Source organism: Acidihalobacter prosperus (assembly GCF_000754095.2).
Lineage (GTDB): Bacteria > Pseudomonadota > Gammaproteobacteria > DSM-5130 > Acidihalobacteraceae > Acidihalobacter > Acidihalobacter prosperus.
This window is the reverse complement of record NZ_JQSG02000006.1, coordinates 498319-551244: the sequence shown is the minus strand read 5'-3', so window position 1 is coordinate 551244 and position 52926 is coordinate 498319. Positions and strand designations below refer to the sequence as shown.

At 66.3% G+C, this 52926-nt stretch carries 62 protein-coding genes (1 of these 62 only partly in view); 33 read left to right on the top strand and 29 right to left on the bottom strand.

Annotated features, from left to right (window positions below; translation table 11 throughout):
- Positions 1 to 96 precede the first annotated feature (96 nt).
- Together THPRO_RS13375 and THPRO_RS13370 are read left to right on the top strand one after the other, a co-directional pair.
- Complete coding sequence (locus THPRO_RS13375; RefSeq protein ID WP_038093959.1) at positions 97 to 1080, top strand: aldo/keto reductase; 984 nt, start codon at positions 97 to 99, stop codon at positions 1078 to 1080.
- Positions 1081 to 1146: 66 nt separating this feature from the next.
- A complete protein-coding gene (locus tag THPRO_RS13370; RefSeq protein WP_038093970.1) occupies positions 1147 to 1413 on the top strand; it encodes a DksA/TraR family C4-type zinc finger protein in 267 nt (88 codons plus the stop codon).
- A gap of 59 nt (positions 1414 to 1472) precedes the next feature.
- Here THPRO_RS13370 and THPRO_RS13365 read toward each other — a convergent pair whose 3' ends face one another.
- The gene (locus THPRO_RS13365; RefSeq protein ID WP_065089740.1) at positions 1473 to 2075 is read right to left on the bottom strand and encodes an FMN-dependent NADH-azoreductase; all 603 of its coding nucleotides are present in this window, start codon (positions 2073 to 2075) and stop codon (positions 1473 to 1475) included.
- Positions 2076 to 2176: 101 nt separating this feature from the next.
- Here THPRO_RS13365 and THPRO_RS13360 point away from each other — a divergent pair, with 101 nt between their 5' ends.
- Positions 2177 to 3073 (top strand): LysR family transcriptional regulator, encoded by an 897-nt coding sequence (locus tag THPRO_RS13360; protein WP_038093956.1) that lies wholly within the window; start codon positions 2177 to 2179, stop codon positions 3071 to 3073.
- Between the two features lie 194 nt (positions 3074 to 3267).
- Here the strand turns inward: THPRO_RS13360 and THPRO_RS13355 are convergent, their stop codons facing one another.
- Positions 3268 to 3957 carry a dienelactone hydrolase family protein gene (locus THPRO_RS13355; protein WP_038093952.1) on the bottom strand — a complete coding sequence of 230 codons (690 nt, stop codon included), beginning with the start codon at positions 3955 to 3957 and terminating at the stop codon, positions 3268 to 3270.
- Positions 3958 to 4198: 241 nt separating this feature from the next.
- Between THPRO_RS13355 and THPRO_RS13350 the strand changes: the two genes are divergently transcribed.
- The 3 genes from THPRO_RS13350 to THPRO_RS13340 all read left to right on the top strand — a co-directional run bounded on the left by THPRO_RS13350 (position 4199) and on the right by THPRO_RS13340 (position 7127).
- The gene (locus tag THPRO_RS13350) at positions 4199 to 4993 is read left to right on the top strand and encodes a transglutaminase-like domain-containing protein (RefSeq protein ID WP_038093950.1); all 795 of its coding nucleotides are present in this window, start codon (positions 4199 to 4201) and stop codon (positions 4991 to 4993) included.
- A 551-nt stretch (positions 4994 to 5544) separates the two neighbouring features.
- Positions 5545 to 6933 carry an NRAMP family divalent metal transporter gene (locus tag THPRO_RS13345; protein ID WP_038093967.1) on the top strand — a complete coding sequence of 463 codons (1389 nt, stop codon included), beginning with the start codon at positions 5545 to 5547 and terminating at the stop codon, positions 6931 to 6933.
- Positions 6930 to 7127, top strand: coding sequence for a hypothetical protein (locus THPRO_RS13340; protein WP_038093947.1), 198 nt, complete (start codon positions 6930 to 6932; stop codon positions 7125 to 7127). Before THPRO_RS13345 ends, THPRO_RS13340 begins: the two co-directional genes overlap by 4 nt.
- 22 nt (positions 7128 to 7149) lie before the next feature.
- Here the strand turns inward: THPRO_RS13340 and THPRO_RS13335 are convergent, their stop codons facing one another.
- The 7 genes from THPRO_RS13335 to THPRO_RS13305 form a co-directional block, all read right to left on the bottom strand.
- Positions 7150 to 9093 (bottom strand): M48 family metallopeptidase, encoded by a 1944-nt coding sequence (locus tag THPRO_RS13335; protein ID WP_038093943.1) that lies wholly within the window; start codon positions 9091 to 9093, stop codon positions 7150 to 7152.
- A gap of 18 nt (positions 9094 to 9111) precedes the next feature.
- Positions 9112 to 9708 (bottom strand): LemA family protein, encoded by a 597-nt coding sequence (locus tag THPRO_RS13330; protein WP_038093941.1) that lies wholly within the window; start codon positions 9706 to 9708, stop codon positions 9112 to 9114.
- A gap of 55 nt (positions 9709 to 9763) precedes the next feature.
- On the bottom strand, positions 9764 to 10063 hold the full coding sequence (locus tag THPRO_RS13325) for a hypothetical protein (protein WP_038093938.1): 300 nt from the start codon (positions 10061 to 10063) through the stop codon (positions 9764 to 9766).
- A 164-nt stretch (positions 10064 to 10227) separates the two neighbouring features.
- Positions 10228 to 11571 (bottom strand): transporter family protein, encoded by a 1344-nt coding sequence (locus THPRO_RS13320; protein ID WP_145930866.1) that lies wholly within the window; start codon positions 11569 to 11571, stop codon positions 10228 to 10230.
- A 74-nt stretch (positions 11572 to 11645) separates the two neighbouring features.
- A complete protein-coding gene (locus THPRO_RS13315; RefSeq protein ID WP_145930865.1) occupies positions 11646 to 12521 on the bottom strand; it encodes a hypothetical protein in 876 nt (291 codons plus the stop codon).
- Between the two features lie 43 nt (positions 12522 to 12564).
- Entirely contained in the window at positions 12565 to 12870 is a 306-nt protein-coding gene (locus tag THPRO_RS13310; protein ID WP_065089739.1) for a cysteine peptidase family C39 domain-containing protein, read from the bottom strand.
- Positions 12871 to 12979: 109 nt separating this feature from the next.
- A complete protein-coding gene (locus tag THPRO_RS13305; RefSeq protein ID WP_038094256.1) occupies positions 12980 to 14062 on the bottom strand; it encodes an IS5 family transposase in 1083 nt (360 codons plus the stop codon).
- Positions 14063 to 14133: 71 nt separating this feature from the next.
- On the opposite strand from THPRO_RS13305, the gene THPRO_RS16845 reads away from it, so the two are divergent.
- Both THPRO_RS16845 and THPRO_RS16840 read left to right on the top strand, forming a co-directional pair.
- Entirely contained in the window at positions 14134 to 14910 is a 777-nt protein-coding gene (locus THPRO_RS16845) for a hypothetical protein (RefSeq protein ID WP_065089738.1), read from the top strand.
- A gap of 71 nt (positions 14911 to 14981) precedes the next feature.
- Positions 14982 to 15272 carry a hypothetical protein gene (locus THPRO_RS16840; RefSeq protein WP_145930864.1) on the top strand — a complete coding sequence of 97 codons (291 nt, stop codon included), beginning with the start codon at positions 14982 to 14984 and terminating at the stop codon, positions 15270 to 15272.
- Between the two features lie 132 nt (positions 15273 to 15404).
- On the opposite strand, the gene THPRO_RS17565 is transcribed toward THPRO_RS16840, so the two are convergent.
- The gene (locus THPRO_RS17565) at positions 15405 to 15767 is read right to left on the bottom strand and encodes a hypothetical protein (RefSeq protein WP_456236355.1); all 363 of its coding nucleotides are present in this window, start codon (positions 15765 to 15767) and stop codon (positions 15405 to 15407) included.
- Positions 15768 to 15840: 73 nt separating this feature from the next.
- Here THPRO_RS17565 and THPRO_RS13290 point away from each other — a divergent pair, with 73 nt between their 5' ends.
- On the top strand, positions 15841 to 16692 hold the full coding sequence (locus THPRO_RS13290; protein ID WP_038092582.1) for an REP-associated tyrosine transposase: 852 nt from the start codon (positions 15841 to 15843) through the stop codon (positions 16690 to 16692).
- A gap of 61 nt (positions 16693 to 16753) precedes the next feature.
- On the opposite strand, the gene THPRO_RS13285 is transcribed toward THPRO_RS13290, so the two are convergent.
- Entirely contained in the window at positions 16754 to 18355 is a 1602-nt protein-coding gene (locus THPRO_RS13285; protein ID WP_065089737.1) for a glucan biosynthesis protein, read from the bottom strand.
- Positions 18356 to 18564: 209 nt separating this feature from the next.
- Here THPRO_RS13285 and THPRO_RS17180 point away from each other — a divergent pair, with 209 nt between their 5' ends.
- Both THPRO_RS17180 and THPRO_RS13275 read left to right on the top strand, forming a co-directional pair.
- Positions 18565 to 18819 (top strand): hypothetical protein, encoded by a 255-nt coding sequence (locus tag THPRO_RS17180; protein WP_038092585.1) that lies wholly within the window; start codon positions 18565 to 18567, stop codon positions 18817 to 18819.
- A 49-nt stretch (positions 18820 to 18868) separates the two neighbouring features.
- A complete protein-coding gene (locus THPRO_RS13275; protein WP_145930863.1) occupies positions 18869 to 19615 on the top strand; it encodes a DUF6969 family protein in 747 nt (248 codons plus the stop codon).
- Here THPRO_RS13275 and THPRO_RS13270 read toward each other — a convergent pair.
- The 3 genes from THPRO_RS13270 to THPRO_RS13260 form a co-directional block, all read right to left on the bottom strand.
- On the bottom strand, positions 19605 to 19805 hold the full coding sequence (locus THPRO_RS13270) for a DUF2905 domain-containing protein (protein ID WP_038092588.1): 201 nt from the start codon (positions 19803 to 19805) through the stop codon (positions 19605 to 19607). The two genes, THPRO_RS13275 and THPRO_RS13270, sit on opposite strands and share 11 nt — an antisense overlap.
- Positions 19790 to 20125 carry a hypothetical protein gene (locus tag THPRO_RS13265; protein ID WP_407922453.1) on the bottom strand — a complete coding sequence of 112 codons (336 nt, stop codon included), beginning with the start codon at positions 20123 to 20125 and terminating at the stop codon, positions 19790 to 19792. Before THPRO_RS13265 ends, THPRO_RS13270 begins: the two co-directional genes overlap by 16 nt.
- Before the next feature lie 96 nt (positions 20126 to 20221).
- Positions 20222 to 20875, bottom strand: a complete 654-nt coding sequence (locus tag THPRO_RS13260; protein ID WP_038092594.1) for an alpha/beta hydrolase — start codon at positions 20873 to 20875, stop codon at positions 20222 to 20224.
- Between THPRO_RS13260 and lptM the strand changes: the two genes are divergently transcribed.
- From lptM to THPRO_RS13250, 3 genes are read left to right on the top strand one after another with little or no spacing between them, the layout of a single operon-like run.
- Positions 20874 to 21125: an LPS translocon maturation chaperone LptM gene (gene lptM / locus THPRO_RS17525; protein WP_407922452.1), complete on the top strand. Its 252-nt coding sequence runs from the start codon at positions 20874 to 20876 to the stop codon at positions 21123 to 21125. The genes THPRO_RS13260 and lptM overlap by 2 nt on opposite strands.
- A gap of 1 nt (position 21126) precedes the next feature.
- Positions 21127 to 22383: a diaminopimelate decarboxylase gene (gene lysA, locus THPRO_RS13255; protein WP_038092597.1), complete on the top strand. Its 1257-nt coding sequence runs from the start codon at positions 21127 to 21129 to the stop codon at positions 22381 to 22383.
- Between the two features lie 4 nt (positions 22384 to 22387).
- Positions 22388 to 23053, top strand: a complete 666-nt coding sequence (locus THPRO_RS13250) for a class I SAM-dependent methyltransferase (RefSeq protein WP_038092600.1) — start codon at positions 22388 to 22390, stop codon at positions 23051 to 23053.
- A gap of 68 nt (positions 23054 to 23121) precedes the next feature.
- Here the strand turns inward: THPRO_RS13250 and THPRO_RS13245 are convergent, their stop codons facing one another.
- Positions 23122 to 23352 carry a sulfurtransferase TusA family protein gene (locus tag THPRO_RS13245; RefSeq protein ID WP_038092603.1) on the bottom strand — a complete coding sequence of 77 codons (231 nt, stop codon included), beginning with the start codon at positions 23350 to 23352 and terminating at the stop codon, positions 23122 to 23124.
- 252 nt (positions 23353 to 23604) lie between these two features.
- Between THPRO_RS13245 and dapF the strand changes: the two genes are divergently transcribed.
- From dapF to ubiB, 9 genes are all read left to right on the top strand, one after another.
- The gene (dapF, locus tag THPRO_RS13240; protein WP_038092606.1) at positions 23605 to 24441 is read left to right on the top strand and encodes a diaminopimelate epimerase; all 837 of its coding nucleotides are present in this window, start codon (positions 23605 to 23607) and stop codon (positions 24439 to 24441) included.
- Positions 24441 to 25139: a DUF484 family protein gene (locus tag THPRO_RS13235; RefSeq protein ID WP_038092609.1), complete on the top strand. Its 699-nt coding sequence runs from the start codon at positions 24441 to 24443 to the stop codon at positions 25137 to 25139. The genes dapF and THPRO_RS13235 overlap by 1 nt, the downstream gene beginning before the upstream one ends.
- Entirely contained in the window at positions 25136 to 26035 is a 900-nt protein-coding gene (xerC, locus tag THPRO_RS13230) for a tyrosine recombinase XerC (protein WP_065089736.1), read from the top strand. Before THPRO_RS13235 ends, xerC begins: the two co-directional genes overlap by 4 nt.
- 73 nt (positions 26036 to 26108) lie before the next feature.
- Positions 26109 to 26648 (top strand): ATP-dependent protease subunit HslV, encoded by a 540-nt coding sequence (gene hslV, locus THPRO_RS13225; RefSeq protein WP_038092612.1) that lies wholly within the window; start codon positions 26109 to 26111, stop codon positions 26646 to 26648.
- A gap of 32 nt (positions 26649 to 26680) precedes the next feature.
- Positions 26681 to 28018: an ATP-dependent protease ATPase subunit HslU gene (gene hslU, locus THPRO_RS13220; protein WP_038092739.1), complete on the top strand. Its 1338-nt coding sequence runs from the start codon at positions 26681 to 26683 to the stop codon at positions 28016 to 28018.
- 41 nt (positions 28019 to 28059) lie between these two features.
- Positions 28060 to 28431 carry a gamma-butyrobetaine hydroxylase-like domain-containing protein gene (locus THPRO_RS13215; RefSeq protein WP_038092615.1) on the top strand — a complete coding sequence of 124 codons (372 nt, stop codon included), beginning with the start codon at positions 28060 to 28062 and terminating at the stop codon, positions 28429 to 28431.
- Positions 28432 to 28434: 3 nt separating this feature from the next.
- Positions 28435 to 29193, top strand: a complete 759-nt coding sequence (ubiE, locus tag THPRO_RS13210; protein ID WP_038092618.1) for a bifunctional demethylmenaquinone methyltransferase/2-methoxy-6-polyprenyl-1,4-benzoquinol methylase UbiE — start codon at positions 28435 to 28437, stop codon at positions 29191 to 29193.
- 61 nt (positions 29194 to 29254) lie between these two features.
- On the top strand, positions 29255 to 29878 hold the full coding sequence (locus THPRO_RS13205) for a ubiquinone biosynthesis accessory factor UbiJ (protein WP_082954651.1): 624 nt from the start codon (positions 29255 to 29257) through the stop codon (positions 29876 to 29878).
- Positions 29875 to 31569 carry a ubiquinone biosynthesis regulatory protein kinase UbiB gene (gene ubiB / locus THPRO_RS13200; RefSeq protein ID WP_082954650.1) on the top strand — a complete coding sequence of 565 codons (1695 nt, stop codon included), beginning with the start codon at positions 29875 to 29877 and terminating at the stop codon, positions 31567 to 31569. Before THPRO_RS13205 ends, ubiB begins: the two co-directional genes overlap by 4 nt.
- Before the next feature lie 9 nt (positions 31570 to 31578).
- On the opposite strand, the gene lpdA is transcribed toward ubiB, so the two are convergent.
- From lpdA to THPRO_RS13185, 3 genes are read right to left on the bottom strand one after another with little or no spacing between them, the layout of a single operon-like run.
- Entirely contained in the window at positions 31579 to 33018 is a 1440-nt protein-coding gene (lpdA, locus tag THPRO_RS13195) for a dihydrolipoyl dehydrogenase (protein ID WP_038092621.1), read from the bottom strand.
- A 13-nt stretch (positions 33019 to 33031) separates the two neighbouring features.
- Positions 33032 to 34273, bottom strand: coding sequence for a 2-oxoglutarate dehydrogenase complex dihydrolipoyllysine-residue succinyltransferase (gene odhB / locus THPRO_RS13190; RefSeq protein ID WP_038092624.1), 1242 nt, complete (start codon positions 34271 to 34273; stop codon positions 33032 to 33034).
- Between the two features lie 37 nt (positions 34274 to 34310).
- Positions 34311 to 37151: a 2-oxoglutarate dehydrogenase E1 component gene (locus THPRO_RS13185; protein ID WP_052064604.1), complete on the bottom strand. Its 2841-nt coding sequence runs from the start codon at positions 37149 to 37151 to the stop codon at positions 34311 to 34313.
- Positions 37152 to 37329: 178 nt separating this feature from the next.
- Between THPRO_RS13185 and THPRO_RS13180 the strand changes: the two genes are divergently transcribed.
- Together THPRO_RS13180 and THPRO_RS13175 are read left to right on the top strand one after the other, a co-directional pair.
- Positions 37330 to 37557 carry a sulfurtransferase TusA family protein gene (locus tag THPRO_RS13180; RefSeq protein WP_038092630.1) on the top strand — a complete coding sequence of 76 codons (228 nt, stop codon included), beginning with the start codon at positions 37330 to 37332 and terminating at the stop codon, positions 37555 to 37557.
- A gap of 71 nt (positions 37558 to 37628) precedes the next feature.
- On the top strand, positions 37629 to 38237 hold the full coding sequence (locus tag THPRO_RS13175; RefSeq protein ID WP_236717319.1) for a TetR/AcrR family transcriptional regulator: 609 nt from the start codon (positions 37629 to 37631) through the stop codon (positions 38235 to 38237).
- Here the strand turns inward: THPRO_RS13175 and THPRO_RS13170 are convergent.
- The 4 genes from THPRO_RS13170 to rpmE all read right to left on the bottom strand — a co-directional run bounded on the left by THPRO_RS13170 (position 38234) and on the right by rpmE (position 41624).
- A complete protein-coding gene (locus THPRO_RS13170) occupies positions 38234 to 39169 on the bottom strand; it encodes a 5'-3' exonuclease (RefSeq protein ID WP_052064606.1) in 936 nt (311 codons plus the stop codon). The two genes, THPRO_RS13175 and THPRO_RS13170, sit on opposite strands and share 4 nt — an antisense overlap.
- 49 nt (positions 39170 to 39218) lie before the next feature.
- Entirely contained in the window at positions 39219 to 40457 is a 1239-nt protein-coding gene (locus THPRO_RS13165; RefSeq protein ID WP_065089878.1) for a malic enzyme-like NAD(P)-binding protein, read from the bottom strand.
- A gap of 141 nt (positions 40458 to 40598) precedes the next feature.
- Positions 40599 to 41315, bottom strand: coding sequence for a thermonuclease family protein (locus THPRO_RS13160; protein WP_065089735.1), 717 nt, complete (start codon positions 41313 to 41315; stop codon positions 40599 to 40601).
- Between the two features lie 105 nt (positions 41316 to 41420).
- Entirely contained in the window at positions 41421 to 41624 is a 204-nt protein-coding gene (gene rpmE, locus THPRO_RS13155) for a 50S ribosomal protein L31 (RefSeq protein WP_038092751.1), read from the bottom strand.
- Between the two features lie 413 nt (positions 41625 to 42037).
- On the opposite strand from rpmE, the gene rimO reads away from it, so the two are divergent.
- Both rimO and THPRO_RS13145 read left to right on the top strand, forming a co-directional pair.
- Positions 42038 to 43363 carry a 30S ribosomal protein S12 methylthiotransferase RimO gene (gene rimO / locus THPRO_RS13150; RefSeq protein WP_038092633.1) on the top strand — a complete coding sequence of 442 codons (1326 nt, stop codon included), beginning with the start codon at positions 42038 to 42040 and terminating at the stop codon, positions 43361 to 43363.
- 25 nt (positions 43364 to 43388) lie between these two features.
- Positions 43389 to 43679 carry a hypothetical protein gene (locus tag THPRO_RS13145; RefSeq protein ID WP_038092637.1) on the top strand — a complete coding sequence of 97 codons (291 nt, stop codon included), beginning with the start codon at positions 43389 to 43391 and terminating at the stop codon, positions 43677 to 43679.
- On the opposite strand, the gene THPRO_RS13140 is transcribed toward THPRO_RS13145, so the two are convergent.
- Complete coding sequence (locus tag THPRO_RS13140) at positions 43676 to 44065, bottom strand: RidA family protein (protein WP_038092754.1); 390 nt, start codon at positions 44063 to 44065, stop codon at positions 43676 to 43678. The two genes, THPRO_RS13145 and THPRO_RS13140, sit on opposite strands and share 4 nt — an antisense overlap.
- A gap of 97 nt (positions 44066 to 44162) precedes the next feature.
- On the opposite strand from THPRO_RS13140, the gene THPRO_RS13135 reads away from it, so the two are divergent.
- Positions 44163 to 44969 (top strand): TrmB family transcriptional regulator, encoded by an 807-nt coding sequence (locus THPRO_RS13135; protein WP_038092640.1) that lies wholly within the window; start codon positions 44163 to 44165, stop codon positions 44967 to 44969.
- A gap of 39 nt (positions 44970 to 45008) precedes the next feature.
- Here the strand turns inward: THPRO_RS13135 and THPRO_RS13130 are convergent, their stop codons facing one another.
- The 5 genes from THPRO_RS13130 to rph all read right to left on the bottom strand — a co-directional run bounded on the left by THPRO_RS13130 (position 45009) and on the right by rph (position 48391).
- Complete coding sequence (locus THPRO_RS13130) at positions 45009 to 45536, bottom strand: DsrE family protein (RefSeq protein ID WP_065089877.1); 528 nt, start codon at positions 45534 to 45536, stop codon at positions 45009 to 45011.
- A 76-nt stretch (positions 45537 to 45612) separates the two neighbouring features.
- Positions 45613 to 45852 carry a WYL domain-containing protein gene (locus tag THPRO_RS13125; protein ID WP_038092643.1) on the bottom strand — a complete coding sequence of 80 codons (240 nt, stop codon included), beginning with the start codon at positions 45850 to 45852 and terminating at the stop codon, positions 45613 to 45615.
- A gap of 40 nt (positions 45853 to 45892) precedes the next feature.
- Complete coding sequence (hemW, locus tag THPRO_RS13120) at positions 45893 to 47050, bottom strand: radical SAM family heme chaperone HemW (RefSeq protein ID WP_065089734.1); 1158 nt, start codon at positions 47048 to 47050, stop codon at positions 45893 to 45895.
- Positions 47051 to 47055: 5 nt separating this feature from the next.
- Positions 47056 to 47673, bottom strand: a complete 618-nt coding sequence (rdgB, locus tag THPRO_RS13115; RefSeq protein ID WP_038092646.1) for an RdgB/HAM1 family non-canonical purine NTP pyrophosphatase — start codon at positions 47671 to 47673, stop codon at positions 47056 to 47058.
- Between the two features lies 1 nt (position 47674).
- Positions 47675 to 48391 carry a ribonuclease PH gene (rph, locus tag THPRO_RS13110; protein ID WP_038092648.1) on the bottom strand — a complete coding sequence of 239 codons (717 nt, stop codon included), beginning with the start codon at positions 48389 to 48391 and terminating at the stop codon, positions 47675 to 47677.
- Between the two features lie 104 nt (positions 48392 to 48495).
- On the opposite strand from rph, the gene THPRO_RS13105 reads away from it, so the two are divergent.
- The 5 genes from THPRO_RS13105 to THPRO_RS13085 all read left to right on the top strand — a co-directional run bounded on the left by THPRO_RS13105 (position 48496) and on the right by THPRO_RS13085 (position 52693).
- Positions 48496 to 49362 carry a YicC/YloC family endoribonuclease gene (locus THPRO_RS13105; protein ID WP_201786994.1) on the top strand — a complete coding sequence of 289 codons (867 nt, stop codon included), beginning with the start codon at positions 48496 to 48498 and terminating at the stop codon, positions 49360 to 49362.
- Between the two features lie 23 nt (positions 49363 to 49385).
- Positions 49386 to 49715, top strand: a complete 330-nt coding sequence (locus THPRO_RS13100) for a putative signal transducing protein (RefSeq protein ID WP_038092654.1) — start codon at positions 49386 to 49388, stop codon at positions 49713 to 49715.
- An 83-nt stretch (positions 49716 to 49798) separates the two neighbouring features.
- Entirely contained in the window at positions 49799 to 50239 is a 441-nt protein-coding gene (locus THPRO_RS13095; protein ID WP_038092759.1) for an Hsp20/alpha crystallin family protein, read from the top strand.
- A gap of 77 nt (positions 50240 to 50316) precedes the next feature.
- Positions 50317 to 51234, top strand: coding sequence for a DnaJ C-terminal domain-containing protein (locus tag THPRO_RS13090; RefSeq protein ID WP_038092657.1), 918 nt, complete (start codon positions 50317 to 50319; stop codon positions 51232 to 51234).
- Between the two features lie 82 nt (positions 51235 to 51316).
- On the top strand, positions 51317 to 52693 hold the full coding sequence (locus tag THPRO_RS13085) for a DegQ family serine endoprotease (protein ID WP_065089876.1): 1377 nt from the start codon (positions 51317 to 51319) through the stop codon (positions 52691 to 52693).
- 30 nt (positions 52694 to 52723) lie between these two features.
- Here THPRO_RS13085 and THPRO_RS13080 read toward each other — a convergent pair whose 3' ends face one another.
- Positions 52724 to 52926, bottom strand: the final stretch of a protein-coding gene (locus tag THPRO_RS13080; protein ID WP_065089733.1) for a molybdenum cofactor biosynthesis protein MoaE. Its footprint extends 241 nt past the window's final position; 203 of the gene's 444 nt are visible here — the last part of the coding sequence; its start codon lies off the right edge, out of view; the stop codon is at positions 52724 to 52726.

Here is a 52926-nt window from a genome sequence, read left to right as displayed (position 1 = left end):
CCCGCATCTTACAATTCTAACGCCCCTGCCATGTGACGCAGGATCGCGCGCCTTCCCCTGTTCGACAGCACCCAACGCCGGAGGCACCGCACTCGCATGAATACACGCAAACTAGGCACAAAGGGTTTGGAGGTCTCCATGATCGGGCTCGGCTGCATGGGCATGAGCCAGTCCTACGGCCCCGCCGACGAGGCCGAGTCCGTCGCCACCCTGCATCGCGCCATCGACCTCGGCTGCACCTTCCTCGACACCGCCGAGGTCTACGGTCCCTTCGCCAACGAGGAACTGCTCGGCCGTGCGCTGGCCGGGCGGCGCGACAAGGTCGTGATCGCCACCAAGTTCGGCTTCCGCATCGAGCAAGGAAAAATGACCGGCACCGACAGCCGGCCCGAGCATATCCGCGAGGCGGTGGAAGGCTCGCTGCGACGCCTGCGCACCGATCACATCGACCTGCTCTACCAGCACCGCGTCGACCGCAACGTGCCGATGGAGGACGTGGCCGGCACCGTCGGCGAGCTGGTGCGCGAGGGCAAGGTGCGCTTCTTCGGCCTGTCCGAGGCCGGTGCCGCGAACATCCGCCGCGCCCATGCCGTCCACCCGGTCAGCGCGCTGCAGAGCGAATACTCGCTGTGGGAACGCAATCTGGAGACCGAGATCGTCCCGTTGCTGCGCGAGCTCGGCATCGGCCTCGTGCCCTTCGCCCCGCTGGGCCGCGGTTTTCTCACCGGCGCGGTCAAGCGTGCCGAGGAATACCCGGAGACCGACTTTCGCCACAACGACCCGCGCTACCAGGGCGAGCACTACGACGCCAACCTGCGCGCGGCCGCGACGGTGCGCGAGATCGCCGAGACTCTTGGCGCCACGCCGGCGCAGGTGGCGCTCGCCTGGCTGCTGCGCCAGGGCGACGACATCGTGCCCATCCCGGGCACCAAACGCCGCAGCTATCTGGAGGAAAACCTCGCCGCCGCCGACCTCGCACTCGATGCGGCGCAGCTGCAGACGCTCGACGAGGCGCTCGCCCCCGGCCGTATCGCCGGCGAACGCTACAACGAACGCCTGATGGCCACGGTCGACCGATAACGCCCTTGTCGCGACTGCGGCGCGTCCCTATCTTGAGCGGAAGGGAAACCGGACGAGGGCGGCATGATGGCAAGCGGATGGGCGAAGGACGGCGCGGTACAGGACCAGATCGACGCCACGGTGCAGGATGCGCTGCGGCAGGCGCGTAGCCGGATGCCGCAGGGCGAGGGTCTGAGCCACTGCGCCGAATGCGGCGAGCCCATTCCGCCCGCCCGGCGCCGGGCGATTCCCGGCGTCCGCCTGTGCGTCGCCTGCCAGGAGACGCACGACAGCGAGTCCGGCGTGTTCAGCGGCTACAACCGCCGCGGCAGCAAGGACAGCCAGCTGCGCTGAAGGCGGGCCCGGGCGGCCGCCCCCCGCACGGGAGACGGCATCGGCAACCGCCCTGGCGCTCAGGCAACCAGCGCATCGAAGCGCTCGCGCGCCGCGTTGAGTCCGGCTTCGCGGCTGTCGTCATCGATGTTCAGCCCCTCGGCATACACGAACTCGACATCCTTCATGCCCAGGAAGCCGAAGAAATCGCGCACGTACCCCGTCTGGCTGTCCAGCGGCGTGCCGACATAAAACCCGCCGCGCGCGGCCAGCACGTAAACCTGCTTGTCCCGCAACAGACCTTCCGGCCCCTGCTCGGTGTAACGGAAGGTTACGCCGGCACGGGCGACGTGGTCGAAATACGCCTTCAGCGTCGAGGGCACGCCGAAGTTGTACATCGGCAGTCCCAGGACCACCACATCGGCCTCCTGCAGTTCGCGAATCAGTTCATCGGCATGCTCGGCCAACGCCGCCTGCTGCGGCGTACGCTCGGCCGGCGCCGTGATGAAGGCCTTGAAACGCTCGGCATCCAGGTGCGGCACCGGCTCGCGGGCGAGATCGCGCACGGCCAGCGTCGTATCGGGGTGACGCGCGCGCCAGGTGGCCACAAAGGTATCGGCAAGACGACTGGACTGCCCGTCGCTGGAAAACAGGCTGGTATTGATCTGCAGAAGCTTTTTCATGGCGATGGCGCCTCCGGTGAAATTGTCAGAGGCCTATTGAATGATCTATACAGACAATATGAAAATACAAAATTCTGCTAAAAAAGATCCAATAAATTGATATGACAATCACGACGCCGCACATCTCCCTGGAACACTGGCGCACCCTGCTCGCCGTGGTCGACGCCGGCGGCTACGCGCAGGCCGCGGCCGCCCTGCACAAGAGCCAGTCCGCGGTCACCTATGCAGTGCAGAAGATCGAGACCCAGCTCGGGGTCAAGGCGTTCGAGATACAGGGGCGCAAGGCCGTGCTGACCGATACCGGGCAGATGCTCTATCGCCGCGCCACCGCCCTGGTCGGCGAGGCCGGCGAACTGGAGCGTGCGGCACGCTCGCTGTCGGCCGGCTGGGAAGCCGAAATCCGCCTGGCCACCGAGATCGTCTATCCGCCTCGCCGCCTGTTGACCTGCCTGGCAAGGTTCCGCAGCGAGAGCCCGCGCACCCGCATCGAGGTCATCGAATCCGTGCTCGACGGCACCGCGCAGGCCTTGCAGAAACGCCAGGCCGATCTGGCCATCGCGCCGCGCGTGCCGCCCGGCTTCCACGGCGACCCGCTGCTGCGCATGCGCACGCTGGCCGTCGCCCATCCGGATCACCCCCTGCATCGCCTTGGTCGCGCGCTGACGCCGCGCGACCTGCGCGCGCACCTGCATCTGGTCGTGCGCGATTCCGGCGGCAACCGAGGACTGCGCGACTACCTGACGGTGGAGGTCGAACAACGCTGGACGGTCGGCCACCTGTCCACCTCCATCGAGGCGGTACGCCAGGGCCATGGCTTTGCCTGGCTGCCCGTCGAGCACATTCGCGACGAACTCGCCCGCGGCACGCTCAAAGCGCTGCCGTTACGCGAGGGCGCGGAAGGCACGGCGGCGCTCTATCTGGTACTGGCCGAACCGGACCTGGCCGGCCCCGGCGTCCGCCGCCTCGCGCAGATCCTGCGCGAGGACGCTTCATCTTAGCTGCCGGTATTTTCGCGGTAGGTCCGAGACGGTCTATCGTCCGCCTGGTAGCGGCCGGATTCGGTAGCTTCGCCGCGAGCATTCAGGCACTACAGCACTGGCATGGGAGCCGTCGCAGCAGCGGATGGACATGGGCACCCGTAAGATGAGAGGACCGCGGCCGCGCTACCGCCGCAGTCCTCAACTGAGCCCCCTCAGAGATGCTTGCCGAAGAAGGCTAGCGTGCGGGTCCAGGCAAGCTCGGCCGCTTCGGGGTTGTAGCCGAGTGGCGGCAGATTCTTGGAATCGGCCTCCTCGTTGGCGAAAGCGTGCTTGGCGTCGTAGCGATGGAATTCGTAGCCGACGCCGGCCTCCTTGAGCTTGGCCTCCAACGCGTCGACGCCGTCGATGGCGAAGAACTGGTCCTGCGTCGCCCAGTGGCCGAGCAGCGGCGCCTTGATCTTGCCGGCATCGACGAAGTCGAGCGGGGGGTAGCCATACCAAGTGGCATTGGCGTCGCTCTCCGGCACGAATACCGACGCGAGCACGGTCAGCGCACCGCCCATGCAGTAACCCGTGACGCCGGCCTTGACGCTGCCCGTGGCCTTGAGATGCTGCACCGCGCCGCGGATGTCCTGGCTCGCGGCGTCGGCGAAATCCAGGCCGTTCATCAGATGCTCGGCCTCGTTCGCCTCCAGCGCCACTTCTCCGCGATAGAGATCGGGCACCAGAGCGCGATAACCGGCTGCCGCGAGCTTCTCCGCCACACCCTTGATCTGGTCGTTGAGGCCCCACCATTCCTGGATGACGACGATCCCCGGGGCACGGCTGCCCTGCGCCGGCTCGACGAGATAGGCCTTCGAGTCCCCGCCGTCGGGCCGTTTGTAGCTGATCATTTCACCCATGATTAACTCCCTGTTTCCATGTGAATTGTCGGGCTTCCGCCACGTGTCCGGGCGGCCCCGCACGCGTGGGGTCCGCATTGTACGCCGAACATGGCGGTGGTCCGTCACTGTCTGATTGCGGAAAGCGGCATCGGTTCCCGTGCAAGATCCGCTGGCCGCCGGGCACAGACGGGCGCCTATCCATTGCATGGTGCCGGCCCGGGTGTTTCACTGACGCCCCCTACGCCGCCGGAACGTCGCCATGTGGCTCAACACAAGCTTTGACCTGGCGTTCGACATCAACCTGCCGACGCCCTTCGTCCTGATGCTGCGGCCGCGCAGCGGCGCGCAGCAGTGGATCGCGCGCGAGGAATACCGGCTCACGCCGCATACGCCCGTGTTCGAATTCACGGACGGCTACGGCAACCTGTGCCAGCGCCTGGTCGCCCCGCCAGGAGACTTCTCGATCCATACCGCCGCCGAGGTCAAAACCGCCGATCGGCTGGATCGCGCACCCGCTGCGCCCTTCGTTGAAATCCAGCACCTGCCGGACGACGCGCTCGTCTATCTGCTGCCCAGCCGGTACTGCGAATCGGATCGCTTCGGCCTCATGGCCGCCGAACTGACCGCCGGGCATCTCCCCGGCTACGATCAAGCGGCGGCGATCGAGGGCTGGCTACGCGCGTCGATCCGCTACCTACCGGGCAGCAGCGAACAGCCGCTGTCGGCGGTCGAGGTGAACACGCGGCAATACGGCGTATGCCGTGATCTGGCGCACCTCGGTATCGCGCTGTGCCGCAGCATCAGCATTCCCGCCCGCATGGTCGTCGGCTACCTGCATGGGCTGGAGCCGATGGATCTGCACGCCTGGTTCGAAGCCTATGTCGGCGGGCGCTGGTATGCCTTCGACCCGACCCAACCGACACTGCGCGGCGGTTACGTCGCCATCGGATACGGACGCGACGCGGCCGATGTCGCGGTCTACACGCAGTTCGGCCCGGCTGTCTATCCGACCCGGCAAACCGTGGACGTGAAATCCGCCTTCCGGACAGGCTGAGCTTTCATCCGTCGGATGACCCAGCTCTGAATTTCGCGTCGGATCGCACCGCCACAATCGGCAGCCACGGCAACGCCGGTACGGCCGCCTCCCAGGCCGCGCCAGGGTGATGGTCGATCTGGCTGTTTTACCCGAGATTGCGCTTGACGTACCCCGAGGTCAGGCGTAAAAAACCTTCGCCCGGCGCCTCCGCGCGCTGATCGCGCGGAGGTATGCCCCCCTCGATGGACAGTAGCTGTAGCCACATACGTTACGCCTGAGGGCCGGCGCCCGCTCATCTCCCCATCCGAGCCTGCCGCCCCCCGGGCAGGCGGCGGCACTTGGCCCTTTCGGCCATCCGCCAATACCGACACCGATACACGCCGACAGTGGGTCCCTACCAGAGCGGGTCCCACTGTCGGGCGTAGCGCTGTCGCCCTGCGCAACCCGATGGAGAGCCCGATGCCCGCTTACCACCTCGATGGGGCGGCGATGCCGCCAGGCGGCCGCTTGTTCCGCCCCGCCTGCCGCATGGTTGCATGTATCCACACACACTCGAGGGAGTGCTGACCATGAGCGTGGAAACCCGCACCATGCTGCGCGACCTCTGCCCCAAGTGCCCCGACATCCCCGAAGGCATGGAAGAGCGCGTGCGCGACCGACTCAATCTGCAGGCACTGCGACGCGGTCCGCGCACGTTGCGCAAACGGCTTGCGCTTGCGCTTGCGCTGGTCGGCCCCGGCGTGCTCGTCATGCTCGGGGACAACGACGCCGGCGGCGTGATCACCTACGCGCAGACCGGCGCCGCCTACGGCCTCGGCATCTTTCTGCCGCTGACGCTGCTGCTGGGCCTGATCGCCTATGTGGTACAGGAAATGACCGTACGCCTCGGCGCGGTCACCCGCCGCGGGCACGCCGAACTGATCTGGAAGCGCTACGGCCCCTTCTGGGGCATCTTCTCCCTGGTCGATCTGATTATCGCCAACGTGCTCACCCTGATGACCGAGTTCATCGGCATCCGCGTCGGCGGCCAGGTCTTCGGGCTATCCGCCTGGATCACGGTGCCCGCCGCGTTGGCCTTCGTCAGCTTCGTGCTGGTGTTTCTGCGCTACTGGACCTGGGAGCGGATCGCGCTGTTCATCGCCGCCTTCAACCTGGTATTCATCCCGCTCGCCATCGCCGCCCATCCCGACTGGGGCGCCGTGGCGCGCAGCTTCGTGGGCGCCGGCTGGGCAGTTCCGGGCGGCCTGCTGTCGGCGACCTTCCTCGTGCTGCTGTCGGCGAACATCGGCACCACCATCGCCCCGTGGCAGCTGTTTTTCCAGCAGTCCTGCGTGGTCGACAAAGGTTTGCTGACCCAGGACATTGGTGCAGGCAGGCGCGATCTTGCCCTCGGCATCGTCGGCATGGCGCTGGTCGCCCTGGCGGTGATGATCCTGGCAGCCAAGGATCTGCATGGCATGCCAAATGCGCAGAACCTGGACATGCCGGCGGTCCTGACCGGCATCGAGGGCAAACTCGGGGACTGGGCGATGAAGCTCTTCGCGCTCGGCCTGATCGAGGCTGGATTGATCGCCACCATCGTCATCACCGCCAGCACCGCCTGGGCCACCGGCGAGGCACTGGGCCTGCCGCGCTCGCTCAATGCGCCGCCCCGGCAGGCCTGGGCGTTTTACGCACCCGCTGTGCTCGGCACGGCGCTGGCCGCTGGCGTGGTGCTGTTTCCCCACCTGCCGCTCGGCTTTCTCAACCTGAGCGTACAGGTCATCGCCACCGTATTCATGCCCGCCGCGATGCTGTTCCTGCTGATGCTGCTCAATGACCGCGAACTGATGGGCGCGCACGTCAACTCGCCGGCACGCAACGCCCTGGCCATCGGCATCATGCTGATGCTGATCGGCTGCAACGTGCTCTATGCGGTCGCCACCGTGTTTCCCCATGCCTTCGGAGCCCCGCCATGAAACACCTGCGCGATTTCGATCCCGAGGAACTCCACCATCTGCTCAGCGAGGAAAACTGGCTCGCACCGCTGCCGGAGGTCCGCCCGATCAAGCTGAAACCCTGGCAGGAGACTGTGTTCTGGGGGCTGCGCCTGTATGTGCTCGTGATGTTGCTGGTGGTGCTCTGGGCCTTCGTGCACGGCGCGCACGGCTGAGCCGGAGGGCGCAAAGTCGACTCTAGACGAGCGGCAGCGGCGGCGGCATGGGGCAGTCCAGCGCCACGGCCACGGTGCGCAGCAGCTCGGCGCCGCCCACGGTGACGTCGCCGTCCATGGCGATGCAGGCCGCGCAGGCATCGAGAAAACGGCGCTTGAGCGGCGGCTTGAGCTTTTCGAGCTCGTCCATCGCCCCGTCGAGTCGATTCAGGTCCAGCTCGTCGCGCGGCACGAAACGCAGCGCCCCTGCGCCGACGGCGTGCCGCCCCGCCGCGAAGGCCCGCTGCGCCTCGGACGGGTCGGCGTGCTCGGCCAGCGCGATCAACGAAAGCACGGTCTCGCAGGCGGCCTTGGCCGAACCGAGCACGTAATAGGTCTGCCGCGCCGGCTTGCGCAGGGCGAAGTGCAGGTCCAGCCCGCGCAGCACCAGATGGCGCACGACCCATTCCCACAGGCTGATGCGCCCGTCCGCCGCCATGAGTTCGTTCAGCACGCCGCGGAAGCGTGCGTACTGTTGCGGCGACAGGCCGCGCAGCGATGGCAGACTCAGCTCGACCAGCGGCAATCGCTGCGCCCGTTCGAGGCCTGCCGCCGCGGGCAGGTATCGGCGCGTCAGATCGGCCACGCTGTCGTCCGCCTTGCCGTCGAGCGTCTGCCACTGCCTGGCCAGCACGTCGGCGTCGCCGTCCAGCAGCAGGGCGTAGACCACGGCGCGCGCCGTCTGCGGATTGCCGCTCGCCTCGCGCAACTGCGGCGGCAGGCCGGCGATGAGATCGTGCGCATAGGCCTGTTGCGCGGCGTCCGGCTGACCGGTCTGCGCCACCAGATCGCCCAGCGTGCCCGCCAGCACCCCGGTCAGCACCGCGCGGCGGCGACCGCGCTCCCGTGCCTGTTTCCCTGCGGCGCTTTCCGACTCCTCGGGCACGGGCGGCGGGGGCGGCGGCGCGATGAAGCGGCCGTCCCAACGCGGCAGGATGCGCCGGATGCGGTCCTCCAGCGGCGGATGGCTGGCGAACAGCGACTGCAGCCCGCCGGACACCCCGCGCGCGAAATAGGCATGGCTGAACTGCGGCGCCATGGGACTCGACAGCAGCGAGCCGGCCATCGAACCGCCGATCTTCTTCAGCGCCCCGGAGATGCCGGCGCGGTTGCGCGTGAACTGCACTGCCGAGGCGTCCGCCAGGAATTCGCGCTGGCGGCTGACCAGCGCCTTGATCCAGGTGCCGAAGAAGGTGCCGGCGTAGCCGATCACCCACAGCCCCAGGCCGAGCACGAACAGCGCGGGGATCGCGGCGCCCTTTCTGCGTCCGCCCGCAAGTGGTGCGCGCCGCAGGGTGCGCAGGATGAACTGGCCGATTTCGCCGATCAGCAGGATGCCGGCGAGCACCCCGACCAGACGGATGTTGAGGCGCATGTCGCCGTTGAGGATATGGCTGAACTCGTGCGCCACGACGCCCTGCAGCTCGTCGCGGTCGAGCTGGCGGATCGCGCCGCGCGTGATGCCGATCACCGCGTCGCTCGGCGTCCAGCCGGCGGCGAAGGCGTTGATAGCGCCGTCGTCCAGCAGGTAGACGGTCGGCACCGGCATGCCCGAGGCGATGGCCATTTCCTCCACCACGTTGAGCACCTTGCGCTCGTCGAGGCCCTCGCTGTCGCCCGGCAGCACCCGCCCGCCCAGCGACTCGGCCACCACGGCGCCGCCGGCGGCGAGCTGGACCATGCGAAACAGGCTGCCGAGCCCGACCAGCCCCGCCACGCCCAGCCCCACCAGCACCGAGGCGCCCGAGCCGTAATGGCGCAGCACGTCCTTGAGGTTGAGCAGCCCCACGTCGCCGTGGGCATAGAGCACGAAGGCGAGCACGAAGAGGTTGGTGAGCAGGATCAGCCCCAGCACCGCCAGCGCGAACAGCAGCACCAGCCAGAGCGTGCTGCGCCGGGCGTCGTCCTGAGCCTGGAAGAAATCCATCCCGCGACGGGCCTGCGATCAGAAGCTGACCTTCGGCGCCTGCTGGATCTGTTCGCTGTCGTCGAATTCGAGCAAGGCCGCATCGCGGGGGTGGCCGAAGGTCGTCGCCAGCATGTTCTGCGGGAAGGACTGGCGGTAGGTGTTGTAGGCCATCACCTGATCGTTAAACGCCTGCCGCGCGAAGGCGACCTTGTTCTCGGTGCTGGTCAGCTCCTCGGTGAGCTGCATCATGTTCTGACTGGCCTTGAGGTCCGGGTAGGCCTCCATCACCACGTTGAGCCGGCCGAGCGCGCTGCCGAGCACCCCCTCGGCGTTACCGAGCTGGCTCATCGCCGCCGCGTCGCCGGGCGCCGCGTGCGCCGCCGCGAGGCCCGCAGCCGCCGCGTTGCGCGCCGCGATGACCGCCTCCAGCGTCTCGCGCTCATGCTTGAGATAGGCCTTGGCGGTCTCCACCAGATTGGGGATCAGATCGTAACGGCGCTTGAGCTGCACCTCGATCTGCGCGAAGGCGTTTATATAGCGGTTCTTCAGCGCGACCAGCTGATTGAAGATGGCGATGACGTAGAACACGCCCGCCCCGATCAGCACCAGCACCACGATCGTCGAAATGGCCATCGGTTTCCCCCTGTTTTCCCGCACCGGCATGCCCTGCCGGTGCGCATCGGCCTGCTCAGCAGCTATAGCGGCAGACGTTCATGCTGAGATAGAGAGTATAAGCCTCGCCACCGCGTAGCCAGCGCCGAACCCGTACTTCCAGCGCCTCGCCCGTCAATGGCTCCTCCAGCTCGCAATAGGCGCCGTAACGATGCCGTGGGCTACCCTGGGGCTCCGCCACGACATGCTCGCCGTCCACGAACAAGGTGAAATCGGGCAGGGCGCCGGCGCATGCGGCAAAGGCGCCTGCCCCATGCGCCGAAAACAGCACCTCGACCTGGCGATCGAATGCATCCTGGGAGAGCGGCTGGGTCATGAGTGGCTGCGTGAAGTATTGCGATAATCCGGCGTCCGCTTGGCAGGGTCCCCCTGCGCGATGCATGGACCATAAAGGTACGGATGGACGCACGCAAGCCTGCCGAGGCGCGTGCGCGGCGGTTCAAGCGGCGCAGGCGCTTCGACAGGCTGGGAAAAGCAGCTTCAGAACTGATAAGGCAATTTCGCGCTGACCTGAATATCGGGCGCATCGTTGGTCAGGCCGATACCCAGGCCGAACACCAGGGAGGCCCGGTTGCTGATGGCGTGCGTTGCGCCGATATTCAGGATGGCCGCATTGCCTTCACTGCCGCTCACATCCTGCCAGCTTTGCCCATCGATTTTCGTGCGGCTCAGGAAAGTGACCCGCTGGGTATAGCCGAAGCTCATGCTGGTGGTATCGTTGAGCGCGAAGGCCATCCCCAGACCATACTGGAGCGAGTCGCCCAGCTTGACGCTACCGGGCACCACCTGCCCGGGATTGCTGCTGATGTCGTTGAAGTGCTGCGGCTGGTTGTAAAAATAACCGAGATTGGCGAACAGTATCGCCGGGTCCGTGGTCTTGACGAGCGACAGCCCGGTCGAATACGCCCAGGTACCGGTGCCGCTGGGCAGGGTCTCGGGATAGTTGAGGCTCGAATTGGTCGACTGCGGCCTGATGGTCTTGATGCCATAAGGCGAGGAGCCGGTAGGCGCCTTGACACGGAAATTCCACACGATATCCGGGCGTGATTCGGTCTCGGTCAGCAAGCGGTAATACACACCCGCGTTTACATCCCCGATGCGGAAGCGCGGGTTGAGATACGAGCTGCCGCTGCTGTACTGCGTCCCGACGCTGCCCTGCCCCGCCGATTCGTAAACCGTATATCGATAGAGATATGGGATATTGAAATCCATCTGGATATTCGGAGTCAGACCATAACGGCCGGTCAGGTCGAGCGTCAGGTTATGCGATTTGACCTTGTCGACACTGACCGAACCCAGAAAAATGGCGTCGAGCGCCAGAAAACCGTTGAGGCTGATCTGATTGCGGTCCGAATAGGCGTAACTCAGGCCCGGTTCGAAGGTGAATTTGCGCTCGAAAAGCGCATGTTGTTCCTGATAAACGGCCTGGGCACTTTTGCTGGCGTCCGGGCGCTTCTTGATGTCGTCGCCAGCCGTATCCGCAGGTGCCTCCGGTTGTGCCGTGGTGGCTGCGGCTGGCACGGCCTTGTCGGGGGCAGGCCCCTTGCCGCGCAAGTGCCCAAGCTCGCGATCCGTAGGCGCGGGCAAACCCGGAGTGGCGGCCCGGAATTTGCGATAGGCTGCCTCGAGGTGCTGGAGCCGCTGTTTAAGTACATTGATTTCCAGCTCCAGATCATCGTCAACCGCCGGCGCAGCGATTCCTTCCGCCGGCAAAAGCACGGCGAGGCAGGCTAGGCCGAGCAGGCGCCCAGCGGTCCTGCGTACGGCCGATGGGCGAATCCCGGGCATGGTCCGAAAAGATACGGGAGTGCGGTAGTCCGACATGATGTCCCCTCTTACGAGTCGATTATTGGATTTATTGTGTGTTGAAATAAACCACTTGGTGCGATGTCGGCTTTTCAGTAAACCGACAGACCGTGCATGGCGTTCAGCGCCTCATTCATGTTCAGGCCTTTCTGACTTGACACCTGCTCGTTGAATTTGGCGATCAGCGTGGTGTGATTGATGACTTGGTTGAGGCTGCCGACCAGTTGCACCTGCTGCTGCACGCCCTTGAGGCTGGAAATTTCCTGCCGGGCGATACCCTGGCCGGGAATGGCAATGCTGACACTGGCCTTGCCACCGCCCACTTGGGTGCCCAGGCTCGGCTTCTGATTGCCATCCGATGTCGCCACCGTACCGCTACTCCAGCCTTCGCCGCTGGGTGCGCCGATCTTGATCTCGCCGCTGCCGATGTTCATCGTGATCTGATTGCGGGCGCCATTGGCGTCTCCCGTTACCTGCACGGACTGCCCCACGCCCTGCACATTCTCGATACCGCCGGCACTGATACTGCCGTTGGAGGCCACCGGCCCCACTTGCGACCCGCCTGCCTGCCCCGGCGAACGCTGCTCACGGCTCAGAATGGTCACATTGGGCTTGAAGCCGTTACCGCTACGGTCTACGCCGATGTATAGCCCGGCGTTGTATGCCGCGCCGTCGGCGGTCTGCCAGCGCGTGAGCATTTCGACGCCGAAGTACACCACCTGGGCAGGCGTCACATAGCGTCCACGCATACCGGCAAGCACATCGTCACCCACCTCCACGGCGCTCAGGGGTATGGCGCCGCCGCGCGGCAAGGCAACGCCGGAATTCGGCACGGCCAGCGAGGCGGCGATGCAGCCCCCCAGTACGGTAATGGTCCATTTCTGGATACGCTTTTTTCTGCGCAATTGATCCAGCGAAACGATTTCCTGTGAAATCCTCTGCTGGATGTTCCGTTGAACGGTATTCATGATTGTCTCCATTTCAATTCATCGAGTTCGCGAGGATTGATTCTCAGAACAAATCCTTTTGAGAAAATCCATATTCGTACAGCTCTGCATCGCTCAATGGTGCGGAAATCGAGAATCTCTTGACGGTAGGCGGAGCGACTGGATTCCTCAGCGAGGTATTGCGATCGAAGCCCTTGCCTATCACCGCAAAAATGATCCCATTCCACGATTTTTCGAATTGATCCTTTTTCATAATCCGATTCCCGAGCGCCGGATCCGCCACATAATATTTGTCGTCAAGCACCCGCCTGAGCACCACGAAATGCTTGTAGCAGGCTGTTGAAAATTCCCCCGATTTAGCGGTTATCATGTTGATCAGGGTCCATTGGCGACGTGCCCCTTCGGATCTGGGGCCTGATTTTTCCCGAAAACAGCCCAAATCCCGATCTCTGGGCGCACCGATCCCTTGATGTGTGCCTTCAACATGCTGCCAGTCCCAGATTGCGCATCCGCACCAGGTTGTAGGCCGCCGCGCTGAGCACAAACTGGAAATCCAGTTTCTCGCGTCCGACAAACCGACTTTTGCGCAGACCCGCAATGGTCTTGAGCCAACCGAAGCATTCTTCGATCCGCTTGCGGATCGTCAGGCTGGTTCGGTAACCGGGATGGCCGATGGTGCGCCCGTCGATGGCCGAGCGGCGCCCGGCCGTGTTCTGAGCCACATGCGGCGTGACGTTTCGTCCACGCATCGCCGCCACAAAGCCTTGCGTGTCATAGTTCTTGTCCGCGCCCAGCGTGATCCGGTGGCTCCCGCCGAGCGCGTCGACAAGCTCGACACCGGCCTCGCGCTCGGCCGTGCCGGTGGCCTGGCTCGTCTGCGACTCGACGATCAGGCCGTGGCGGTTTTCCATCAGCAGGTGTCCGAGGTAGCTGAGCTTGGCGGTCGTGCCTTCGCTCTTGCGATACAGCAAGGCATCCGGGTCGGTCCTGGAGACGTGCGTTTCCCGACACCGCTTCTGCCCGCGAAAGTCCACCGTGGGATTGCGCCCGCCACCGCTCGGCGGCGCGTCCTCGTCCCGGGGCCGGTAGCTCTTGTGCGAGGCCAGCGCTTCGATCAACGTGCCATCGACGCTGAAGTGTTCGCTAGACAGCAGATCGGCCGCACGGGCCTGATCCAGCACCCGGGCGAAGAAGGTGCGGGCCACATCGCCTGCAAGCAGGCGGTCACGGTTCTTGGTAAACGTGGAGTGGTGCCAGACCGGATCGTCCATGGAAAAGCCCACAAACCAGCGAAACAGCAGGTTGTAGTCGATCTGTTCGACCAACAGGCGTTCGCTGCGGATGGTGTAGAACGCCATCAACAGTTGCGCGCGCAGCAGCTTCTCCGGCGGGATCGAGTCACGGCCCATATGGGCATACAGCGCATCGAAGTCAGCGTCGAGTTCTTTGAGCGCTTGATCGACCATCCGCCGGATCGGGCGCAGAGGATGGTCCTTCGGCACCCGTTGCTCCGGGCTGACCGTGCTGAACAGCCCATCCTGATGTATGTCGGCACCGCGCATCGGCCACAACCCTCACTCAACAATACAAAACCAATCTTCCGGGTTTACAGGACTTTTTCAACAGCCTGCTAATGCGTATCCCGCCAGATAACCAACTGCTGTACAAGGTCATGACGGTCGAGAATCTATTGCGATCGGTCGCCAACAACTATCTCTATTTCAATCGCGTCGACAGCTATTCAGACTTTCCGAACGCCGACGAAAATGACGGGAGGCAGTTGCCGAAGGATCAACCTCTCAATGCTGCCGCGACGTTCGAGAAGGCTCCCGACTTCTCAGCGGCCGACTACTATGACCAATGCAGAAGCAGAACCTACGCATGCTGCTTTTCGGTCGAGAATTCCCGCTACATTTGGGAGAACTACGCGAACGGAAGCGAGAAGGGAAAAGCCTGCGTAGTGTTCGAGTTCGGGAAGCTGAGGGCTATGCTCAACTCGGCACTAAACCCCGAGGGCACCGTCCTTCTCTATGAAGAAAATCCGTGTCGTCAAATATTCTCGGTGAACTACGGGTTGGTTAACTATGTTCCCAGGGGTACTCATCGAACCAACGAGGAGTACCTGTCCAATCCGATTCTTTACACGTACCTCAAGGACAGCGACCGCTTCCGAGAAGAACATGAATTGCGCATTTCTCTGTCTGCCATAGGCATCGGGCATTTCGCCCTAAAGGACGGCTCGCTGATTGAATTTCCGCCTTCTCTGCAACTTGGGTTCGACTTTCGGAACGCAATTGCAACTGCTGTGATTCGGGAAATCCTGCTTGCTCCTGAAGCCGATTCGAGCTTCCTTAGAGACGAATTGAGCAAGTTCCGTATTGAGCCCGCACCACCGCTGGAGAAAAAATGACGCCGAACCCTACAGTCGAGCGGACCTGCGCGAAAAGCCGCGCAGGCCGCTCACTTCCACGTTAGCCCCTTATGGCCTTTGCAGACATCTCGCCCGCCGTATCGTTGATTGCCCTTGCAGCCTCTCTGTTTACGTTGTGGTTCACCATTCTTCGGCGCGGCACTGTGTGCAGCACCTATCCATCGTTCATCGCCTTTCGCTATGACTTCGTTGGAAAGAATGTGCCGCAGGCAAAACTATTTTTTCGTTCGCTGCTCTTCAGTACTGGCACGCGTGGTCATGTTATTGAAAGTCTCTTCCTCCGCGTTCGTGAAGGTTCACGCCAAGCAGCGCAAAAACAGGGGTCAGGTCTCGTATTGTAGCATCCGTCATCATCCGCTATGGTGCCTTCCAGGGCGCATTCTCTACGTATGGAGTTTCCCGGAGCGCTCTACCACGTCACCTCGCGGGGCGATCGGCGTGAGCCGGTTGTCGAAGACGCCGAAGTGTACCAGTCAGCCGTGGGCACAAATAGAGTGTGCTGCCCGTGATGGAAATTTGCCGCAGATACGGACAACAAGGAGCTTGACATGAGGGATATTTTCTTTTTCGACAAAATGCTGATACCAAGAATTATTACGGGAATTTACTGGATAACGCTCTTGGCTGTTTTGATAGGTGGGCTGGCCTCGATGTTTGACGGGTACGGCGGCTTTACCGCTGGAAAATTCTTCGAAGGGGTTTTTTACATGGTTGCTGGAGCGATCGCGGCCAGAATTTGGTGTGAATTGCTGATCGTTCTGTTCAAGATAAACGAGGCGCTTCAGGAAATCCGGCACAAATAACGGGCCAAAATTTTTTTGAAAGGAGGCTGCCATTGCAACCTCCTGGAAAACAATGGGGTCTGGCCTCGTAATGCAACATCCCTCCTCATCGGCTATGGCGCCCTCTATGGCACGTCCTCTACGCATTGAGTTTCCCGGAGCGCTCTACCACGTCACCTCGCGGGGTGATCGGCGTGAGCCGATTGTCGAAGACGACGAAGACCGATTGACGTTTTTGAGGGTGCTGGCCGAGGTTGTGGGTCAATTCAATTGGATTTGCCACGCCTATTGCTTGATGACCAACCATTATCACTTGGTCATCGAGACGCCGGATGGGAAGCTTTCCAAAGGCATGCGGCAGCTCAACGGCGTATACACGCAGGCGACGAACCGTCGTCACCATAAATGCGGGCATTTGTTCCAGGGCCGCTTTAAGGGCATTCTGGTCGACAAGGATCACTACCTGCTGGAACTTGCCCGTTATGTCGTGCTCAATCCGGTTCGTGCGGGGATGATCAAGCATCCGATCGATTACCCCTGGAGTAGCTATCCGGCAATGATGGGCGAAGCAACGCCTCCGGATTGGCTGGCCACGCAGGGGTTGTTGGCGCTGTTTGCCAGCCGCCGCTCAGTCGCCCGACGTCGCTACGCGCAGTTTGTGGCCGAAGGCATCGGGCAGCAAAGTGTGTGGACAGCGCTGCGCCAGCAAATCTATCTGGGCGACGAGGCGTTCGTGCGGTGGGCGCAGAAGAAGGCCGCAAAACCTAACGATCGATTCGCTATCCCGCGCGTGCAACGTAGAGCGCCGCCGAAATCGCTGGCGGCCATCGAAACCCGGCATGCGGAGCGTAACGATGCCATTGTCGAGGCCTATGCTACGGGTGCCTACAGTTACCGGGAGATTGCGGAACATTTCGGGCTGCATCTGGCCACGGTAGGGCGCATTGTCAGGTCGGCGATGCTACAAGGCGTGACCTGAGCACGCCTGTGGCGTGTGATGCGTCGCCCGCATGATATGCGCGGGCCATTTTCACTGTGCATCATCTCGTGAAGCCGTTATTCCCCGGCCAATACTGGTACAGCCAGGTTTCGCTCAGTGTGCTGTCTCCCAACCGAAGGTAACAGCGCAGGTCGATCGGCTCGGCACCTTCGGTATGCAGGTCGAATTGCGCGCGCCAGAGGTCGGTGCCGAGGATTTTGAGCACGAAGGCGTTGCTCACGCTGCCGCGCGAGGCGGTGACCACGGGCTTGATGTCGAACCGCTGCGGCATGTCGGCCAGCGGCCCGCCCGTGAATTCGATCACGAACTTGCGGCCGTGCGGGTCGCGCGGGGTGTGCTGGCCCGGTATGCCGGGCTGGCCGAGACGAGTGCCGACGACGTGCGCGACGGCGGGCGGGAAGGGTTCGTGGGCGGCCCAATGGAGCCGATAGGTCAGCGGCCAGGTGTCGCCCGCGCGCGCGCCGCGCGCGGGTTGCCAGAAGGCGACGATGTTGTCGCTGGTTTCGTCGGTGGTGGGGATTTCCACCAGCACCACGGCGCCCTTGCCCCACGCACCTTGCGGTTCGACCCACACGCTGGGGCGCCGATCGTAGTAGGTGCTGTCGTCGAGGTAGTGGCGAAAGTCGCGGTCGCGCTGCAGCAGACCGAAACCCTTGGGGTCGAGGTCCTGGTAGCTGTTGGTCTGCACGCGCGGCGGGTTGTTCAGCGGCACCCAGATGCGTTCGCCCTGCCCGGTCCACAGCGCCAGGCCGTCGCTGTCGTGGATTTCGGGATGCCAATCGGGGGCGGTGCGTTGATTGGTTTCGCTGTACCAGTACATGCTGGTCAACGGCGCAACGCCGAGCTGTGCGATATCGCGGCGCTGGAACAGTTCCGCCGAGATGTCCGTGGTGACGGCCTCGCGCTCTTTGCGCCAGCGCATGCGGTAGGCGCCGGTCAGGCTCGGGCCATCGAGCAGGGCGTAGACCACGATCTCGTCGGCGCCGGGAGGTTCCTCCAGCCAGAAGGTGGTGAAATCCGGGAACTCCTCGCGCGTACCGGGCGCTGTGGTGTCGACCGCGACGCCGCGCGCCGAGAGGCCGTACTGGTTCTGCGTGCCGGCGCTGCGGAAGTAGCTGGCCCCCATGTAGGCGAGCCAGTCGCCGGGACGATGGTCGTCGTGCATGACGCGGAAGCCGGCAAAGCCGAGATCGGCGGGAGCCTGGGCACGCAGGCCGCTGCGGCCATAGTCGAAAAGGTCCGGGCTGTAGCGGACCTGGCGTGCCATCCGGTCCGCGAGCGCGTAAATCTCCACGGGTCGGCGCGCATAACGGCCGAGATGGAAGAATTCCACGGGGTACGGTCGGCGGCTATCGCGCCAGAGCGCATCGGCGCTGCGATAGCGAATCTGCTGGTAGCGGTCGTAGTCGATGCGATCCAGCAGGTGGGGATGGCGTATCGGCAGCGGACGGTAGTCCCGCGCGGCCAGCGCGCGCGCGCGCTGGCGCAGGCGTTCGAAATCGAAGGGCTGGGCCGGGCCGAGCCGCAGGGTGTCGGAATCGGCGGCATGCGCGATATCCCCAGCAACCGCTCGTCCGGCGGTCAGCAGGGCCAGCCATGGCGCGGCCCGTAGCAGCAGGCGGCGCGTCGGATCGAAGGCCATTCGGTGACTCCCGGGCGCGGGCATCGCAGGATGCGATGGGGTTGTGCGCCCCATGAATCCGCGACACTAGCACGCCGCTCCGATGCCGGGCAGCCGTCGCGATGCGGCGACATCGGACGGACGGGCGAACTCGCCGCGCGCCGTGGCGGTCGAAATGATTCAGGGCATGCCCTGGACCCGAACATGAGGATAGCCAAGGGAGACTAACGATGCAGAGAAACCCGAAAGCGAAGAAGGCGGCGATTGCCCTGGCGGGCAGCACCTTGATCGGTCTTGCGGCCGGCGCCGCGGTGCCCGCGTATGCGGCCACGCCGTGCAAGCCCTGCGCCCCCAAGATGGCGAGTCCCTGCGCCTCGAAGAATCCCTGCGCGGCCAAGAAGACGATGGACAAGAAAGGTTGCGCCGACAAAAATCCCTGCGCAGCCAAGGGTGCGGGGATGCAGAAATCCTCTTCGAGCATGTAGACGCTCCGGGCGTGGCGGAGCCTGGTTGGGCGCATGATCCGTGGATGACATGACGCCGCCGCTCCCGCCGCTGGCCGCTCCGGTCGCCACGGCCCTGGGGGCCGGGGTGCGCGCGGCGCTGCTCGCCGCCGGCGACGAAATCCGCGAATGCTACCGCGCGCTCGAACGCGGCGGACTCAACGTGGTCGGCGAAATCCTGCGCGGTCAGGGTGAGTTCGTCGAGTACGAGCATTACCCGCGCGAGGAGGTCGGAGACGCCGACAGTCGCGCGCAGTACTACTACCACGCGCACCGTGACGACACGACGGAGCACGGGCACTTTCACGCCTTCATCCGCACCGGTCTGCTCGACGCGCCGCCTGCGCCCTATGCGGCGATGCACGTCGACGAGGCCTGGCCGGAAGGCAAGGAGGCGATCGCACACCTGGTGGCGATCGCCATGGACGACTGGGGCTATCCGGTCGGCCTGTTCACCACCAATCGCTGGGTGACCGGCGAGACCTGGTATCCGGCGTCCACGGTCAAGGCGCTGGTGCCACGCTTTGCTATCGACCACGCGAATCCTTCGTGGCCGGTCAATCGCTGGATCACGGCCATGCTGCGCCTGTTCCGACCGCATATCGATGGCCTGCTGGCGCACCGCGATGCCGCGATCGAGGTCTGGCAACAGGCTTTTCCCGGGCGGGATGCGTTCGCGGACCGGCGACTCGAGGTCATCGGCTACCTGCCGATCGACGTGGAGGCCTGGCTGGCCGAGCTGCGGGCGGCGTCGGAGCTCCGGGCCTCTATTTCCTGAACAGCCAGATCAGCAGCGAGATCACCAGACTGACCACGATCGAGGTGGTCAGCGGAAAATAGAAGACGAAACCCTCGCGGCGGAACACGAAATCGCCGGGCAGACGGCCCAGGCCCAGCCGGGCGAGCCAGGGCCAGGCGAGCCCCGCGACGATCAGGACGGCGCCAAGCGCGATCAGCGCCTTCGCCATGTTCTTTGCGGTCGTGGCTGGCCGATCAACACGGCTTCGGGGACGCAGAGTTTCACCGCCGCGGGCAGTTCCAGGCAGATCCCGGGGACCGGCCGCACGCTGACCCAGAGGGTGTTGATCTTGAGGTTGAGATCGGCGAACAGCACCACGCTGCGGTAGCGCGCGAGCACGCCGTCGATCTCGCGCAGAGTGCGCTGGAGGATGTGCGGCGGCTGCTGGCGCAGGCGCGGGATGAGCATCATGAAATCGCTGACGGGACGGCCGTCGGGCATGCGCGTGGGAACACGCTGCCACAGCGGCTCGGCGGGTTCGAGCGCCACACCGGATGCGAGTGGGCCCGATGAAGGGGGATCCCGGTCCATGAGGTGAGCATAGTCCCATGGCGTGTCCGTGCCAATGCCGGCGCAAGCGGGGCGTCAGTCTTTCAGTCGCGCCCCGAGCCAGCCCGCGAGGTCGCCGATCTCCGGCTGACAGATCGCATGCGCCATGGCGTATTCGCGCCAGTCCACGGCGACGCCCTGGGAAGCCAGCCGCTGCGCCGAGGCTCGGCCGATTGCGATCGGTATGACCGAGTCGGCGTCGCCATGGGCCATGAAGACCGGCGGCGAAGGCTGCGCCGGCATGCTTGCCGACCACTGATAGGTCGACAGGGCGGCCACGCCATCCACCGGCACGTTGCCCGCCAGGCCGGCGGCCAGCGCGATGAGGCCGCCCTGGGAGAAGCCGCCGACGACCAGACGGCCGCTCGCGGGCAGGGCGTTGCGCTCGCGAATCAGCAGGGTTTCGACGAGCGCGGTCGCGCTGCGGATGTCGCCGGCATGCTCGCCGCGACCGAAATCCAGGCTGGCGAAACGATACCAGGCGCGCAGCGGGACATCGCCCCAGAGCGCGATGTGACGCAGCGGCGCGTGCGGGAAGACCTGCCGTATCGTATGTCGCGCCGGCAGATTCAGCGCATCGGCAAAGGGCTTCAGGTCGTTGCCGTCGGCGCCCAGCCCATGCAGCCAGACGCAGGTGTGGCGGTGTCCCTGCGTGGGACCGGATTCGACGTAATCAAGGCTGGGGGGCATGCGGGCTCCATGCGCAGTGGGCGGCGGGCGGTTGCGCGAACCGATCCGTGTCCGGGGTGCGTGCTGTTATACTCGTGCGCGTTTCGGCGCCACCTCAAGGTCTTTTCCGATGATGCCATTCTGCCTGCGGCGGCTGTTGCCGTTCGCCTGTGCGATCCTGCTGTGCGCGGCGCTGTCCGGCTGTGGCCACAAGGGACCGCTTTACCTGCCCTCGAACCAGGGCGCCACGCAGCCAGCCGCCGGGAGCTAGTATGGATCATTTCGTCTATCGGGAGGGCGTACTGAGCGCCGAGTCCGTGTTCCTGGAGGAAATAGCCGCCCGTTTCGGCACGCCCTGCTACGTCTATTCCAGGGCCACGCTGGAACGTCACTGGCGGGCCTTCGACGAAGCGCTCGGCGAGCACCCGCATCTGATCTGCTACGCGGTCAAGGCCAACGGCAACCTGGCCGTGCTCAATCTGCTGGCGCGTCTGGGTTCGGGTTTCGACATCGTGTCCGTGGGTGAACTGGAGCGGGTGCTGAGAGCCGGCGGCGACCCGGCGCGGGTCGTGTTTTCTGGCATCGGCAAGCAGGCGCACGAAATGCGCCGCGCGCTGGAAGTTGGCATCCGCTGCTTCAACGTCGAATCGGCGCCCGAGCTGGAAAGACTCAACGACGTGGCCGGCGCGCTCGGTCTGCGGGCGCCGGTATCGTTGCGCGTGAATCCCGACGTGGACGCCGGCACGCACCCGTACATCGCCACGGGGCTCAAGGAGAACAAGTTCGGCATCGATATCGAATCCGCGCCGGCCGTTTACCGTCGCGCAGCCGCCCTGCCGCATCTCGACGTGGTCGGCGTGGACTGTCATATCGGTTCCCAGCTGACCCGGCTGGCGCCGTTCCAGGACGCGCTCGACCGCGTGCTGGCGCTGGTCGAGGCGCTGCAGGCCGAGGGCATGGTCATTCGCCACCTCGATCTCGGCGGCGGGCTGGGTATCCGCTACCGCGAGGAGACGCCGCCGTCGCCGGCGGAATACGCCGCCGCGCTCAAGGCGCGCATCGGTGACCGGCCGCTGGAAATCCTGCTGGAGCCTGGGCGCGCCATCGTCGGCAATGCCGGCGTGTTGCTGACGCGGGTGGAGTACCTCAAGACGACGGCGCACAAGCGATTCGCCATCGTCGACGCGGCGATGAACGACCTGCTGCGGCCGTCGTTGTATCAGGGCTGGCACGAAATCGTGCCGGTGCGGCCGCGCACGGGCGAGACGTCGCTCTACGATGTGGTCGGCCCGGTGTGCGAAACCGGCGACTTCCTCGGCAAGGAGCGCGCGCTGGATCTCGCCGAGGGCGATATCCTGGCCGTGCGCAGCGCCGGCGCCTACGGATTCTCGATGAGCTCGAACTACAATGCGCGTCCGCGGCCGCCGGAGGTGATGGTCGACGGACCACAGGCCTATCAGGTCCGCGCCCGCGAATCCCTCGACCAGCTGATGGCGGGCGAGACCTGCCTGCCTGACGACGGAGCCTGAGCGCATGCAGCGCATCCCCGAGCCGGAGCTGATGCTGGACGAAGCCCAGGCGAAGGCTTACGCCGAAGCCGATTTCGAGGCGCCGCACACGCGCGTGATCGAGCTGTTCCGCGAATCATTCCCCGATTGGTCCGGCAGCGGCGACGTGCTCGACCTCGGTTGCGGGCCAGGAGATATCAGCTTGCGCTTCGCGGCCGCCTATCCGCGCTGCCGGGTGGACGGCATCGACGGTTCGGAGGCGATGATGGCGGCGGGGCGCGCGCGCATCGAGCACGCCGGACTGGCAGACCGCGTGCATCTGCACAAGGCGCTGCTGCCGGCGGACAGGGCGCCGATGCCGCGTTACGACGCGGTCATCTCCAACAGCCTGTTGCACCACCTGCACGACCCGCAGGTATTGTGGACTGCCGTGAAGCGCTATGCGGCGCCGGGCGCGCCGGTGTTCGTCGTGGATCTGCTGCGTCCGCGAAGTCGCGAGCAGGCGCTGGCGATGCGCGACCGGTATGCGGCGGGCGAGCCTGCGGTGTTGCAGGAGGATTTCTACAACTCTCTATGCGCGGCGTTCACGCTCGACGAAATCGGCGAACAGCTGCGTGAGGCGGGGCTGGAGGGATTCGCGGTGCGCGCGGTCAGCGACCGGCATTGCGTGATCCACGGCCGGGGCCGTTAAGCTGCTGGAGGAAACGCCGGGGCGGCGAATGTGCCGCGCGCCCCGGTTTTCCGCGCATCAGTCCCGGATCAGGACTTGCGCAGCAGGAAGGTGAACTCGCCGCCGGCCTCGCTGTGCTCGACCAGCTCGTTGCCGGTCTGCTTGCAGAAGGCCTCGAAATCCTTGACCGCGCCCGGATCGGTGGCGATCACTTTCAGGGTTTCGCCGGAACTCAGCTCGTTGATGGCCTTCTTGGTGCGCAGAATCGGCAGCGGGCAGTTCAGGCCGCGGGCATCCAGTTCCTTGTTAGCAGTCGTCATCTAAATCACTCCTTACTTCGAGGTTGTGGCGGTCGGGCGCCCTGCGCGCCCAACTCGGCCGAACTCAGCATGCCGTCACGACGGCGAGCGGGACGGGTGATACTATGGACCCTTGCAAGGGCTGCCGACCCGATCCCATACCCGTGCGGGCTGGTGCTCCGAGCGCGCGAAGTGGCCGCAGGGGAACCGCGGCAGTATGGCTGACCTTTATTAGCGTTTCAAGAAGTAGGTCGGCGGACCAGGAGGGGCGGCATGGAACACAAGGGCCTGAGATTCACCAAGATGCATGGCCTCGGCAACGACTTCGTCGTCATCGACGCCATCAACCAGCATTTCGATCCGACGCCGGAAAACGTGCGCAGGCTGGCCGACCGTCATCGCGGCATCGGCTGCGACCAGCTGCTGCTGGTGGAACCGGCGGAGGGCGGCGAGGCCGACTTTCGCTACCGTATCTTCAATGCCGACGGCGGCGAGGTGGGCCAGTGCGGCAATGGCGCGCGCTGTTTCGCCCGTTTCGTCGTCGATCACGGGTTGGCGAGCGGCCCGGAGATCCGGGTCGAGACGATCAGCGGCCCGATGCGGCTACGGCTGGAGCCGGACGGCCCGGTGTGCGTGGACATGGGCGTGCCCCGGTTCGAGCCCGCCGAGATACCCTTCGACGCGCCGGCGCGCACGAAAAGCTATGCCCTGGAGGTCGGCGGCGAACAGTACGAGATCGGTGCGGTCTCCATGGGCAACCCGCATGCGGTACTGCGCGTGGACGATGTCGACGAGGCGCCGGTGGCACGGCTCGGGCCGCTGATCGAGGCGCACCCACGCTTCCCGCAACGCGTCAACGTGGGCTTCATGCAAATCGTGTCGCCGCGGCATGTCCGGCTGCGCGTATTCGAGCGTGGCGCGGGCGAAACGCAGGCCTGCGGCAGCGGTGCCTGCGCGGCGGTGGCGATCGGCCGCGATCGCGGCTGGCTGGAGGAGGCCGTGGCGGTTGACCTGACCGGCGGTGGGCTTATGATTAGATGGGAGGGCGAGGGCAAATCTCTCAGAATGACCGGCCCCGCCACCACCGTTTACGAAGGGCGTGTGGCCTGATGACCCGACAAACGACCAGCGAACCCTGCCAGGATCCCCTGAGCGAGACCGAGGTGGCGGATTACCTGCGCGCGCATCCGGATTTCTTTGCGCGCCATCTGTCCCTGCTCGAGGTGCTGCGCCTGCCCCACCCCACGCATGGCGCGGTGTCGCTGGTCGAGCGGCAGACGGCGGTACTGCGCGAACGCAACCGCCAGACCGAACGCAAGCTCAAGGAGCTGATCCAGCTCGCGCGCGAGAACGAGCAGCTCAGCGCCAATCTGCATCGGCTGGGGCTGGGCCTGCTGCAGGCGGACAGTCTCGACAGCGTGCTGGCGACCACGCGCGAACAGCTTTGCGACGAATTCAAGGCCGACGAGGTGGTGGTCCGTCTGATCGGCACCGAGGCGGCCGGCGCGCCTTACGCCAGCCCGGCGGACGATCCCGGTCTGGCGCATTTCTCCGGCCTGTTCGAACATCGCCGCCCGATTTGCGGGCGCGCCGAGCGCGCGCAGCTCGACTGGCTGTTCGGGGGTGAAGTGGCCGACAGTCTGGGATCGGCCGTGCTGATTCCGCTGGTCGATACCCAGCCGCTGGGGGTGCTCGCGCTCGGCAGCCGCGACACGGCGCGCTTTCATCCGAGCATGGGCACCTTGTTCCTCGGCTATCTGGGCGAGCTCGTGGGCGCCGCGGTGAGCAATCGGCTCGGGCGCACGTGAGCGAATCCGCGGTCGAGGCCTATCTCGACGCGTTGTCGGGTCAGCGCCAGTATTCGCCGCACAGCGTCGCCGCCTACCGCCGCGATCTCCTGCTCTACCAGGCTTTTCTGGATGCGCGCGGGCGTACGGCGGCCGTGGCCACGGCCCAGGATGTGCGCGAATTCATTGCCGGCGAGCATCGCAAGGGGCGTAGCGCCACCACATTGCAACGGCGGCTTTCGGCGATTCGGGGGTTCCACCATTTTTTGCTGGCCGAAGGCCTGGCGACCCAGCATCCTGCGTTGGACCTGCGCGCGCCCAAGAGCCAGAGGCGCCTGCCCGAGGTGCTCGCGCCGGAGCAGCTCGGGCAATTGCTGGCGAAGCGCAAAGACGATCCGCTCGCCGTGCGCGACCGGGCGATGTTCGAATTGATGTATTCCTCCGGACTGCGCCTGGCCGAAAGCGTGACCCTCGATCTGATCGATCTCGATCTGGGCGGCGGCATGGTCCGGGTCATCGGCAAGGGCCGCAAGACGCGTGACGTGCCGGTCGGGCGTCAGGCGCGCGCGGCGCTCGTTGACTGGCTGCGCGCACGCGCCGAACTGGCCGCGCCAGGCGAGCGGGCGGTGTTCGTCGGCCGCGGCGGCAAGCGATTGGGCGAACGCGCTGTACAGCAGCGATTGACCCGCCTGGCGCGTGAAAGCGGCCTCGACGTGCCGCTGCACCCGCATCTGCTGCGCCATGCCTTCGCCAGCCACATGCTCGAATCCTCCGGGGATCTGCGTGCGGTACAGGAGCTGTTGGGCCACGCCAATATCTCCACCACGCAGGTCTATACCCACCTCGATTTTCAGCACCTGTCTTCGGTCTACGACCAGGCGCATCCGCGTGCGCGTCGACGCAAGACGCCGGAGTAGGCCGAACCGGCGTCCCGCGTGGGTTTGGGTAACGGTGTTAGAATGCCCGGCCAGTGCAGGTGGAGGTCGGCGAATGGAGCAATACCGCGGTACGACAATTCTCTCGGTGCGACGCGAGGGGCAGGTCACCATGGGCGGCGACGGCCAGGTGACGCTGGGCAACACCATCATGAAGGGCAACGCGCGCAAGGTCCGGCGGCTCTATCACGACCGCATCCTGGCCGGTTTCGCCGGCGGTACGGCCGACGCTTTCACCTTGTTCGAACGTTTCGAGGGCCAGCTCGAACGGCATGGCGGCAACATGACCCGCGCGGCCGTCGAACTGGCCAAGGACTGGCGCAGCGACCGCGCGCTGCGGCGTCTGGAGGCGCTGCTCGCGGTGGCCGACCGCGAAGTGTCGCTGATCATTTCCGGCAATGGCGACGTGATCGAACCCGAGGGCGGCCTGATCGCCATCGGCTCGGGCGGCGCCTTCGCACAGGCCGCAGCCCGCGCGCTGCTCGAAGGCAGCGCGCACGATGCGCGCGAAGTGACCGAGCGCGCCTTGAATATCGCCGCCGACATCTGCATTTATACGAATCGCAATCTGACCATCGAAACGCTGGACGAGTGAACAACCGCCCGGCGTCCGCCCAGGACGCACGCATGATTCCCATGACCCCGCGCGAAATCGTCGAGGAACTCGACAAATACATCGTTGGCCAGGCCCAGGCGAAGCGCGCCGTCGCGATCGCACTGCGCAACCGCTGGCGCCGCCAGCAGCTGCCCGAGGGCCTGCGTCAGGAAGTCACGCCCAAGAATATTCTGATGATCGGCCCGACCGGCGTGGGCAAGACCGAGATCGCACGCCGGCTGGCGAAGCTGGCGAATGCGCCCTTCATCAAGATCGAGGCGACCAAATTTACCGAAGTGGGCTATGTCGGCCGCGATGTGGAGTCGATCGTGCGCGATCTGGTTGATGCCGCGATCAAGCTGGCCCGCGAGACGGAAAAGACCAAGGTGCGTCATCGTGCCGAGGAAGCGGCCGAGGAACGCATCCTCGATGCGCTGCTGCCGCGCGCGCGCAGCGACTTCCTGTCGGAGCCGGATGTGTCCTCGCCCGGCGAGGGCGCGACCCGGCAGAAATTCCGTCAGCGGCTGCGCGACGGCGAGCTGGACGAGCGCGAAATCGAGATCGAGCTGTCCGCCATGGGGGCCGGCGTTGAAATCATGACACCGCCCGGCATGGAGGAGATGGCCAGCCAGCTGCAGGGACTGTTCCAGAATCTCTCCGGCGGCCGCAGCCAGCGGCGCAAGCTGCGTATCCGCGAGGCCCGCAGTCTGTTGATCGAGGAAGAGGCGCAGCGGCTGATCAACGACGAGGAACTCAAGCTGCAGGCGGTGCGCGAGGTCGAGCAGAACGGCATCGTGTTCCTGGACGAACTGGACAAGGTGGCGCGGCGGGGCGAGCACGGCGGCACCGACGTGTCGCGCGAGGGCGTGCAGCGCGATCTGTTGCCGCTGGTCGAGGGCAGTACGGTCAGCACCAAGTACGGCAGCGTGCGTACCGACCACATCCTGTTTATCGCCTCCGGCGCGTTCCATCTGTCCAAGCCTTCGGATCTGATCCCGGAGCTGCAGGGACGTCTGCCGATTCGCGTCGAGCTGGACGCGCTGACCGCCGACGACTTCGTGCGTATCCTCACCGAGCCGGATGCCTCATTGGTGGAACAGTACACGGCACTGCTGGCGACCGAGGGGCTGACGGTCGAATTCACGCCGGAGGCGGTGCGCCGCATCGGCGCGATCGCCTTCGAGGTCAACGAGCGGACCGAGAACATCGGCGCCCGCCGCCTGCACACCGTGATGGAGCGTCTGCTGGAGGACCTCTCGTACGATGCGCCGGATCGCCATGGCGAGCATCTGGTGATCGATGCCAAGGACGTTGACGAGGCACTCGGCGAACTGGCTGTCGACGAGGATCTGAGCCGCTACATTCTCTAGCGGCATATGCATTTACCGAACATTGAGGCCCGATGAGACCGATGAGCAGCGAGCGACCCACCGAAATCCGTCTGCATCAGCAATCGCGCGTGCTGGAACTGGCCTATGAAAATGGCGAGCGGTTCCGCCTGCCCTGCGAATATCTGCGCGTGTTCTCGCCATCGGCGGAGGTGCGTGGCCACGGCCCCGGCCAGGAGGTGCTGCAGACCGGCAAGGAAGACGTCAACATCGTCGGCATCGAGCCGGTGGGCAACTACGCCGTGAAGCTGGTGTTCTCCGACGGTCACGATACCGGCATCTATGACTGGCGCTATCTTCACCGACTGGGCGAGAATCAGGCATCCAACTGGCAGGATTACCTGGACCGGCTTGCGGCGGCCGGCCACCGGCGCCGCGCGGGCGCGGAGGAGTAGCGCATGGATCAGGGCGACAGCAAGGACACCACGCACTTCGGCTACCAGCAGGTGCCGGTGGGCGAGAAGGCGCGGCGGGTGGCGGAGGTGTTTCATTCCGTGGCCGACCGTTACGACGTGATGAACGACCTGATGTCGTTCGGCGTGCATCGCCTGTGGAAGCGCTATACGGTCAACCTGGCGGCGGTTCGGCGCGGTGAGCGCGTGCTCGATCTGGCCGGCGGCACGGGCGATCTGGCCGAGCGCTTCTCGCATCTCGTCGGACCCGACGGCGAGGTGGTGCTGGCCGACATCAACGCTTCGATGCTGCGCCAGGGCCGGGCGCGCCTGGTCGACGCGGGCGTCGCGGGCAACCTGCGTTTCGCGCAGGTCAACGCCGAGGCGCTGCCGTTCCCGGACAACCATTTCAACCTCGTCACCATCGCCTTCGGTCTTCGCAACGTCACCGACAAGGCCGCCGCGCTTCGCTCGATGTACCGCGTACTCAAACCGGGTGGACGGCTGTTGGTGCTGGAGTTCTCCAAGCCGGTGTTGCCGGGGCTGGGCAAGATTTACGACGCCTACTCCTTCACGGCCCTGCCGCTGATGGGACGTATGGTGACCGGCGACGCCGGCAGTTATCGATACCTCGCCGAGTCGATCCGCATGCACCCGGATCAGCAACACCTGCGCGAGATGATGGTCGAGGCCGGCTTCGAGCGCAGCGATTATTACAATCTCACCGGCGGCATCGTCGCCGTGCACAGAGGCTACAAGTTTTGACGGCGCTGACGGCTGATACGGCATATTCGTACGAGTCCCTGGCGATCGACGGGTATTTCTGATGGCGATGCTGGTCACCAGCCTGGCGGCGGGTCTGGAAAATGCCTTGAACCTCTATTTGCAGGCCGACCCGGAGATGGCCGCCGGTCTCGACCGGATCGCCGGCAGCCGGGTCGCGCTCGAACTGGACGGTACCGGTTTGAATCTGATGCTGGTACCCGAGACCGGCGGACGGATCGCGGTGCACACGACGCTGGGGGATCCCCCCGACGCAACCATCCGCGCCACGCCGCTGGCCCTGCTGCGCACGGCGCTGTCCGATCAGGCTGCCGCCGCCGGCAGCGAGCTGGCGATCGAGGGCGACGCGGAAATCGCGCACCGGCTCTGGTCGGTATTGCGCGGCATCGAGCTGGATTGGGAGGAATGGCTGAGCGGTCCGATGGGCGATGCGCTCGCACACGCGGTGGCCGAACGCCTGCGCGGACTGGGCGCGTGGGGACGACGCACCCGCGATCACCTTGCCGGCGATCTGGGAGAGTACGTCACCGAAGAAGCCGGGATGTCACCCGCGCGTGCGGAACTGGACGACTTCATGGATGCCGTCGACCAGCTCCGCGAAGGGCTGGACCGGCTCGAGGCCCGCCTTGCCCGACTGGAGTCACGCGCGGCCGACGGGCGCGCATGAGCCGGCGTCCCAACGCCGGCGTGCTGGCCTTGCCGCGACAGATGTTGCGGCTGATTCACATCAATTTCGTGTTGGTGCGCCACGGGCTCGAAGAGGTGGTGTTCGCCATCCATCTGTTCCGGCCACTGCGTTTCATTCTGTATCTCATGCCCTGGCACTGGCTGCGCCAGCGCGATCTCAACCGCGGCGTGCGCATCCGCCGGGCGCTGGAGGATCTGGGGCCGATTTTCATCAAGTTCGGGCAGATGCTGTCGACGCGACGCGATCTGCTGCCCGACGACATCGCCCTGGAACTGGCACGGCTGCAGGATCACGTGCCGCCCTTCCCCGGTGCGCAGGCCAGACAGCTGATCGAACAGGCCTATGGGCGCCCGATCGCGGAAATCTTTCGTACCTTCGAGGACGAGCCGATGGCCTCGGCCTCGATCGCGCAGGTGCATGGCGCGGTGCTGCATGACGGGCGCGAGGTGGTGGTCAAGGTGGTCCGGCCCGAAATCGACCGCGTCATCCGGCGCGATCTCGCGCTGCTTCACGCCATCGCCGATCTCGCCCATCGCTACTGGCCGGAGGCCCGACGCCTGCGTCCGCGCGAGGTGGTGGACGAGTACGAAAAAACCGTTCTCGACGAACTGGATCTGTTCCGCGAGGCGGCCAACGGCAGCCAGCTGCGGCGCAACTTCGAGCGCTCGGATCAGCTCTACATCCCCGAGATCTACTGGGATTACGTGCGCCGCCGCGTGATCGTGATGGAGCGCATCCGCGGCATACCCATCGCCGACGTCGAGCGACTGCGCACGGCCGGGGTCGATTTCAAGGTGCTGGCCGAACGCGGCGTGGAAATCTTCTTCACGCAGGTCTTCCGTCATAATTTTTTCCATGCCGACATGCATCCCGGCAATATCTTCGTGAATGCGGACGACCCACGCTCGGCGCAGTATCTCGCGGTCGATTTCGGCATCGTCGGCAGCCTTGACACCGAAGACCAGCGTTATCTGGCGGAAAATTTTTACGCCTTTTTCAACCGCGACTACCGTCGGGTGGCAGAGCTGCACGTGGAATCGGGCTGGGTGCCCGCGACGACCCGGATCAGCGAATTCGAAGCTTCCATCCGCACCGTCTGCGAGCCGATCTTCGAACGTCCGCTCAAGGAGATCTCGTTCGGCCATGTCTTGCTGCGGCTGTTCCAGACGGCTCGCCGCTATGACATGCAGGTGCAGCCGCAGCTGGTGCTGTTGCAGAAGACCCTGCTCAACATCGAGGGCCTGGGCCGCCAGCTGTATCCCGACCTCGACCTGTGGAAGACGGCCAAGCCCTTCATCGAACGCTGGATGAGCGAACAGATCGGCGTGCGCGCCTTCGTCAAGGAGGCGCGCATTCGCATGCCGCGCGTGCTAGAGCAGTTGCCCGAGCTGCCGCAGCTGCTGCACCAGTTCCTGGAGCGCGGGGCCACGGGGCGTCTGCAGATGCAGGCGCAGGTCGAGGAACTGACGGCCTTGCGCGAGTCGCTGCGCGACGGCCGTCGCCAGGGCGTCTTGAGAACCGGTGGCGGCGCGCTGCTGATTTCCGCCGCATTGATCTACGCGCTGGAGCCGGCCGGCCTGGAGCGCTGGCTGGGTGTCCCCGCCGCGAGCTGGTTGCTGGCCGCGGGTGGGCTGGGCGCGCTGCTTGCGGCCTGGGTGCGCTGCCGCTGAATGGCGGCGTCAGCGCCGCTTCTTGGCAAGATGCAGGGCCTGCCCCGCGACGTCCAGCGCCGCTTCGTGAACCGCTTCCGATAGCGACGGATGGGCGAACAGCGTGCGTGCGAGATCCTCGGCCGTGGCTTCCATCGACAGCGCGAGCATCGCCTGGGCGATCAGTTCGGAGGCGTCGGGCGCGAACAGGTGGGCAGCGAGCAGGCGGTCGGTTTCCGCGTGTGCGAGCAGTTTGATCTCGCCGACCGCGTCGCCCTGCGCCAGCGCACGGCCATTGGCGGCCATTGGAAAGCGGCCGCAGCGGTAGGCAATGCCGGCCTGCTTGAGCTGCTCCTCGCTGGGGCCGACCCAGGCGAACTCCGGATGTGTGTAGATCACGGATGGAATGTGGTCGTAGACGATGGCGGTCGCCTCGCCGGCGATGCGCTCGACCACCATGATGCCCTCCTCCGAACCCTTGTGGGCCAGCATTGGCCCGCGTACGGCGTCGCCGATCGCCCAGACGCCGGGCAGATTGGTGCGGCAGTGGCCGTCGACGCCGATGAAGCGGCGTTCGTCGAGCTGCAGCCCGCTGTCGTCGCTGTAAAGGTCGCCGGTATTGGGGCGCCGGCCGACGGCCACGATCACGCGATCGAAGCGCTCCTGCTGTTCGCCGTCGGCGTCGAGGTAATGGACCTTGACGCTGCGCCCGCTGACGCGGGCCTCCTTGACGCGTGCGCCGAGGCGGATGCCGAGCCCCTGCGCGGTGTAGGACTTGAGCGCAAGGCGCGCCAGCCCCGCGTCGGCGATCGGCAGGAAGCTGCTTTGCGCTTCCAGCAGCAGCACCTCGGCGCCGAAGCGGCGCCAGACACTACCCAGCTCCAGGCCGATGACGCCGGCGCCGACGATGGCCAGCCGCCGGGGAACCTCGGTGAAATTGAGGGCGCCGTCGGAATCGACGATGTATTCGCCGTCGACGGGTGCGGTCTCGAGGGTCGCCGGGTGCGAGCCTGGCGCGAGGATGATGTGCTCGGCGCTCAGTTCCTTGGGGTTCTTGCGCCCGTGCGGCGTGTAGCCGACCCGGCGCGGACCCAGCAGCAGGCCGTGACCCTTGAGCCAGTCCACGCCCTGCGTCGAGAACAGTGTCGCGATGCCCTGCGTCAGTCGCTTGACCACGGCCTGTTTGCGCGCCTGGGCCTGCGCGAGATCGAGAGTGATGCCGTCGACGAGAATGCCGTGTCCGGCCAGTTCGTCGCGCAGGCGCGCGTACTGGTGAGAGGTCTCCAGCAGCGCCTTGGAAGGAATGCAGCCGGCATTGAGGCAGGTGCCACCCAGGCTGGGGCCGCGTTCGGGATCGCGCCAGCGATCGATGCACGCGGTGCGCATGCCGAGCTGGGCGGCGCGCAGGGCCGCGACGTAGCCGGCCGGTCCGCCGCCGATGACGATGAGATCGTAGTCCTGGTCGCTCATGGGGCCTCCCTGCTCACAAACCGAGCAGCAGACGGGCCGGATCCTCGAGCGCGTCCTTGATCGCGACGAGGAACTGGACCGCCTCGCGGCCGTCGATGATACGGTGGTCGTATGACAGCGCGAGGTACATCATTGGCCGTGCGGCGATGGCGCCGTCGACCACCGTCGGCCGCTCCTGAATCTTGTGCATGCCGAGAATCGCGCTCTGCGGCGGGTTCAGAATCGGCGTCGACAGCAGCGACCCGAACACACCGCCATTGGTGATGGTGAAGGTGCCGCCGGTGATCTCCTCGAGCCCGAGGGCATTTTCCTTCGCGCGTGCGCCGAAGTCGGCGATACGCCGCTCGATCTCGGCGGCGGAAAGGCGGTCGGCCTCGCGCAGCACCGGTACCACCAGGCCGCGCGGGGACGAGACCGCGATGCCGATGTCATAGAAGCCGTGGTACACGATGTCGTTGCCGTCGATGGAGGCGTTGACGGCGGGAAAGCGCTGCAGCGCCGCCACGGCCGCGGCGACGAAGAATGACATGAAGCCGAGGCGGGTGCCGTGAGCCTTCTCGAAGGCCTCGCGGTAACGCTGGCGCAGCGCCATCACCGGCGCCATGTCCACCTCGTTGAAGGTGGTGAGCATCGCGGTGTTGCGCTGCGCCGCGAGCAGCCGCTCGGCGATGCGCGCGCGCAGGCGCGTCATGGGGACGCGTCGCTCGACGCGCTCGCCGCCGGTGGGCAGGGACTCGGGCGCGTCGTCCCGCGGCACGCCGGTTTCGGCAGGGGGCGTGGGTGGCGGCGTCGTGTCCGCGACGGGCGCTGGGGTGGCCTGATCGACGGCCGCGAGGTGCGCGAGCACGTCCTCCTTGAGAATCCGGCCGTTGCGTCCGCTGCCCGCGATCTGTTCGGGCTTGAGATCGTGTTGCGCCATGAGCTGGCGCGCGGCTGGTCCGGCCGGACCAGCCGCCGTGCCGGCGGCAGGCGGCGGCGCTTCCACGACGGCGGCTCGCGCCTGGTCATCGGCGCCGTTGCCTTCCCTCAGGCGTGCGATGACCTGCCCGGCGGTCACCGTGGCGCCGGCTGGCACCAGAATTTCGTCGAGTACGCCGCTGCCGGGGGCCGGCAGCTCGAGCACGACCTTGTCGGTTTCGAGATCGGCCAGATTGTCGTCGGTATGGATCGCCTCGCCCGGCTGTTTGTGCCAGGCGGCCAGGGTGGCGTCCGCGACGGATTCGGGGAGCGGCGGGATTTTGACCTCTATGCTCATCCTGGTTTGACTCCTTGCGCCGACGGGATGCCGGTTCTCAGGGATTGAATACGGCCTCCAGCAGCGCATGCTGCTGGCGGGTGTGAAGTTCGGACTGGCCCACGGCCGGAGCCGCGGCAGCCGGACGGGCCACGCATTCCATCACCGGGCGTTTCATGCCGATGGTGTGGTTCATGGTCCAGGATAGGGACGGCCAGGCACCCTGGTTGCGAGGTTCGTCCTGGCACCAGACAAAGCGCCTGGCCTGCGGGAAATGCCGCAGCACACGTTTGATTTCCGCCTCGGGGAAGGGGTAGAGCTGTTCGATGCGGATCAGGGCGATATCCTCGCGACCCTCGCTGCGTCGGCGTTGCAGCAGTTCGTAGTAGATCTTGCCGTTGCAGAACACGACCGTGGCGACGCCGCGTCCCGGCAGCTCGTCGATTTCGCCGATGACCTCCTGAAAGCGGCCCTCGGCGAGCTCGTCCAGGCTGCTGACGGCAAGCTTGTGGCGCAACAGGCTCTTGGGTGACAGCACGATCAGCGGCTTGCGCAGCGGTCGCAGGATCTGCCGACGCAGCAGGTGGAACATCTGCGACGGGGTGGTCGGCGTGCACACCTGCATGTTGTCGTTGGCGCAGAGCTGGAGAAAGCGTTCCGGGCGAGCCGACGAATGTTCCGCGCCCTGGCCTTCGTAGCCGTGCGGCAGCAGCAGCACAAGGCCGCTGAGACGTGCCCATTTCTCCTCGCCTGCGCTGATGAACTGGTCGATGACGACCTGCGCGCCGTTGGCGAAATCGCCGAACTGGGCCTCCCAGAGCACCAGCGCATCGGGTGAGGCGGTGGCGTAGCCGTATTCGAAGGCGAGCACGGCCTCTTCCGACAGCAGCGAGTCGATGACCAGGAAGTCGCCCTGGCCGGGGCACACGTGGCGCAGCGGCACGTAGGTCCCGCGCTTGAGCTGGTTGTGCAGCACCGCGTGGCGGTGGAAGAAGGTGCCGCGTGCGGCGTCCTGGCCGCACAGGCGCACGCGGTGTCCGGCGTCGACCAGCGTGGCGTAGGCGAGGGTCTCGGCAAAGCCCCAGTCGATGGCAAGCGCGCCCGCCGCCATCTTGCGCCGGTCGTCCATGATTTTCGCGACGCGGGGATGCAAGGCGAAACCCTCGGGCAGTTTCTGCAGGGCTTCCGATAAGGCTTGCAGGCGCTCCAGCGGCAATGCGGTGGGCGGGTCTTCCGCGGGATCGGCCTCGACGTAGCGACGCCAGTCGACGGCGAAGGGGTAATCGAGCGCCTGGCTGTCGATGCGGTTGGGCACCACGACCAGACCCGCCTCCAGCTGCTCGCGGCAGCCGGTGGCCAGTTCGCGGGCGCGGTTTTCATCGATCAGGCCCAGCGTCGCCAGCCGCTCGGCATAGCGCGCACGGGTGGTCGGCAAGGCCTTGATGCGCTGATACATCATCGGCTGGGTCACGTCCGGCGCGTCGGCCTCGTTGTGGCCGTGGCGGCGATAACAGACGAGATCGATGACCACATCCTTGTGGAAATGCAGACGGTAGTCGAGCGCCAGCTCGGTGACGAAGGCGACCGCCTCGGGGTCGTCGCCGTTGACGTGCAGGATGGGGGCGCCGACCATCTTGGCGACGTCGGTGCAGTAATGGCTGGAGCGCGCGTCGGTGCGGGTGCTGGTGGTGAAGCCGATCTGGTTGTTGATCACGATGTGCACGGTGCCCTTGGTGGAGAAGCCCCGCGTCTGTGACATGTTGAGCGTTTCCATGACCACGCCCTGGCCCGCGAAGGCGGCATCGCCATGGATGATCACGGGTAACACCTCGCGCCCTTCGGCGTCGCCGCGGCGGTCCTGACGCGCGCGCACCGAGCCCTCGACCACCGGGCCGACGATCTCAAGGTGCGAGGGATTGAAGGCCAGTGCCAGATGAACCGGCCCGCCCGAGGTCATGCGGTCGCTGGAAAATCCGAGATGGTATTTGACGTCGCCGGCCAGCGCCCTGCCCTGATGCACGCCCTCGAACTCCTGGAACAGCTCGCTCGGGGCCTTGCCCATGATGTTGATCAGCACGTTGAGGCGCCCGCGGTGGGCCATGCCGAGGACGATTTCGCGCACGCCGTTGCCGCCGGCGCGCTCGATCAGGATATCGAGCAACGGAATCAGGCCTTCTCCGCCTTCGAGCGAAAACCGCTTCTGGCCGACATAGCGGCTGTGCAGATGTTGCTCCAGCGATTCGGCGGCGGTCAGCCGCTGCAGCAGGTACAGGCGGCGTTCGTCGTCGGGTTCAGGGCTGCCGTAGGCGCCTTCGAGACGTTGCTGCAGCCAGCGTTTTTCGGCGGTGGCGCCAATGTGCATGTATTCCGCCCCGATCGTGCCGCAATACGTGGCTTCCAGCCTGCGGACGATCTCGCGCAGCGGCGCACGCTCGACGCCGACCATCGAGCCGGTATGAAAGGGCGTGTCGAGATCGTGCTCGCCCAGTTGGTAATGCGCGAGCTGCAGTTCCTCGGGACGGGATGCGGAGTGCAGTTCCAGCGGATCGATGTCGGCGGCGCGGTGACCGAGAAAACGGTAGGCGTTGATCAACTGCAGCACGCGCAGTTGTTTGGCGATGCCGGAAGCGCTCGGTTGCGCGCTGTGTCCGCCCGGGTGGCGATCGCTGCGTACGAACAGCGCGCGGATCGGCGCATGCGCGACGTCGTGAGCATGCCCGTCGACGCGCGGCAGCGCATCGAAATAGCGCCGCCAGGCCTGCGGCACGCCGTCCGGCGACTGCAGGTAGGTTTCGTACAGGGCCTCGAGGTAATCGGCGTTGCTGCCATAAAGCAGCGAACTGGCCCATTCGTCCTGCATCGAGGGCGAATCGGGCGGTGGCTCTTGTGCGTCGTCCATGGAGGCGGCCGTCTTCCGGGTGGCTGCGTGAGCTGTCACATTAAGTTCAATACTAACGCACGTACGCGGGATTGGCTGGCCGGAGTTGACGCCCAGGGTACGCGCATCTATGTTAGTAAACGAACACTAACTTGTGTTCGGGGATTCTAACGCCAATCGTCATGCGAGGTGAACCGATATGAATTTCGACACGGAACTGGACGCCAGCGGCCTAAACTGCCCGCTCCCGATCCTGCGCACCAAGAAGGCCATGAACGAGATGTCCAGCGGTCAGGTCATGAAGGTGATGGCGACCGACCCTGGCGCGGTCAAGGATTTCGAAGCCTTCTGCAAGCAGACCGGCAGCGCGCTGCTGGAGCAGGCCCAGGAGTCGGACCGCTTCGTTTTCTTCATCCGCAAGCAATAGCGGCGCCTGGCCGTGGGGTGGGCCGGGAGCGCGCTTGTATACTGGGCGGCTGGGCCACAGGAATGACCGCCATGCAGAAGCGTTTGCGTGCCCCCGAGCGGCGGGCCTCGATCCTGCGCGAAGCCGCGGGATTGTTCGCCGACAAGGGATTCCACGGCGTATCGGTCGACGACATCGCCAGCGCGGTCGGCGTCAGCCCGGCCGCGCTGTACCGTTATTTCCGTTCCAAGGAGGCGCTCTACGAGGCCGTGCTCGACGAACTGGCGTGCACCCGAGAGGACTACATCGAAACCGTGCTCGCCGGCGAATCCGACTTCGCGGCCGTGCTGCGGGGCCTGATCCGAACCTTCGTGCGCGGCATGGCCGAGCAACCCGATCTGCTCAAGATGGAATTGCAGAGTCTGCTGGAGGGGCGCGCCGCGGCGAACTCCTTCTTCGAGCATCGCTGGAAGACCTTTACCGATTACATCGAATTCTCGCTCAACGAACTGCAGCGGGAAGGCCGTGTGCAACCGCTGGACGCACGCCTGAGCACGCTGATGTTTCTAGGCATGGTGCGCGAGGCGCTGATCGTCAAATGCCTGCCCGGCCAGGATCGGTTTGCCGGGAGAACGCTGGACGAACTGGTGGACGGGCTGGTGCGGCTGTTCCTGCGCGCGGTGGGATATTCGCGTGACTAGGGCGCGACTGGCAGCGGTTCGGCGGTGGGCGGCCAGTTTTCCAGCAGACGGTGCCAGCGCTCGCGCAGGCGTGTGCCGAAACCGAAGGCGTCGAAACACGCCTCGAGCTGTCGGGGGTCGGCCGCGCGCGGTACGGTCGGGTGTTCGATCGCAAGCGGCACGTCGCAGTCGATTCCAGTGAGTTGCCGGGCCAGGCGCACGATATCCTGATGTTCCTCGACCAGGCGCATCAGGCGGGCGGCGCCGCGCAGCTTGAGGCCGCCGATGCGGGGGATATCGGCGAGCAGGGCATCGAGGCCGTCGAAGGGCCGCAGCAGGCGCGCAGCGGTGGCCATGCCGACGCCGGGTATGCCGGGGATGTTGTCCACCTTGTCGCCGGCGAGCGCCAGCTGATCGGCGATCAGTTCCGGTCTGACGCCGAACACGCGCTCGACGCCTCGCGGTCCGAGCCTGCGCGCGCGCGCATAGTCCCACCACACGTCGCCCTCGCGCACCAGCTGCGCGAGATCCTTGTCGCCGGTGAGCAGCGCGACGCGCCGGCCGGATGCCCGCTCGCGGCGTGCCAATGTGCCGATCACGTCGTCCGCTTCGTAACCCGGACGCGCCAGCATGCCCAGACCGAGTGCTTCGACAAGGCGGCGGCAGTGACCGAACTGGCGACGCAGCTCGGGCGGCGCTGGCGGGCGATTGGCCTTGTATTCGGGAAACAGCGTGCGTCGCTGCGAACCGTGCAGGGTCTCGTCGAAGGCAAAGGCGATGCGTGCGGGTCGCTGGACGTCGAGCAGCTCATATAGGAATTCGGCAAACCCGTACACCGCGTTGGCCGGCTCGCCCTCGGCGTCGCGCAGATCGTCGGGCCAGGTGTGCCAGGCCCGGAACACGTAGATGCTGCTGTCGACGAGTAGGCTGTAGCCGGGCTCGAGAGGGGTCATGCCGCGTTCCGGGGGCACCGCGCCGGCGTGCGTGCGATCGACGCCGGTCTCAGGGGCGGACCGCCTGGTCGGTGCGGGCCACGCCGGAGTCTATCGCGGCCTGGCTGATGGCCGCGGGGACGACGTCGATCAGGCGCGGGTCGAAGGGCTTGGGGATGAAATATTCGCGCCCGAAGCTCAGCGTGTCGACTTCGTAGGCCTGGAGCACGCTGTCCGGCACCGGCTCGTGTGCCAGCGCGGCGAGCGCATGCACCGCCGCGGTCAGCATGGCGTCGTTGATGGTGCGTGCATGCACGTCGAGGGCGCCGCGGAAGATGTAGGGGAAGCCGAGCACGTTGTTGATCTGATTGGGATAGTCGGTACGGCCTGTGGCCATGATGACGTCGTCGCGGGTGCGGTGGGCCAGTGCCGGGTCGATTTCGGGGTCCGGGTTGGCCAGGGCGAAGACGATGGGGTTGTCCGCCATGGTTGAAAGCACGTCCGCGGTCAACAGGTCGGGCCCGGACACGCCGACGAACACGTCGGCGTCGACGCAGGCGTCCGCCAGGGTATGCCGGTCGGTGTCCGCCGCGAATTCCCGCTGGTACTCATTGGCGCGATGGTCGTCGCTGCGGATCACGCCCTGCCGATCGATCATGAGAATGTTCTCGCGCTTCGCGCCCAGGGTCGTCAGGAGATGCATGGAGGCGAGCCCGGCGGCGCCGGCGCCCAGGCATACGATGCGCGCATCCTCAAGCCGTTTGCCGGCGATGCGCAGGGCATTGATCAGGCCCGCGCAGATGATTACGGCGGTGCCGTGCTGGTCGTCGTGGAACACGGGGATGTCCAGCCTTTCGCGCAGTTCCCGCTCGATGCGGAAGCAGTGCGGCGCGGCGATATCTTCAAGATTGATGCCGCCGAAGCCGCCGGCGATGCGAGCGACGGTTTCGATGAATTCGTCGGGGTCGTGCGTGTCGACCTCGATGTCAAAGGCGTCGATGCCGCCGAAGGCCTTGAACAGGACGACCTTGCCTTCCATCACCGGCTTGCCGGCCAGCGCGCCGACGTCGCCGAGTCCGAGCACGGCGGTGCCGTTGGTGATAACGGCGACCAGATTACCCTTGGCGGTATAGCGGTAGGCGGCCTCGATGTCCTTGTGGATGGCCCGTACCGGCTCGGCGACCCCGGGCGTGTAGGCGAGCGCCAGATCGCGTTGCGTGCGCGTGGGCTTGGTGATCTCGGTGGCGATCTTGCCCGGCTTGGGCAGTGCGTGATAGTCGAGGGCGGCTTGTTTCAGATCGGTTGGCATGGCTTCGGTCGGGCTCATGGTTTGTGTATGCAAATGGGGTGGGCGGATGCCGGTGGCGGGCCTCGCATGGCCCATGAATGATAGGGGATGGCCAGGTGGGTCGCCATGCCTCGTGAGCGTTCTTGTCGTGCGGTCTGCGCTTCAGTCCTCCCGCGACGGATGCGCATTCGCGCGCGTATCCCATTCCAGGGCCAGCGGGTGCCGTAGCGCGATCCGGCGTTCGCCGCGATACGTGTGGACCCAGCCGCGCACGGTGACCCAGGTGCCCTGCAGGCGTCGCAGGTCGATCGCCCGGAAGTAGTCCAGATCGCGGCGGTCGATGCGCAGCGCCACGCGGCCCTCAAGATCGATCCAGGCGGCACGACGCGAGAAGCCCACATGGGTGACGCGTCCGCGTACGACGCGGAAACCGCGGGCATCGCGCGGCAGTGACGTGGCCGCGATCGGCCGGTAGCGCGCCAGGCTCCACAGGCCAAGCTGTCGGCCGCGCGCATCGGCTTCGGCGCGCTGGTAACAGGCGGCTTCCGCCAGATTCGGCGGTACGGCCAGCGCGGTCGCCAGCCCCCGCCGCAGCAGCGCGGCGGAGACGCTGGTGCCGTCGGGCAGATAGGCGTGCGCGAGACTCCGGCCGTAGCGATCGCGGCGTTCGTTGTCGAAACGCAGGCGCAGCGTCCAGCCGTGCAGCGTCAGCAGGTCGCTGAGGGCGCGGCGCGCGGCGTTGGCGAAAGGTTGGGCCGGGCGCTCGCGATGCGCGACTTCGGGCGTGTCGAGGCCGATCAGGCGCAGGTGCGCGCCCGAGCGCAGGCGTACCGTGTCGCCGTCGTAGACATGGCTGACGTGCACGACGGTTTGCGCCATGGCATCGCCGCAGTCGGCGAGCAGGCGCAGCGGAGCGGCGGCTAGGCAACAAAAAAGGGCGCTCGCCAGGAGCGCCCTCGGTATTCGCGTCCCGCCCTGCACGGCCTACATGCCGTAGCGGCGCCGGAACTTGTCGACCTGACCGGCGGTGTCGACGATCTTCTGCTTGCCGGTGTAGAACGGGTGGCACTGCGAGCAGACTTCGACCTGAAGCTCGGACTTGCCGTAGGTGGAACGGGTCGTGAAGCTGCTGCCGCAGCTACAGGTGACCTTGATGTCATGGTAATCGGGGTGGATGTTCGCTTTCATCGCGGCGTCCTCGGTCAAGCTCTCAATGCGCCTTAAAGGGACGCGGATTCTACAGGCTTGTCGCTCCCGGGGCAATAGGCCGTTAACCCGAGTCAGACGCTATGTCATCTGTGGTTTTTTCGCTGAATGTTTTGCCAAGCCCGCGTGTCTAGGGGATTTCTCGGGTTGTCCACAGAAGCTGTGGATAAGTCTGTGGACGAGACGGTGACAAAGCCTCCAAATGCGCGTCGGCATTACAGTTCCGTTAACTTGTCGAAGATTTGATCAGTAATCGTAAGTTTTTGATATTTATATTCTTTATTGGGCGGTGGCCTTGGGCGCGATACGCGTGCGGCCGTCCGAAAACAGGCGTTGCACGGAGACCGCGCTGTGTGTATAAGGTGACAGCCGTACGGTAAGCAGGCCCCATTCGCATGTCCGACCCAATCGCATCCTCTCCGACCGTGGGCTTTGTCAGCCTCGGCTGCCCGAAAGCGCTGGTCGATTCCGAGCGCATCCTCACCCAGCTACGCGCCGAGGGCTATGCGATCTCGCCGAGCTACGACGGCGCGGATCTGGTGGTGGTGAATACCTGCGGCTTCATCGACGCTGCGGTGGAGGAATCCCTGGAGGCCATCGGCGAGGCCCTGGACGAGAACGGCCGCGTCATCGTCACCGGCTGCCTGGGCGGCGACGAGACCCGGGTGCGCGAGGCGCATCCCGAAGTGCTCGCGGTGACTGGCCCGCATGCCTACGAGGCGGTGATGAGCGAGGTGCACCGCCACCTGCCGGCCCCGCACGACCCCTACGCCAGCCTGGTGCCGCCGCAGGGCATCAAGCTGACCCCGCGGCATTACGCCTATCTCAAGATTTCCGAGGGCTGCAATCACCGCTGCAGCTTCTGCATCATCCCCAGCCTGCGCGGCGATCTGGTCAGCCGGCCCATCGGCGAGGTGCTGGCCGAGGCCGAGAATCTGGTCAATGCCGGTGTGCAGGAGCTGCTGGTGATCTCGCAGGACACCTCCGCCTACGGCGTCGACGTGCGCTACCGCACCGGCTTCTGGCGCGGACGGCCGCTCAAGTCCCATGTGCAGACCCTGGCCGAGGCGCTGGGCGAGCTGGGCGTGTGGGTGCGCCTGCACTACGTCTATCCCTACCCGCATGTCGACGCGCTGATCCCGCTGATGGCGGAGGGCCGCATCCTGCCCTACCTCGACATGCCGCTGCAGCACGGCAGCCCGCGCATCCTCAAGGCCATGCGCCGGCCCGCGGCCAGCGAGCGCATGCTCGAACGCATCCACGACTGGCGCGCGCAATGTCCGGACCTGACGCTGCGCAGCACCTTCATCGTCGGCTTTCCCGGCGAGACCGACGAGGATTTCGAGTCCCTGCTCGAATTCCTCGACGAGGCGCAACTCGACCGCGTCGGTGCCTTCGCCTACTCTCCGGTATCGGGCGCGGCCGCCAACGAGCTGCCGGGCGCCGTGCCGGAGGCGCTCAAGCAGGAGCGGCTGGAGCGATTCATGGCGCATCAGGCCGGGATCAGCGCGCAAAGACTGCGCGCGCGCGTCGGGCGCGAGATCGAGGTGTTGGTGGACGAGGTCGGCGCGGACGGCATCGTCGCGCGCAGTGCGGCGGACGCCCCCGAGATCGACGGCCTGGTCTATATCGAGGGCGCGGCAGACGCCCAGCCCGGCGAGCGCATCCGGGTGACGGTCACCGATGCGGACGAACACGACCTGTGGGCGCGCGCGGACTGAGCGTCCCATCGAGCGAGGGAGCCCTATGAAAACCGGAAAGACCGCTTTCGACCCAACCCGTCGGCGTCTGCTGCGCGGCACGGCGACCGTGTTCGCCGCCGGCATCGGCGCCGGGTTGCTGCCGGACACGGCGCAGGCCGCCAAGGTATCCAAGGCCGCGATGCTGTATCAGACGCACCCTCACGGCAGCGTGTCCTGCGCCAACTGTGTGCACTTCGAGCCCGGCCCCTCGCCTTCCGCGATGGGCGCCTGCACCGTCGTCGCGGGCAGCATCAGCCCGCGCGGCTACTGCATCGCCTACTCGCCGCGGGTCTAGCCGGCGGCGCTCCTGCGTGCGGTGATCTCGATCTCGATCAGCATCTCGGGATCGACGAAGGGCAGCACGTGCAGCAGCGTGAGGGCGGGGCGGATGTCGCCGAACACCTCGCCGTGCGCCCTCCCCGCCTCGCGCCATTGCGCAATGTCGGTGACGTAGAGCCGGCTCTGCACCACGTCCGCCAGCGCGAAACCCGCCTCCGTCAGCACCGCTTCGAGCTTCTGCAGGATGTAGCGCGTCTGCGCATACAGGTTGTTGCCGACGATGCGTCCGTCCGGGCCCCCGGCCGCGGTTGCGGATACATACAGCGTGTCGTCGACCCGCACGGCACGCGAGTAGCCGAGCGTCTGTTCGTAGCTTGAGCCTGACGAGTACAACTGGCGCATGATCATCTCCCTGGGATGCGATTGACTACCCGGGTAGTGTACTCATTAACCACCGCAGTGGTGTAAACATTTTGACGCCCTGTGTTAGCCTCGCGCGATGAGTGCAAACCTGCCCGAAGACCTGCTGTCCGCGCTGTCGCGTCTCGGCTTCTCGCCCTACGAGGCACGGGCCTACCACGCCCTGCTGCAGCGTTCGCCCCTGAACGGGCACGAGGTGGGCAAGCGGGCCCAGGTGCCGCCTTCGAAGATCTACGAGACCCTGCAGCGCCTGGAGACCAAGGGCGCGGTGCTGGTGCAGCGCTCCGAGCCCGTGCTCTATGCCGCGGTGCCCTACCGCGAAGTGCTGGCCACCATCCGGCGGCGCCTGGAGGACGATCTCGCCCTGGCGGAGGCGCGGCTGTCCGAACTGCCGGCACCGCGCGAGCCGGGGCTGGTGTGGTCACTGCGCGAGCGTGCGGCGATTCTCACCGCCTGCCTGGCACAGATCGAGGGCGCGGGCCGCTCGCTGTACGCGGCGGTCTGGGACGAGGAGATCGGGGTGCTCGGTCCGGCGCTGGAGCAGGCGAGCGCGCGCGGGGTGGACGTGCACGTGGCGATCTACGGCCGGGCCACCCTCGACGGGCCGCACTGCTACGACCTCGCCGACTGCGGGGAGAGCGCGCGGCAGCGTCTCGACGGGCGGCGCGTGGCCGTGGTGGTGGCGGATTTCCGCGATGCGGTGATCGCCGAATTCGGTGCGGGCGAAAGCGGCGAGGCGGTGGTGACCAGCAACCCCATCCTAAGCCTGCTCGGGGTGGAATACGTCAGGTCCGACGTGCTCGGGCGCCTGCTGATCGAGGCGATGGACGAGGCGAGCTACGCGCGGGTGCGGACCGGCGCGGCGGCCCGGGCGCTGCTGGAATAACCGCGCCGCCGCATACCGCCGGCGGCGCGGCGAGCGACCTCAGTACACCGGCACCAGCGAGTAGCCCTTGGCCTCATAGCCGATCGCGGAGATGAAGCCGTTGCCCACCGGCTTGACCGCGGGGATCAGGTCCTTGGGCGACACGTCCATCCCCTTCATGGCGATGCCGCAGGCCTCGACCGGCACGCCGGCGTGCGCGAGTCCGCCGATCTCGCGCTGGATCTGCGAGACCGCGCGTTCCTGCATGTAGCCGATGCCGCGGCGGTCCTTGGTCAGAAAGGCCACGGCCGGGCCGACGAAGACCACGATCAGGTGCGGCTTCACGCCCTGCTCCGCCAGCCCATTGCGCGTCATGCCGACGACCTTGAGCACGTGCGCCACGCGATTGGGGTCGTTGATGTCGATGAGGAACAGCCCCTTGGCTTCGTGCAGGCCGGCGAGTGCGGCATGGTCGTTCAGTTTCGGTCCCTTGTCTTCGTGCTCGGCAGCCTGCGCGCTGCCGAGCCAGAGGCAGGCGGTCAGCGTCAGGGCGACGGCGGCAATACGGTGCGACAGGCTCAGCTTCATGGCGATCAACTCCTTGGGGTGGTGGTGGCCTTGCGGCCGGATTCGCGCCACTGCGGGCGCTTGGATCGTGTCGTTGTCAGAGCGGGCGCGCCTCGGCGATGCGGTCCAGCCTGAGCACGCGCGCCAGGCCCGCCGGGTTGCGAGCGATCAGATATTCGGCCTGGCGCCGAGTGCGCAGGTTGACCGGATCGAGGGTCTCGATGCGGCGCAGGCCGCCACGGCCGCGCAGGCTCAAGCGCAGGCGCTGGCGCCGCAGGATGGCAAGCTCCAATTCGCTGTATCGGTCGCAGGCGATCGGTGTGTATTCGTCGTCCATCGCGTCACCTTCGCGGCAATTCGCCGACGATTGTCTCGCTTCAGGGCAGGAACAGGGCCGTCAGATCGTTGAGGAAGTTCCAGCCCAGCGCGCTGGGGCGGACCCGCTCGCCCTCCCGTTCGACGAGTGTACGCCCGAGCGCCTCGTTCAGGGTGTCCTCGATGCAGTTGCGCGGCAGGCCGGTGCGCGCCTCGAACAGGGCGAGGTCGAAGCCCTCGCGCAGGCGCAGGGCGTTGAGCATGAACTCGAAGGGCAACTCGGCGGGTGCGACCGTGTCGCGGCCGCCGGCGGCATCGCCCGCGCGTGCCGCGGCCATGTACTGCGCCGGCTGGCGCAGCTTCCAGTGGCGTTCGACCGATCCGCTCGCCGGGTCGGTGAGCTTGCCGTGGGCGCCCGCGCCGATGCCGAGGTAGTCGCCGAAGCGCCAGTAGTTGAGATTGTGCCGGCAACGCATGCCGGGGCGCGCGTAGGCCGAGACCTCGTACTGCGCGAAGCCGGCCTCGGCGAGTCGCGTCTGCGCGGCCTGCTGCATCGCGGCGATCAGATCCTCGTCGGGCAGCGCGGGCGGGTCGTGGTGGAACAGCGTGTTGGGTTCCAGCGTGAGCTGGTAGTACGAAAGGTGGGTGGGCGCGAGCGCCAGCGCGGCGTCGATGTCGCGCCGGGCAGCGGCGAGGTCCTGTCCCGGCAGGCCGAACATGAGGTCGAGGTTGAAGTCCTCGAAGCCCGCCGCGTGTGCGATCTCGGCGGCGCGCCTGGCCTCGTCGGCGCCGTGGATGCGACCGAGGCGGCGCAGCGCGTCGTCGTCGAAGCTCTGCACGCCGATCGACAGCCGGTTGATGCCGAGCCCGCGGTAGTCGGCGAAGCGCGCCTGCTCGAAGGTGCCGGGATTGGCCTCCAGCGTGATCTCGACGTCGGGGCGCAGCGGCAGGCGCGCGCGCAGGCCGTCGAGCAGGTCGCCGAGCGCGGCGGCGGAGAACAGGCTGGGCGTGCCGCCGCCGATGAACACGCTCTCGATGCGCCGGCCCCAGACGCGCGGCAGCTCGGCCTCGAGATCGGCGAGCAGCGCGGCGACGTACTCCGTTTCTGGCAGATCGCCCTTGGCCGCATGCGAATTGAAGTCGCAATACGGGCACTTGCGCACGCACCAGGGCAGGTGCACGTAGAGCGACAGGGGGATGGGTTCGGCGAACCCGCTCACGCCGGTCAGCCGCCAGTGAGCGCGGCGAGCAGGGCGCGCACCGCCTGGCCGCGGTGGCTCAGGCGGTTCTTCTCGGCCGGGCCCAGCTCGGCGGCAGTGCTATCCAGCCCGGCCACGGCGAACAGCGGGTCGTAGCCGAAACCGCCGGCACCCGCGGGGGCGGCGAGGATGCGGCCCTCCCAGGCGGCCTGGGCGATTACCGGCGAGGCGTCGCCGGCATGGCGCAGGAACACCATCGCGCAGCGGAAGCGCGCGGTGCGCGCCGCCTCCGGCACGCCGGCGAGCGCGCCGAGCAGCTTGGCGTTGTTGGCGGCATCGTCGGCCTCGGGGCCGGCGTAGCGTGCCGAATAGATCCCCGGTGCGCCGTCCAGGGCATCGACCTCGAGGCCGGAGTCGTCGGCGACCGCGGGCAGGCCGGTGTGCAGTGCGGCGTTGCGCGCCTTGAGGATCGCGTTCTCGACGAAGCTCAGCCCTGTCTCCTCGGCCTCGGGCACGCCGAAGTCGGCCTGCGCCACCACCTGCACCCCGCTACCGGCGAGCAGGGCGCCCAGCTCGCGCACCTTGCCGGGATTGCCGGAGGCGAGCACAAGACGTTCGACGCCGTGCAGCGGCGAAACGCTCATCTCAGTCTTCCAGTGCCTGGCGCTGCATGGCGATGATCTGTTCGATGCCGCCGGCGGCCAGGTCGAGCATCGCGTCGAGCTCGTCGCGGCGGTAGGCGTGGCCTTCGGCGGTGCCCTGCACTTCGATGAAGTGGCCGGCGTCGTTCATCACCACGTTCATGTCGGTCTCCGCGCTGGAGTCCTCGGCGTAGTCGAGGTCGAGCACCGGCTGGCCGTTGTGAATGCCGACCGACACGGATGCGACCATGCCGTGCAGCGGATCGCGCTTGAGCTGGCCGCGCTTGCGCAGCCCGGCGATGGCGTCGCACAGGGCGATGAAGCCGCCGCTGATCGAGGCCGTGCGCGTGCCGCCGTCGGCCTGGATCACGTCGCAGTCGAGGGTGATCTGACGCTCGCCGAGGGCCTCGAGGTCCACAGCGGCGCGCAGCGAGCGGCCGATCAGACGCTGGATTTCCAGCGTGCGTCCGCCCTGCTTGCCGCGGCTGGCCTCGCGCGGCATGCGCGAGCCGGTCGAGCGCGGCAGCATGCCGTATTCGGCGGTAACCCAGCCTTTCCTGCTGCCCTTGAGCCAGGGTGGCTGACGCTCGTCCACGGTGGCCGTGCACAGCACGCGCGTGTTGCCGAAGCAGACCAGGACCGAGCCCTCCGCATGCATGGTGTAGTGGCGGGTGAAGCTGATCGGTCGCAGTTCGTTCGGGGCACGGCCGCTGGGTCGCATGCAAGACTCCTTGAATTGACGGGGTAGGCATTATAGGGGTTGCCCGCGCGGCGAACCATTCAGGCGCGTAGAATGCGCGGCGGGATCCGCTGGAGGAGAGCATCGTGGTACAGAGCATGACGGCTTTTGCCCGCCGTGAATCGCAGGGCGACTGGGGTACGCTCGCCTGCGAGCTGCGCGGCGTGAATCATCGTTATCTGGATCTGAGCCTGAGGCTACCGGAGGATCTGCGCGCGCTGGAGGGCGCGCTGCGCGAGCGCCTGCAGGCGCGGCTGGGGCGCGGCAAGATCGATTGCGGGCTGCGTTATACGCCGCCGACGGGCGGCGCGACCGCTCTGAACATCGATCACGCATTGATACAGGGCCTGCTGGAGGCCTGCGAACAGGTCGAGGGGCTGATGGGTGCCTCGACGCAGTTCAATGCGCTGGAGGTGCTGCGTTGGCCGGGCGTGGTGCGCGAGCCGGTCCGCGACCTCGGTCCCTTGCACGCGGCCGCGTTGCGGCTGGCCGAGGAAGCCGTGGCGGAATTCATCCAGGCCCGGCACGGCGAGGGCGAGCGCATGGCCGCGTTGCTGCGCCAGCGCGCGCAGTCGATCGCGGCGCTGGTGGCGCGCGTGCGGGAAAGACGCCAGGATCTGGTTGCCGCGCTGCGCGACAAATACCGTGCCCGGCTGGCCGAACTGGGGGTGGAAGCCGAGCCTGGGCGGCTGGAGCAGGAGCTGGCCATGGTGGCGCAGCGCCTCGACGTCGACGAGGAACTCGACCGTCTCGACAGCCATCTGACCGAGCTTGAATCCGTGCTCGGGCGCCAGGAGCCGATCGGCCGCCGGCTCGACTTCCTGATGCAGGAATTCAACCGCGAGGCGAACACGCTGGGTTCGAAGTCCGCCGACATCGAGACCACGCAGGCGGCGGTCGAACTCAAGGTGCTGATCGAGCAGATGCGCGAGCAGGTGCAGAACATCGAATAGCACGCGGCCCAGGCGGAGGGGCGATGAAAAAAATCTACGCGGCGCCGGATCTGCTCAGCGCCGGGCACGTGCACAACCTGCTCGGGCAAAGCGGCATCGAAAGCGAGCTGCGCAATTACTACCTCGGCGGCGGCATCGGCGATCTGCCGGTGAACGAATGCTGGCCGGAGATCTGGGTCGACGACGCCGACGCCGCGCACGCCGAAGAGGTGGTGCGCGAGTTGCAGGAGGCACTCGCCGAACCGCCGGGGCCGTCGTGGATCTGCCCGCAATGCGACGAGCGCAACGAGGGACAGTTCGGCGAATGCTGGCGTTGCGGCACGCTGCGCCCGGAGGGAACGAACAGCCCTTGATAATGCGCCTGACCGCCTGCATCTGTATGTCAAGCGGATCGCGGCTCGATCCGATGAATCAAACATTTGCAGGAGATTCCGTCATGTCAATGGTGCGTTATCAGCCTTTTGGCCTGCTCAACCAGCTTTACCGTGAAATGGATAATGCCTTCGGCCTGCCCGGCGAACATGCCGCGGGCGACGAGGCGGTGACCAGCGACTGGCTGCCGTCGGTGGATATCCGTGAGGAGGAAAATGCCTTCGTGATTCATGCCGACGTACCGGGCGTCGATCCCAAGGACATCGACATCCACATGGAAAACGGCGTGCTCACCGTCAAGGGCGAGCGCGAAACCGTCGATGAGGAGACGCGCAAGCAGTATCGGCGCGTCGAGCGCGTGCGCGGCCAGTTCTACCGCCGCTTCACGCTGCCCGATACGGCGGATGCGGATCAGATCACCGCGCGCGTGGACAAGGGCGTGCTCGAAGTGCGCATCCCGAAGCACGCGCGCGTACTGCCGCGCAAGATCCAGATCGAGGGTTGAACTGCCACACGGCCGCCTGCCGCGTCTTCGGCGCGGGAGGTGGCCGTTGCCGTTGACTGCCAGGCCAAGACGAGCATATGGAATTCAAGGATTACTACAAGATTCTCGGGGTCGCGCGGGATGCCGATCAGGCCGAGATCAAGAAGGCCTATCGACGCCTGGCGCGCAAATACCATCCGGACGTAAGCCAGGAGCCGGAAGCCGAGGCGCGCTTCAAGGAGATCAACGAGGCCAACGAAGTATTGGGCGACGCGGAAAAGCGACGCGCCTACGATCAGCTGGGCCCCAACTGGAAGGCCGGCCAGGATTTTCGCCCGCCGCCGGGCTGGGAACAGGCCGGCGGTTTCGGCCAGGGCGGATTCGGTGGCGCAGGCTTTGCGGGCGGCGCCGGCTTCAGCGATTTTTTCGAGACCTTGTTCGGTGCCGGCGTGCGTCAGGGCGCCGGCGGCCGTGCCCGTGGCGGATTCGGCGCGCGCGGCCAGGATCAGGAAGCGCGCCTCGATCTCGATCTGGAAACCGCCTATCACGGCGGCCGCCAGGCGCTGCAGGTCGGCGGCCGCGCGCTCAACGTCACGATTCCGGCCGGCGTGACCGAAGGGCAGCGCATCCGTCTTTCGGGACAGGGGCAGCCAGGCGCGGGCGGCGGCCCGGCCGGCGACCTCTATCTGGTCGTGCACATCCGTCCGCACGCGCTGTTCCGGCTGGACGGTCGAGATGTGATCCTGTCGCTGCCGGTGGCGCCCTGGGAGGCCGCGTTGGGCGCCCAGGTCACGGTGCCGACGCTGGCCGGCAAGGTCGAGCTGCGCGTGCCGGCAGGCTCGGGCAGCGGCCGCAAACTGCGCCTCAAGGGCCGGGGACTGCCCGGCCGTCCGGCCGGCGACCAGTACGTCGAACTGCGCATCGAAACGCCGCCTGCCGAAACCGAGGCGCAGCGCGATTTCTACGAACGCATGCGCCGCGAGCTGCCCTTCGATCCGCGCGCGCATCTGGCCTGAGTATCGCGGCAGGGCGGGCGCGCGTGCCCACCCTGCACGCAAACCTTACAATGGGCCACCCCGTTCCGGAGACATGCCGCCGATGAAGCGCCCCCGCCGCGTACTGCCTGCCCTGCTGCTTGCAGCACTCTTCTTTGCCGGACTCCCGCCGGCCTACGCCGAATTGCCGCCGGTCGCCGACGGCAGTCAGATGCCCTCGCTGGCGCCGATGCTGGGCAAAGTGCTGCCGGCCGTGGTCAACATCTCGGCGCACGGCGAGGTGAAGGTGCGCAACGCCCTGCTCGACAACCCTCGTTTCCGGCAGTACTTCGGCCTGCCCGACGTGCCCGAGGAGCAGAAGGTCGAGGAACTGGGTTCGGGCGTCATCATCAACGCCGCCAAGGGCTATGTGCTGACCAACAATCATGTGGTCAAGGATGCGCAGAAGATCACGGTCACGCTGCGCGACGGCCGCCAGTTCGACGCCCGCCTGGTCGGGCGCGACAAGGCCACGGATATCGCCGTGCTGCAGATTCCGGCGGAACACCTGACGCAACTGCCCCTGGGCGACTCGACGCGGCTGCGGGTCGGCGACTACGTGGTCGCCATCGGCAATCCCTTCGGACTCGGGCAGACGGTGACCTCCGGCATCGTGTCGGCATTGGGCCGCAGCGGCCTCGGTATCGAATCCTACGAGGACTTCATCCAGACCGACGCCCCGATCAACCCGGGCAATTCCGGCGGCGCGCTGGTCGATCTGCGCGGCCATCTGGTGGGCATCAACACCGCGATTCTCGGTCCCGACGGCGCCAATATCGGCATCGGCTTTGCCATTCCGGTGAACATGGCCATCGACGTCATGGACCAGCTGGTCAAGTACGGCCGAGTCGAACGGGGGCATATCGGCATCGCTGCGCAGAGCCTCACTCCGGCGCTCGCGAAGGCCTTCGGCGTCAAGCAGGAGCAGGGTGCGATCATCGCCCAGGTCCAGCCCGGCTCGCCCGCTGACAAGGCCGGACTCAAGGCCGGCGATATTGTGACTGCTGTCAACGGGCATGATATCCGCGATGCCGCGCAGATGCGCAATATCTTCGGGCTGCTGCGTGTCGGTACTCGGGTCGAGGTGCAGGTGCTGCGGCACGACCGGCCGCTGCGCTTTGCGGTGGTGATCGCCAAGCCGGCGCACGCGACCGTTGCCGGCGCGCGCCTCAGCCCATTGCTGGCGGGTGCGACGCTGGGCGAGGTGCCGGCCGAGCTGGCACTTCAGGCCAAGCTGCACGGCATCGCCGTGATGGCGGTGGCCGCAGGTTCCGCTGCGGAGCGCGGGGGGCTGCAGAAGGGGGACGTGATCCAGTCGGTCAACCAGGTGCCGGTGCGCGACATGGCGGCCTTCGAGCGGGAGGTCAAGCGCCACCGCCAGTCGCTGCTGTTCAACGTCCGCCGCGGTAACGGCGCCCTGTTCCTGACGCTCGGCGGCTGAGACGGAAGACGGCGGGACGCCGCCCGGCACTCAGCCGGGCGTGTTCTGCTCCACCCAGCGGCTGCGGCCGTCGCCCAGGGTTTCGCGCTTCCAGAAGGGCGCGCGCTGCTTGAGCGCTTCCATCAGGTGGCGGCAGGCCTCGAACGCGGCGGCGCGGTGCGCCGACCAGGCCGCCGTCAACACGATCGGCTCGCCGGGCAGCAGGCGCCCCACCCGGTGGATCACCAAGGTGT

Excerpts from the sequence above, each read along its gene's own strand:
- dapF (WP_038092606.1), top strand. The coding sequence starts at position 23,605 with ATGGAACACAAGGGCCTGAGATTCACCAAGATGCATGGCCTCGGCAAC.
- THPRO_RS13375 (WP_038093959.1), top strand. The coding sequence starts at position 97 with ATGAATACACGCAAACTAGGCACAAAGGGTTTGGAGGTCTCCATGATC.
- hslU (WP_038092739.1), top strand. The coding sequence starts at position 26,681 with ATGATTCCCATGACCCCGCGCGAAATCGTCGAGGAACTCGACAAATAC.
- THPRO_RS13215 (WP_038092615.1), top strand. The coding sequence starts at position 28,060 with ATGAGCAGCGAGCGACCCACCGAAATCCGTCTGCATCAGCAATCGCGC.
- lptM (WP_407922452.1), top strand. The coding sequence starts at position 20,874 with ATGCGGGCTCCATGCGCAGTGGGCGGCGGGCGGTTGCGCGAACCGATC.
- rpmE (WP_038092751.1), bottom strand. The coding sequence starts at position 41,624 with ATGAAAGCGAACATCCACCCCGATTACCATGACATCAAGGTCACCTGT.
- THPRO_RS13125 (WP_038092643.1), bottom strand. The coding sequence starts at position 45,852 with ATGGACGACGAATACACACCGATCGCCTGCGACCGATACAGCGAATTG.
- THPRO_RS13170 (WP_052064606.1), bottom strand. The coding sequence starts at position 39,169 with ATGACCCCTCTCGAGCCCGGCTACAGCCTACTCGTCGACAGCAGCATC.
- THPRO_RS13365 (WP_065089740.1), bottom strand. The coding sequence starts at position 2,075 with ATGAAAAAGCTTCTGCAGATCAATACCAGCCTGTTTTCCAGCGACGGG.
- THPRO_RS13165 (WP_065089878.1), bottom strand. The coding sequence starts at position 40,457 with ATGCCAACCGATCTGAAACAAGCCGCCCTCGACTATCACGCACTGCCC.
- THPRO_RS13180 (WP_038092630.1), top strand. The coding sequence starts at position 37,330 with ATGAATTTCGACACGGAACTGGACGCCAGCGGCCTAAACTGCCCGCTC.
- THPRO_RS13310 (WP_065089739.1), bottom strand. The coding sequence starts at position 12,870 with ATGATAACCGCTAAATCGGGGGAATTTTCAACAGCCTGCTACAAGCAT.
- THPRO_RS13340 (WP_038093947.1), top strand. The coding sequence starts at position 6,930 with ATGAAACACCTGCGCGATTTCGATCCCGAGGAACTCCACCATCTGCTC.
- THPRO_RS13205 (WP_082954651.1), top strand. The coding sequence starts at position 29,255 with ATGGCGATGCTGGTCACCAGCCTGGCGGCGGGTCTGGAAAATGCCTTG.
- THPRO_RS13100 (WP_038092654.1), top strand. The coding sequence starts at position 49,386 with ATGAAAAAAATCTACGCGGCGCCGGATCTGCTCAGCGCCGGGCACGTG.
- THPRO_RS13245 (WP_038092603.1), bottom strand. The coding sequence starts at position 23,352 with ATGACGACTGCTAACAAGGAACTGGATGCCCGCGGCCTGAACTGCCCG.
- THPRO_RS13335 (WP_038093943.1), bottom strand. The coding sequence starts at position 9,093 with ATGGATTTCTTCCAGGCTCAGGACGACGCCCGGCGCAGCACGCTCTGG.
- THPRO_RS13355 (WP_038093952.1), bottom strand. The coding sequence starts at position 3,957 with ATGGGTGAAATGATCAGCTACAAACGGCCCGACGGCGGGGACTCGAAG.
- odhB (WP_038092624.1), bottom strand. The coding sequence starts at position 34,273 with ATGAGCATAGAGGTCAAAATCCCGCCGCTCCCCGAATCCGTCGCGGAC.
- ubiE (WP_038092618.1), top strand. The coding sequence starts at position 28,435 with ATGGATCAGGGCGACAGCAAGGACACCACGCACTTCGGCTACCAGCAG.
- THPRO_RS13370 (WP_038093970.1), top strand. The coding sequence starts at position 1,147 with ATGGCAAGCGGATGGGCGAAGGACGGCGCGGTACAGGACCAGATCGAC.
- THPRO_RS13090 (WP_038092657.1), top strand. The coding sequence starts at position 50,317 with ATGGAATTCAAGGATTACTACAAGATTCTCGGGGTCGCGCGGGATGCC.
- THPRO_RS13175 (WP_236717319.1), top strand. The coding sequence starts at position 37,629 with ATGCAGAAGCGTTTGCGTGCCCCCGAGCGGCGGGCCTCGATCCTGCGC.
- THPRO_RS13285 (WP_065089737.1), bottom strand. The coding sequence starts at position 18,355 with ATGGCCTTCGATCCGACGCGCCGCCTGCTGCTACGGGCCGCGCCATGG.
- THPRO_RS13325 (WP_038093938.1), bottom strand. The coding sequence starts at position 10,063 with ATGACCCAGCCGCTCTCCCAGGATGCATTCGATCGCCAGGTCGAGGTG.
- rph (WP_038092648.1), bottom strand. The coding sequence starts at position 48,391 with ATGCGACCCAGCGGCCGTGCCCCGAACGAACTGCGACCGATCAGCTTC.
- hslV (WP_038092612.1), top strand. The coding sequence starts at position 26,109 with ATGGAGCAATACCGCGGTACGACAATTCTCTCGGTGCGACGCGAGGGG.
- THPRO_RS13350 (WP_038093950.1), top strand. The coding sequence starts at position 4,199 with ATGTGGCTCAACACAAGCTTTGACCTGGCGTTCGACATCAACCTGCCG.
- THPRO_RS13330 (WP_038093941.1), bottom strand. The coding sequence starts at position 9,708 with ATGGCCATTTCGACGATCGTGGTGCTGGTGCTGATCGGGGCGGGCGTG.
- THPRO_RS13145 (WP_038092637.1), top strand. The coding sequence starts at position 43,389 with ATGAAAACCGGAAAGACCGCTTTCGACCCAACCCGTCGGCGTCTGCTG.
- THPRO_RS17180 (WP_038092585.1), top strand. The coding sequence starts at position 18,565 with ATGCAGAGAAACCCGAAAGCGAAGAAGGCGGCGATTGCCCTGGCGGGC.
- THPRO_RS17565 (WP_456236355.1), bottom strand. The coding sequence starts at position 15,767 with ATGGCAGCCTCCTTTCAAAAAAATTTTGGCCCGTTATTTGTGCCGGAT.
- THPRO_RS13250 (WP_038092600.1), top strand. The coding sequence starts at position 22,388 with ATGCAGCGCATCCCCGAGCCGGAGCTGATGCTGGACGAAGCCCAGGCG.
- THPRO_RS13140 (WP_038092754.1), bottom strand. The coding sequence starts at position 44,065 with ATGCGCCAGTTGTACTCGTCAGGCTCAAGCTACGAACAGACGCTCGGC.
- THPRO_RS13160 (WP_065089735.1), bottom strand. The coding sequence starts at position 41,315 with ATGGCGCAAACCGTCGTGCACGTCAGCCATGTCTACGACGGCGACACG.
- THPRO_RS13095 (WP_038092759.1), top strand. The coding sequence starts at position 49,799 with ATGTCAATGGTGCGTTATCAGCCTTTTGGCCTGCTCAACCAGCTTTAC.
- THPRO_RS16845 (WP_065089738.1), top strand. The coding sequence starts at position 14,134 with ATGCGTATCCCGCCAGATAACCAACTGCTGTACAAGGTCATGACGGTC.
- rdgB (WP_038092646.1), bottom strand. The coding sequence starts at position 47,673 with ATGAGCGTTTCGCCGCTGCACGGCGTCGAACGTCTTGTGCTCGCCTCC.
- THPRO_RS13290 (WP_038092582.1), top strand. The coding sequence starts at position 15,841 with ATGGCACGTCCTCTACGCATTGAGTTTCCCGGAGCGCTCTACCACGTC.
- THPRO_RS13085 (WP_065089876.1), top strand. The coding sequence starts at position 51,317 with ATGAAGCGCCCCCGCCGCGTACTGCCTGCCCTGCTGCTTGCAGCACTC.
- lysA (WP_038092597.1), top strand. The coding sequence starts at position 21,127 with ATGGATCATTTCGTCTATCGGGAGGGCGTACTGAGCGCCGAGTCCGTG.
- THPRO_RS13135 (WP_038092640.1), top strand. The coding sequence starts at position 44,163 with ATGAGTGCAAACCTGCCCGAAGACCTGCTGTCCGCGCTGTCGCGTCTC.
- ubiB (WP_082954650.1), top strand. The coding sequence starts at position 29,875 with ATGAGCCGGCGTCCCAACGCCGGCGTGCTGGCCTTGCCGCGACAGATG.
- THPRO_RS13360 (WP_038093956.1), top strand. The coding sequence starts at position 2,177 with ATGACAATCACGACGCCGCACATCTCCCTGGAACACTGGCGCACCCTG.
- THPRO_RS13130 (WP_065089877.1), bottom strand. The coding sequence starts at position 45,536 with ATGAAGCTGAGCCTGTCGCACCGTATTGCCGCCGTCGCCCTGACGCTG.
- THPRO_RS13275 (WP_145930863.1), top strand. The coding sequence starts at position 18,869 with ATGACGCCGCCGCTCCCGCCGCTGGCCGCTCCGGTCGCCACGGCCCTG.
- lpdA (WP_038092621.1), bottom strand. The coding sequence starts at position 33,018 with ATGAGCGACCAGGACTACGATCTCATCGTCATCGGCGGCGGACCGGCC.
- THPRO_RS13185 (WP_052064604.1), bottom strand. The coding sequence starts at position 37,151 with ATGGACGACGCACAAGAGCCACCGCCCGATTCGCCCTCGATGCAGGAC.
- THPRO_RS16840 (WP_145930864.1), top strand. The coding sequence starts at position 14,982 with ATGGCCTTTGCAGACATCTCGCCCGCCGTATCGTTGATTGCCCTTGCA.
- THPRO_RS13305 (WP_038094256.1), bottom strand. The coding sequence starts at position 14,062 with ATGCGCGGTGCCGACATACATCAGGATGGGCTGTTCAGCACGGTCAGC.
- THPRO_RS13345 (WP_038093967.1), top strand. The coding sequence starts at position 5,545 with ATGAGCGTGGAAACCCGCACCATGCTGCGCGACCTCTGCCCCAAGTGC.
- THPRO_RS13260 (WP_038092594.1), bottom strand. The coding sequence starts at position 20,875 with ATGCCCCCCAGCCTTGATTACGTCGAATCCGGTCCCACGCAGGGACAC.
- THPRO_RS13235 (WP_038092609.1), top strand. The coding sequence starts at position 24,441 with ATGACCCGACAAACGACCAGCGAACCCTGCCAGGATCCCCTGAGCGAG.
- THPRO_RS13270 (WP_038092588.1), bottom strand. The coding sequence starts at position 19,805 with ATGGCGAAGGCGCTGATCGCGCTTGGCGCCGTCCTGATCGTCGCGGGG.
- THPRO_RS13315 (WP_145930865.1), bottom strand. The coding sequence starts at position 12,521 with ATGAATACCGTTCAACGGAACATCCAGCAGAGGATTTCACAGGAAATC.
- rimO (WP_038092633.1), top strand. The coding sequence starts at position 42,038 with ATGTCCGACCCAATCGCATCCTCTCCGACCGTGGGCTTTGTCAGCCTC.
- THPRO_RS13320 (WP_145930866.1), bottom strand. The coding sequence starts at position 11,571 with ATGTCGGACTACCGCACTCCCGTATCTTTTCGGACCATGCCCGGGATT.